The sequence below is a fragment of the Burkholderia sp. LS-044 genome, from assembly GCF_004803625.1.
Lineage (GTDB): Bacteria > Pseudomonadota > Gammaproteobacteria > Burkholderiales > Burkholderiaceae > Burkholderia > Burkholderia cepacia.
The window spans coordinates 114,958-170,019 of sequence record NZ_SSWO01000012.1 but is presented as its reverse complement, the minus strand read 5'-3'; the positions used below and the strand labels follow the sequence as shown (position 1 = coordinate 170,019).

Below are 55,062 nucleotides of genomic sequence, written 5' to 3'. Positions count from 1 at the left end.
GGTCGGCGTGCCGTTCCGGCGCGGCGTACGGCAGAGCGGCAAGATCAACGGCGGCATGCCGTCGGATTTCGATCCGAAGAATCACGCGTTGCGGCGGCTGCGCGTGTCGACGCGCGGCGGCGCGGTGTTCGCGTCGTTCGACCAGGACGTCGAGTCGTTCGAGGATTTCCTCGGTCCCGACATCCTGCGCTATTACGACCGCCTGTTCCACGGGCCGAAGCTGACCGTGCTCGGTTATACGCGCCAGCGCGTGCCGAGCAACTGGAAGCTGATGGTGGAGAACATCAAGGACCCCTATCACGCGGGGCTGCTGCACACCTGGTTCGTCAACTTCGGGCTGTGGCGCGCGGACAATCCGGCCCAGCTGGTCACCGACGCGCATCACCGTCACGGCGCGATGATCTCGATCCGCAGCGGCGGGGGCGGCGGCGAGGTCACGCACAACGTGACGAGCTTCAAGGAGCGCATGACGCTGAACGACGACCGTTTCCTCGACGTCGTGCACGAGCCGTGGTGGGGCGAGCCGACCGTCGTGATGCTGACGTTGATGCCGAGCGTGATCATCCAGCAGCAGGTGAATGCGCTGTCGACCCGGCGCATCCGCCCGGTCAGCCCCGGCGTGTTCGATTACGTCTGGACGCACTTCGGATTCGAGACGGACGACGAGGACATGACGCGCCGGCGGCTGCGTCAGGCCAACCTGTTCGGGCCGGCCGGCTTCGTTTCGGCGGACGACGGCGAAGTGATCGAGTGCGTGCAGCAGAGCTTCGAGCAGATCCAGCACGGCAACGTATACAACGAGCTCGGCGGCCGCGAAGTCGACGAGCGCACCGACCACATGGTCAGCGAAACGCTCGTGCGCGGGATGTACCAGTACTGGCGCCACGTGATGGAGGCATGAATGACGATTTCATCCGCATTGGCCGACGCACGGCCCGCGACGCGCGGCACCGGAACGGTTGCGGCGACCTTCGCCGATTTCTACGGGCTCGTGGACCTGAACGCGCGCTACGCGTCCGCACTGGATCGCGGCGACTGGGACGCGTGGCCGGAATTCTTCGAGGAGGACTGCACATATCAGCTGTTGCCGCGCGAGAACCATGAACGCGACTTTCCGCTTGCGCTGCTCGCGTTCGAGAGCAAGGGGATGCTGAAGGATCGCGTGTACGGCATCAAGGAGACGCTGTTCTACGACCCGTATTACCAGCGCCACCTGATCGGCACGCCGCTCATCACGTATCTCGACGAATCGGTCATCGAGGCCGAGACGAACTACGCGGTGCTGCGTACCAAGAGCGAGCAGATGAGCGACGTGTACAACACCGGTCGTTATCTCGACCGGATACGCCGCACGCCGCACGGGCTGCGTTTCGAGTCGCGCATCTGCGTGTACGACAGCGAGATGGTGCCGAATTCGATCATCTATCCGATCTGAGGAGGCAGCGTGACGACGGAATGGACCTATGCGGTCGATACGGCTGCAGTACGCGAGGAGGGGTTGACGGGCGTGATCGTCGGCGGGCGCGACATTGCGCTGTTCGCGGTCGACGACGAGATCTTCGCGACCGACAACCAGTGCACGCACGGCGAGGCGCGCCTGAGCGACGGTTTTCTGCTCGACGACGAAATCGAATGCCCGCTGCATCAGGGGCGCTTCAGCGTGCGTACCGGTGCCGCGCTGTGCGCGCCGGTCACGGCTTGCGTGAAGACGTTCCCGGTGAAGATCGAGGCGGGCCGGGTGTTCGTGCGATTCGATACCGAAGTCGCGCATGACGAAGCGGATGCATCAACGGGAGAGCGGACATGAGTGCCTATGTGGTGGTGGATGTCGACGTATACGACGAAGTGCGATTTGCCGAATACCGGAAGCTCGGTGTGCCGACGATCGCCGCGCACGGCGGCCGCGTGCTCGCGCGCAGCGACGACGTGGTCGTGCTCGAAGGCGAATGGACGCCGCGGCGCCTGGTCGTGCTGGAGTTCGACGATCTCGACGCGGCGCGCCGCTGGCACGGCTCCGACGAATATCAGCGCGCGAGGCAGCTGCGGCTCGATGCGGCCGACACGCACAGCATCGCGCTCGGGAGCCTGTGACACCGGGGCCGCGCTCGGCCGCGGCCCGCGAGACCAAGTGGGGGGAAGACATGACGGCATATATCGTGTTTGACATCGATGTTCACGACGCACGCGGTTATGAGGAGTACCGCGAGATCGGCGCGCCGACCGTCGCTGAATTCGGCGGGCGTTTCCTGGTGCGCGGCGGCGAGGCGGCAACGCTCGAAGGCGCGTGGTCGCCTCGGCGCGTCGTGGTGCTCGAATTCGATTCGATCGACCGCGCAAAGGCGTGGTACGAGTCCGACGGCTATCGGCGCGCGCGTGATATTCGCGAACGCACCGCACGCACGATCGGCATCATCGTACAGGGCGCGGCACCGGCGGCAACCGTGGGAGAGCAGGGATGACCGGGACGACTTCGGCGGCGCGCATCGCGATCGTGGGCGCGGGTATCGGTGGGTGCGCGCTCGGCGCGATGCTGCAACGGATCGGCCATGACGTGCGCCTGTTCGAGCAGGCGCCGGCGTTTGCCCGGGTGGGCGCCGGCATTCACCTGAGCCCGAACCTGATGCGGGTGATGCGGCTGCTCGGCGTGCATCGCCAGGCGCTGTGGGCGGGTCAGGAACCCGATGCGTTCGCCAACCGCCAGGCGGCCGACGGTGAGCTGCTGTATCGGCTGCCGCTCGGCGAACACGCGATCGGCCGCTTCGGCGCAACGTTCGTGACGCTCAAGCGCGGCGACCTGCATGCCGCGCTGTTGGGGGCGGTGGCGCCCGGGACGATCGCGTGGGGCAAGCGTCTCGCCGGCCTCGACCCGGCGGGCGACGCGATCAGGCTGACGTTCGAGGACGGTTCGAGCGAAACGGCCGATCTGGTGATCGGGGCAGACGGCCTGCGCTCGCGCGTGCGCGAGGCGCTGCGCGGTTTCGAGGCGCCGGAATTCTCCGGGCAGGTCGCGTTTCGCGGGGCGTATCCGCGCGCGCTGCTGGGCGAACTCGCGGTCGAGGATCTGACCAAGTGGTGGGGCGACCGGAAATTCGTGCTGTCGTACTGGCTCGATCGTGCGCGTCGCGAATTCTATTTCGCCGCGATGACACCGCAGGCCGAGTGGCCCACGCAGGCTTCGTCGATGCCGGGCGACGTCGACGAGATGCAGGCGATCTTCGCGGATTTTCATCCGGCCGTGCGTCACATGCTGGCACGCGCGCCACGCGAGTCGGTCATGAAGTGGGCGTTGTTCGAACGTTCGCCGCAGTTCGAGTTCGGCAACGAGCGCGTCGTGCTGATCGGCGACGCCTGTCATCCGATGCGCCCGTTCATGTCGCAGGGCGCGGCCATGGCGCTCGAGGACGCGACGATCCTGCTGCGTGCGCTCATCGGCTCGTCGAACGCGGCGAGTGCGTTCTCGACCTATGCGCAGTGCCGGGTCGCGCGACTTGGCGAAGTGCATCGCGTGTCCGCCGCGAATACCTTCATGCATGGCCCGACCGAGCCGGACTGGGTGTTCGGCTACGATGCGCTGACCGCGCACGCGTCGCCCGCGCTGCCGCCGTTGCCCGTCGAACTGGACTGGCTGGTCGGCGCGTCGCCGCTCGCCGCGCGCATGCAGGCCGCGGCGACGCGTGCGGTACCGTCGCATCGGTCGCCGCCGATGCCGCACGCGCAGGCGCCGTATTAGACCGGTGCCGGGTTGCGCTCGAAGCCGCGCTGGTGCCAGTACGGGTAGGGCAGTTGCGTCGTACTGGCGGCATCGAGCCGCTTCACCTGGTCGGGTGTCAAGGCCCAGCTGGCCGCCTGCGCGTTCTCGCGCAATTGCGTGGCGTTTCGGGCGCCGATGATCACGTTCGCGACGGTGGGCCGCCGCAGCAACCAGTTGAGTGCGACCTGCGCGACCGACTTGCCGGTTTCGGCGGCGATCTCGTCGAGCGCGTCGACGACGTGGTGCAGCAGGGCATCCGTGACGGGCGGGCCCTCGTTGGCGGTCTTGTGCAGCCGGCTCGTCTCCGGCAACGGTCGGCCCCGTCCGATCAGGCCGGTCAGCCGTCCCCACCCGAGCGGGCTCCAGACGATCGCGGACACCTGCTGGTCGAGCGCGAGCGGCATCAGCTCCGTTTCGTAGTCGCGGCCGATCAGCGAATAGTAGACCTGGTGCACGGCATGCCGCGTGAGCCCGTCGCGATCGGCGGCCGCGAGCGACTTCATCAGGTGCCAGCCGGAGAAGTTCGAGCAGCCGATCACGCGGATCTTGCCGGCGCGCACGAAATCGTCGAGCGTGCGCAGGGTTTCCTCGACGCGTGTCTGGGCATCGAATCCATGCAGCTGGTACACGTCGACGTAGTCGGTGCCGAGCCGCTTGAGGCTGCCGTGAATGGCATTGGCGAGATGATGGCGCGACGACCCGACGTCATTCGGGCCCTCGCCGAGCCGGAACGTGCCTTTCGTCGACACGATCACGCGATCGCGCCGGCCGGCGATCGCCTGGCCGAGCAGCTCTTCGGCGAGTCCGTCGGAATAGACGTCCGCGCTGTCGAACATCGAGATGCCGGCGTCGAGCGCGATGTCGACGAGCTCGCGCGCGCCGGCGGCGTCCGTGCTGCCCCATTCCCTGAAGAATGCGTTGCCGCCGCCGAACGTCGCGGTGCCGAGACTCAGAACGGGGACCTTGAAGCCGGTTCCGCCGAGGGTTCGGTATTCCATGATCGGTACTCCTTGTAGAAGCGTGAAGGACTGCAGGATGGCGCCGCGCGGGCGCCGCGAGGGTGTCGGATACGGGCGGCGGACGGCAGGGCATGCGCCCGCCGTCCGCCGGGGCTCACGGGGGCGACCGGTCGGCGTGCATCAGCCACGCTGTCAGCAGGACGCCGGCGAATGCGGCACAAGCGCCGACGGCGAAGGCGGACGGGTAGTCGGTACGCGCGACGACCCAGCCCGCGAGCGGGCCGGTGCACGCATAGGCGACGTCCTGGAACGCCGTGAAGCCGCCGAGGGCGGTGCCGCGTGCCTGCGCCGGCACGTGCCGGAGGGTGGCAACACCGAGCGCGGGAAAGACCAGCGAACAACCGAGGCCGGACACGGTCGCGCCGACGAGCGCGACGCCGGAAACCGGCGCCGCCCACAGGAGAGCCTGGCCGATCGCCTCGACCGCGAGCGCGGCGAGCGCGACCGGATAGCCGCCGAACCGGTCGGGCAGATGGCCGAACAGGACGCGGACGAGGACGAAGGCGCCGCCGAAGCAACTGAGCGCGAGGCCCGCGCCTTCCCATCCGCGCGCCTGGAACAGCAGCGTCACGAACGCGCCGATCGCCGCGAAACCGACGCCCTGCAGCGCGAGGCTGCATCCGGGCCGCGCGATGATTCGCAGCACGCGGGACAGCGGCACCCGCAGGCCCGGCTGCGGCGCGACGGCAGGCAGCGAAGCGACGAGCGCGAGTGCGATGCAGGGCAGGGCGATCGTGGCGCCGGCCACGGCCGCCAGCCCGCCGGCGCGCGCGAGCGCCATCCCGCATGGCGCGCCGAGCGCGATCGCGCCGTAGAGGGCCATGCCCGTCCACGAGAGCACGCGGCCCGAGCGGGTCGCGCCGAGCGTGCCGATGCCCCACGCGAGCGCGCCGGTGACGAGCTGGCTTTCGCCGAGCCCGGACAGCAGCCGCGCGGCAACCAGCAGCGCGAGACGTGCGCCGGGGCTGGCCGGCGTCGTGGCGCTCGCGACGTAGACGCCGCCCGCGACGACGCACGACACGAGCCCCGCGCACATCGTGCGCTTCGCGCCACGATGATCGGCGCGGCGGCCCGCGATGCTCCGCGTGAGCACGGTCGCGAGGAATTGCGCGCCGACCGCCGTGCCGACGACGAGCGTGCCGAAGCCGAGCGTGTCGTGCACGTACAGCGGCACGACGGGCAGCAGGAGGCCGAAGGTCAGCGCGCCGAGAAAGACGCCGAAACAGATGAGCCGGGCCGTGCGGGCCGGGGCGATGTCGGGTGCGACGACGTTTTGGAGGTCGGGGGCGTTCATCGGAAGGGGCCGGTTGATCGGCGTCACGGACGCCGGTAGCGGATGGACCAGACGGTCAGCAGGGTCGCGCCGAACAGCAGCAGGCAACCGAACGAGAAATCGTTGAGCGCGAGCATGTGGGCTTGCACGTCGATCGAGCGGCTGACCGACGCGAGCGCGCCGGCCGGCGACATGCCCGCATGTTCGAGCCGGGCGAGCCAGTCGCCGGCGGCCGGATCGAACGGCGTGATGCGATCGACGAGGTATGTGTTGTGAACGCGCGAGCGCCGTTCGAAATAGGTCGGCGCGACGGAGGTGGCGACGCTGGTGCCGATCCGGCGCAGCGCATTCTGCACGCCCGACGCCGCCGGCAGCCTTTCGCGAGGCAACCCGGCGATCGACAGCGACACGAGCGGGGTGATGAAAAACGCGGTGGCCGCGCCCATCAGCAGCGAGTTGGCCGCGATGTCGCCGAGCGTCACGTCGGTATTGAAGCCCATGCGCCAGAACGACGCCGCGCCCCAGCCGACCAGCGCCACGGTCGCGAGGTGGCGCGGGTCGGTGCGCCCCTGGATGCGCCCGATCAACGGCGCGATCACGATGCCCGCGATGCCGAGCGGCGCGGTGGCGATGCCGGCCCAGGTTGCCGTGTAGCCCTGCTCGGTCTGCAACCAGAGCGGCACCAGCACGAGCGCGCCGTAATAGACGCCGAAGCCGACCGTCACCGCGATCGTTCCCGCCGTGAAGCCGCGATCCGCGAACAGCCGCAGGTCGACGATCGGATGCGCGTCGGTCAGCTCCCAGAGGACCAGCGCGACGAACGACACGACGCAGAGCACGGCGAGCGCGCGGATCTCGACCGCCGCGAACCAGTCGAGGTTCTGGCCGCGGTCGAGCATCAGCTGCAGCGAGCCGAATGCGGCGGCGAGCAGCAGCAGGCCGACGAAATCGACGGGAAGGTGGCGGGTCGGGTTGTCGCGCCGGCCGAGGAAGCGGGTCAGCACGAGCAGGACCAGCGCCCCTGTCGGCACGTTGACGTAGAAGATGTAGGGCCACGAGAGGTTGTCGGTGATCCAGCCGCCGGCGATCGGGCCGAGCACGGGCGCGACGAACGTGGTGGTCTGCCAGACCGACAGCGCGACGTTGCGGCGTGCGGCCGGAAACACGGCCAGCAGCAGCGCCTGCGAGAGCGCGGTGATCGGCCCGGAGGCCGCGCCCTGCAGTGCGCGGAACAGCAGCAGCGATTCGAAATTCGGTGCGAGGCCGCACAGGATCGAGGTCAGGACGAACAGCACGACCGAGACCCGGAACAGCCGCACCTGGCCGAAGCGCTGCGCGAGCCAGCCGGTCAGCGGCAGCGTGATCGCGAGCGGCGTCGCGAACGACGTCAGCATCCAGGTGCCCATGTCGGGCGCGACGCCGAGATCGCCGGCGATGGTCGGTACCGCGACGTTGGCGATCGTCAGGTCGAGCGTCTGCATGAAGTTGGCGACGCTGATCGCGATCGCGACGAGCACGAGAGCCGGGCCCTGCAGCGGCTCCAGCGGCAGTTTCGGCGCCGCACCCCGAGCGACGGGCGCCATGCTCAGGCTCCCGGCGCGCGGCGCACGGCGGCGCCGTCGTTCGCGCGGATCGTGTCGTTGACGAGGGCGTCGCCGGACGATGCATCGTCATCGAAGATCGACGTCGCGTCGATCGGGCGCCGGGCGGCGGCCGGCGCGGGGCGCACGGAGGCCGATGCGGTGCCGGGCGCGTTGTCGCCGAGCACGACCGATGCGTTCATCGACAGGCCGATGCGCAGCGGGTGCGCGCGCAATTCGCCGGGATCGAGCGCGACCCGCACGGGTACGCGCTGCACGACCTTGATCCAGTTGCCGGTCGCATTCTGCGCGGGCACCGACGCAAATGCCGAACCCGTGCCCGCCTCGACGCCTTCGATGCGGCCGTGGAACACGACGTCGGAGCCATACAGGTCCGAGCGAAGCTCGACGGCCTGCCCGGCGTGCATGCCGCGCAGCTGCGATTCCTTGAAGTTGGCCTCGACCCACACATGGTCGAGCGGCACGAGCGCCATGGCCGGCGCGCCGGGCGTGACGTGCTGCCCGACCTGCACGACACGGCGTGTCACGAGCCCCGCCAGCGGCGCGCGGATTTCGGTGCGGCGCAGTGCGAGCGCCGCACTGCGCACCCGCGCGGCCGCGGCGCGCACCAGCGGGTTCGAGTCGATCGACGTGCCGTCGACGCGCGCACGCGATGCGTCGTACGCGGCCTGCTGCGCGTCCAGCGCGGCGGACGCACTGGTCATCGCGTCGCGCGCATGGCGGATGTCCTCGCGCGATACGCCGCCGTCCTGCGCGAGGCCGAGCCGTCGCTGCAGGTCGTCGGAGGCCTTCGACAGCTCGGCCTTGCGCTGGAGGATCTGCGCCGCCTCGCGCGCCGTGTCGGCATGCGCGGTGCGGTACTCGCGCACCGCATGGGCGAGCTGTGCGACGGCGTCGTCGAGCGCGAGCTTCGCATCGGTCGGATCGACGCGGAACAGCGGATCGCCGGCATGTACCCATTCGGCGTTCTGCACCATGATCGTGTCGACCGTGCCCGCCACCTGCGGCGATACCTGCACGACATCGCCCGTCACGTAGGCGTCGTCGGTCGTCTCGGTGCCGCGCGACGTGACCCACCAGTAGCCGCCGGCCAGTGCGGCCAGGGCGAGCGCGATGAAGAACCAGCGGAAATAGCGCCGCCGCGTGGTGCGCAGCGCCTGTTCGGCGGGCGGGGGCGACGCCGCGCCCGCGGCGGCCGGCGCGGCGGCCGGCGGGGTGTCGGTGCGATTCATTGTTGGGCTCCGGGGTTCGTTGCGCCACCGAGCGCGGCGATCAGCCGGACGTGCTCGACGGCAAGTGAGGTATCGGCGCGAGCGACCGACCGGCGGTCTTCAAGCAGCCGGGTTTCGGCCAGCAGCACGTCCAGGTAGCCGGAAATGCCTTTCTGGTAGCGCCGCGTCTCGATGTCGTAGGTCTGCTGGGCGCGTGCCAGCGCGTCGCGATTCAGGTCGCGCTGCCTGGCCAGCGCGTCGAGCTGCACGAGCGAGTCGCTGACCTGGGCGAGCGCGTTGACGACGGTGTCGTCGTAGTCGGCGACGGCGGCGTTGTACGCGTCGGTCTGCGCGCGCAGGCCGGCTCGCAGCCTGCCGCCTTCGAAGATCGGCAGCGTGATTGCGGGGCCGGCGCCGAACGTGCCGCTGCTGCCGTGAAGCAGCGCGCGAAAGCCGAAACTCTGCACGCCGGCGAACGCCATCAGGTTGATGTCCGGATAGAACGCCGCGCGGGCCGCGTCGATGTCGGCCGACGCGGCCTCGACGCGATAGCGGGCAGCCAGGATGTCGGGCCGGCGCCCGACGAGCGCGGCCGGGAGCGTCGCGGGCAACGGCGCGACGGCATGCAGCACGCGCGGTGACGGCGTGAGCGTGTCCGCATAGCCGGGCCCGCGCCCGACGAGCGCCGCGAGCCGGTGGCGCAGCAGCGCGACGGCCGCGCGCTGCCGCTCGACATCGGCCTGCGCGAGCGGCAGCGGCTCGCCGGCACGCGCGACCGCGACCGGCATGTCGAGTCCCGCCGCTTCACGCTGGCGGGTGAGGCGCAGCAGGTAATCGTGCTGACGCAACGTATCGTTCGCGATGTCGAGCAGTTGCAGCTCGAGCGCGAGCTGCAGGTATGTTTCGACGAGCGCAGCCTGCAACGACACGGTTGCCGCGCGCTCGAGCGACTGCTGCTCGCCGGCGCGCAGGGTCGCGGCGCGGGTCAGCGCGCGCAGGCGGCCGGCAACGTCGAGATCGAACGACGCATTCAGCAGCGCCTGCGCGTTGACTTGCCAGTGGCCTGCGGCGGGGGGCGGCGTGGTGTAGCTGCGCGGCAGCCGCGTCGGCGTCGCGCTGACCGCTGCGCCGAGCAGCGGCAGGGAATCCGCCGCGCTGACGTCGGCTTGCGCGAGCGCCTCGTCGACCCGGGCGCGCTGGGCCTTCAGCGACGGCGCGCCTGCGAGCGCGTCGGCCAGCACGCGGTCGAGCTGCGGATCGCCGAAGGTGCGCCACCATTGCGCGTCCACGTCGGCCTGACCCTTGGCCGCGTGAAGGGCGAGGCCCGGGTCGAGCTGTTCGACCGGGGTGATCTTCTGTTGGTCCGGCTGCTGGCCGAACGGGGCACAACCGGCCATGACGGCCGCCGTCACGGCTGCCGTAGCGATCGGACCCCATCTTCGAATCGAGACAAGAAACTTGGACATGATCGGTTTCCACGAGTCCGGTTGACGAATTCAACCTATCTAAAAATATATCTTTAGATATTCTCAAACAACGAGCAACTGTCAGAAATGGCAGTGGGGAGCGCCCGTGACGGGGCGGGAAGGGAACCGGGAGCGGGGAAGTCGCGCGCATGGGCGCGACCGTCAGGCGGACGCGGATTCGGCGAGGGCCGCCGCGACGATTTCGTCGATCGACGCGCCGCGCGTGTCGAGCAGGCGATGCGCGCAGGCCCGATACAGCGGATCGCGCGTCCGCTGCAACTCGGCCAGCACGGCGCGCGGGTCGGGCACGTTCAGGAGCGGGCGCGCGGGATCGCGCCCGGTGCGCCGGTACAGCGCGTCGATGTCGCTGACCAGGTAGATCACGTGGCAGCGCGCCTTGAGGCGCGCGCGGGTGTCGTCGCGCAGCACCGCGCCGCCGCCGGTGGCGAGGATCAGCGTGTCGCGTTGCGACAGCGCATCGATGACGCCGGCTTCGCGGGCGCGGAACGTCGGCAGCGGAAACAGCATGGCAAGCGGGGCGCCGAAGCGCTGCTCCATCTCCCGGTCGGAATCCGCGAACGGGCGGTCGAGTGCCGCCGCAAGCGCCGCGCCGATCGTCGTCTTGCCCGCACCGGGCATGCCGATCAACGCGATGCGCGGATGGTGCGCTGCCGTCACAGCCGGCTCCGCAGCGAATGCGTCCGGCGCGTCGCCGCCGTGATACGGCGCAGGCGCACCGTATTGGCGAGGCGGTCCAGGACGCCGGTCATTCTTGCGGGCGATACGGGCGCGGCACCGGGTCGCGCGAGCAGATCGCCCAGCGCGATGCCCCCGACCTGCACGTCGTTCGCAAGCAGCGCGTCGGTCAGCATGGCGACGCTCGTATCGATGCCGGCCCACGCATGGCCGAAGTCGGCGAGCACGCGGCGCGAGGTCGCGGGTGCCGCGAGGCAGTCGCGCCAGGGCACGAGTACGCCGCCGACGGGCGCCGCGCCACGCGCGGTTTCCAGCAGCCGCCAGCCGTGCGCGGTGGCGCCGTTCTGCGTGCACCAGCGGCCATAGGCCGTCGCGGACGTATCGACGACCAACGCCGTCGGCAGCCGCAGTCTGCCGAGCCGGCGAAGCAGCGCGGCCCGCGCGTCGTCGTCGACGTCCGGCGTAGCCACGCGCTGCACATGCGTCAGCAACTCCAGTTCGTCCTCGTAGTCCGCGCGCAATGCACGCAGCCATGCGCCGGTGTCGCGACGCAGCGACGGCGGCACGACCCCGAGCAGGACCAGCAGGCGATCGTCGTGACCGTCGCAGATGGCCCGCACCCGGCGCGCGACGGCGGTATCGGCGGACGCGGCACTCATGTCGCGCTCGGCTCGGCAACGGCGCCGGCATCGACGAACGGCGCGCGCGGGTAGGAACCGAGGATTCGCAGGTCGGCGGCGATCGTCCTGATGTCGCCGAGGGCGGCACGGACATGCGCGTCGTCCTGGTGGCCGTCGATGTCGACGAAGAAGCGGTACGCCCATCCGGCGGCGCGGCCGGGACGCGCGTCGAGCCACAGCACCGAGATCCGGTGCCGCGCCAATGCATCGAACACGCCTGCGAGCGCGCCGATCGTATCGTCGAGCTGCAGCAGAAGACTGGTGCGGTCGTGGCCTGTCGGCTCTGCCGGCGGCCCGCCGAGGACGAGAAAGCGCGTGCGATTGCCGGGTTCGTCCTGGATCGCGTTCGCCACGATACGCAGTCCGTACTGGTCGGCCGCCCGTTCGCCGGCGATCGCCGCGCAATCCGTCATGCTCGCTGCTTCGCGGGCGGCCGCGGCGTTGCTCGCGACAGGCACGCGGCGCAATTGCGGCGCATGCGCATCGAGCCACGCACGGCACTGTGCCAGCGCCTGCTGATGACCGAGCACGCAGTCGACGCCTTCGAGCGTGCCGGATGCGCTCAGCAGGCAGTGCGCGACCGGCAGCACGATCTCGCCGACCACCGGGGCGGTCGCGTCGGCCAGCAGGTCGATCGCGCGCGTGACGGTGCCTTCGGTCGAATTCTCGATCGGCACCACCGCATGGTCGACGTTCGCGGCCGCCAGTGCGGCGAATGTCGCTTCGAGCGTGTCGCACGCATGTGGACGGATCGGGGCGCCGAAGTAGCGCTGCATCGCGGTCTCGGTAAAGGTGCCGGACGGGCCGAGGAACGCGACCGACGGCACCCGCTGCAACTCGCGGCTGACGCGGAACAGCGTGTGCCAGATCGCCGCGACGTGGCGCGCCTGCAGCAGCCCGTGCGGCCGGGCGCACAGCCCCGCGACGATTTCCGTTTCCCTTGCCGGCTGGCGGATCGTCCGGCCGTCGAGCGCCTTGAACTGGCCGATCGCGGCGGCGTGCTGCATCCTGCGCGCGATCAGCGCGAGCAGTTCCTGGTCGATTGCATCGATCTGCGCGCGTTGCAGCGCGACCGGATCGAGAGCGGGCAAGTCGGTGGCGGTGAGGGTCATGACGGTACCGTGGAGGTAGCGAAAGAAAGCGGGTGCCCGGTCAGTGCGCGGGTGCGTGCCGGCCGATGCGGGCGGACTCGTGACGCACGCGTTCGAGTGCGACGCCGTACTCGATCTCGAGCTGGGCGACGATCTGCTCGACGCTCAGCACCGTGTCCATCGAACCCACGCCCTGGCCGGCGCCCCAGATGTCGCGCCACTGGCGCGCGCCGGATTCGGGCGAGAAATCGAGGTGTGCGTGCTCGCTGCGGGGCAGGTTGCGGACGTCCATGCCCGCGGCCTCGATGCTCTGGCGCAGATAGTTGCCGTGCACGCCGCTGAACGCATCGGTGTAGACGATGTCGGCGGCCGTGGCCTCGACGATCGTGTCCTTGTAGCGCTGCGCCACGTTGGCTTCGTGAGACGCGAGGAAGCGGGTGCCCATGTACGCGCAGTCGGCACCCAGTGCAAGCGCCGCCGCGATGGCCGCGCCGGTGGCGATCGCGCCGGACAACGCGATGAAGCCGTCATGAATGCGGCGCACCTCCGACACCAGCGCGAACGGGGACAGCGTGCCGGCATGGCCGCCCGCTCCGGCCGCGACCAGGATCAGGCCGTCGACACCGGCTTCGAGCGCTTTCTCCGCGTGTCGTACGGTCGTGACGTCGTGCAGCACGACACCGCCGTAGGCGTGCACGGCTTCGACGATCTCGCGCGGCGGCGCGCGCAGGCTCGTGATCAGGATCGGCGTGCACCGGTCGATGCAGATCCGCAAGTCCGCTTCGAGCCGCGTGTTGGTCTGATGGCAGATGTGATTGACCGCGTACGGCCCCACGCACGCATCCGGACGGGCGGCACGGTGCGCGGCCAGTTCCTCGTCGATGCGATCGATCCAGTCGCCGAGCTGCGCGCTCGGTCGCGCATTGAGCGCGGGAAAGGCGCCGACGATCCCGCTCTTGCACTGCGCCAGCACCATCTCGGGGTAGCTGGCGATCAGCATCGGCGATGCGATCAGCGGCAGGCGCAGGTCGTGCAGCGGCGTCGGGCGCATCGGGGTGTCTCCTCCAGTGGTGCTCATTGCGCGACCGGTGCGCGGTCGCGGCGCTCGGCAAGCCGCTCGTGAAAACTGTCGCGACCGACCGCGCAGCGTGTATGGATGCCTTCGCCGACGACGCCGGCCGCATCGCGAACCGACACCTTGTAGGTCATCATCCGGCCTTCCACGGAGATCAGCTCGGCGTCGACCGTGACTTCCCAGTCGGGCGGCGTCGGAGCGAGATGCTTGATCTCGAAGTTGTAGCCGACCGTCATCAGGTCGGCGCCGAGCAGGTGATCGGTTGCCTGCATGCAGGTCTGCTCGATGAAGATGATCATGATCGGGCTGGCAAGCGCGTGCGCTTCGCCGCCCCATTGATCTGCAAGCGAAATCGTATCGACGCGGTGCGTGGCACGGGCACGGAGGCCGGGCTGGATGGTCAAGGCAAACTCCTTCGGGATGAGAAACGAAAAATGAGCACTCAGGCCGCGTGCATGTGCGAGGCGGTCGCGCGTCGCTGCATCTGGCTGAAGATGTTGCGCGCGTGCATCTCTTCGGTGCCGCCCGCCGTTCCCATGGCGAGTGCGTCGGCAACGAAGGTCGCGAGCGGGCCGCGGCGATAACCGTCGCTGCCGTAGATCGCGAGCAGGTGCAGCGCGGCCTGGGTCAGGTCGCGGGCGCCGCCCAGTTTCGCAATCGAGCAACTGGCGAGCGCGGACGGGTCGCCCGCCCTCAACTGGTCGAGTGCGGCGAGTGCCATCCAGCGCGAGCGCTCCGCACCGACATGAATGTCGACGAGCCGCCGCTGGACATGCTGATGCTTGTCGAGCGTCACGCCGAGCGCGCCGCGTTCGCCGACGTACGCGAGTGCGTCGGCGAGAAACGGCCCGACCACGTCCGCGCACAGCAGGCCGAACAACGCGCGGTTCATCGACGCGATGTCCATCAGCACGCGCAATCCGTCCTTGGGAGTGCAAAGCAAATCGTCCGTGCCGACGGGAACACCGTCGAACGTCATGTCGCCGATCGGCAGATCGGCGACGCCCAGGGTTTCCTGGGGCGCGGTGCGCGTCACGCCGGCGCGTTGCGGATCGAGAAGAACCAGCGCCGTACCGGGGCGACCGTCCTGTGTGGCGCTCGCGGCGACGAGGATCAGTGCCGCGTCCGGGGCGTGGCTGATGTTGTACTTGTGACCGTCGAGGCGGCAATCCTGGCCGTCCAGCGTGACGCGGCTCTGCAGTGCACGGATTTCGGTGCCGGTGCCTTTTTCGGAAATGGCGGTCGCGGCCACCGCGCCGGACGTCAGGGCCGGCAGGAAACGGTCGCGCTGCGCCGGTGTGCCGTGGAGCAGCAGCGCGCGAATCACGGTCGCCTGATTCGCCAGCGCCATCGCGAAGCCGACGGATCTCGTCGCGGTCACGATCGCCTCGAACGCGGCGATGAACACGTTCAACGACGCGTCCGCGCCTGCATCGCGGCCGGCGACGAGCGTGCGCCACAGACCTGCTTCGGACAGCGCGCGCCAGGTTGCCCAGTCGAAGCCGCGGCGCGGCGACGACGCGAAGTGACGCAGCGCGACGGCGCGATAGGTGGCGGCGGCAGCGCGTTGATCGGGGGTGGCTTCGAAGTTCATGGTGTCCCTGAGGCGATGCGGATGCGGTACGGCCAATCTATCCAAAACCCCGGGACGGAGAAACTGTCATTTTTCGCAATCGCTCATCGGCGATGACGGTGCGTTTCCGGACAGCGTCGGCCCGCCACACAAACAAAAATCGACAAATCGGAACAGATGGGCGCGGTGTTCCCGCCTACCATCCGGACGTGCTTCGCGCGTTCCCGCACCACTGCGCGATCGGCAGATGCATCGCCTGCATTCCGCTGCACGTGACTCCCTCGCACTCTCGCATCCTGACGAGCCGCCAACAGGCAAAGGATTCGCCATGTCCGCAAGATCATTCGCCTCATTCGTGCTGATGCTGCTGCTTGCGGCATGCGGCGGCGACTCGGATTCGTCGGTGCCGGGCGGCCCGGTCGCGGCGGCTTCGGCGCGCGCGTCGCAAGCCGCCGCGTGGAAGCCACTGGTGCCCGGCACGAGCTGGCAATGGCAGATCGACGGCAACACGATCAACGAGAAGGTGCTGGACGGCGTGAACAACGCCCGCAAGATGTACGACGTCGACATGGAACTGACCGATGCCGGCACGATCCAGCGCCTGAAGGCGAAGGGCATCACCGTCGTGTGCTACATGGAGGTGGGCGGGCGGGAAGACACCCGTGGCGATGCCGGCAGGTTTCCCGACAGCGTGCTCGGTTACCCCGTCGAAGGATACGAGGATCACGAACGCTGGCTGGACATTCGCCAGACCGCGATCCTGATGCCCGTGATGCTGGCGCGTCTCGACATGGCGAAGAAAAAAGGCTGCGACGGCATCGAGCCGGACCTCGACGACAGCTATCGCCAGGAAACGGGTTTTCCGCTGACGCGCGACGACCAACTGCGGTACAACACGGCGCTGATCGCCGCCGCGCACGATCGCGGGATGTCGATGGGCCTGAAGAACGGCTCGGGTATCGCGGCCGCGATGGCGAAAGTGGCCGACTGGGCGCTCAACGAGCAATGCAACAGGTTCCACGAGTGCGGCGATTACGCGAGCTTCATCGCGCTGAACAAGGCCGTGTTCAATGTCGAGTACACGCGCTCGGACGGCATGACGCTCGCGGCTTTCTGCCCGGCGGACAACCAGGCCGGTTTCGACGGCATTCTGAAACTGTCGAGCGACACGCTTTCGGCGCTGCCGCGCGCGGCCTGCCGGTTCGAGTGAGCGGCGGCGGGGGCGGATGACGGGCTTTGCCAACGCGAAGCATACGGGCCTGCCGCTCGCGCGCTGAACCTCTTCGACGTACGCCGACCGCGACACGCGCTGCCGCTCGGCGAGGGCGCTGACACGCGTGTCCGGGGCGGTGGCGGCCGGCAAGCCGAGGCGGCGTGTCAGGATCGCTTCCGGCACGTGGCACGTCGTGGCCACGTAGCCGAGCGTCGTTCATGCGCGCACGTTGCCGGTTTGCGGCACACCGGCTTCATGGGCGGAATGCAGCAGGACCAGTGCGTGATAGATACGCACTGCGAATCGTTCTGACGCGACGGTGCAAGCCCACATCACCGCGATCGCAACGACTCTTGCGATACCCGCCGACCCGCATCGGCGATCGTCCTTTTCGATACGCTCAGCGCATTGCAGGTGCCGGCGCGATGGCGATCAACTGCCGCGGCCGAAGAACCGGTCGATGCGCTTGATCTCGCCCACCCGCTGCGCCTGCTCCAGCTCTCGCCTGACCTGCGCGCGTGTCTTGCCGAAGGCGACGTTGCGGGGGTTCGACGCGGGAGCGGGCGACTCACTCTCCGCTGTTTCCGACGGCGCCGCGGCGGCCGATGACGGCGTGACAGCGGCCGGCGAACCCGTTTCCTGCGCATGAAGCGGTACCACGAAACCGGCCCAGGCAGCGGCGACTGCCAAGGCGGACGATCTGGCGAGATGCATGCAATCCATGTCCGGAATCCTGTCGTTGGCCAGGCGCGATCGATATGCCCCTGATCGAGAGCGTACGGGACGAGCGACGTGATCCGTTGACGGACGTCAAGCGCAGACGAATCGCGCGCCGGACAGCCCATTGCCCGTGTCGGCGCCCGTTCTTGACGCAGGTCACGCCGGAGGCGCGGCATGGAGCCAGGATGGACGTGTCCGGCAGCCCGTGCCGGCGATTGCCGGCGACGTGCGTGACTCGCGCGTGGCCTGGCTGCGACGACCGGAGGGCGCATCATGGATCACGGGAAGGCATTGATCGTCTGGTTTGACGACCTGCGGCGCGGCGATGTGCCGAGCGTCGGCGGAAAGAATGCGTCACTGGGCGAACTGATCGGCAACCTGTCCGCACAGGGCGTGAGCGTGCCGCCCGGCTTCGCATCGACCGCGGATGCTTACTGGCGGTTCATCGATGCGAACGGATTGAGGCAGATCATCGGCAGCACGCTCGACGCGTTCGTCGCCAGGAAGATGCCGCTCGCCGATGCCGGCGCGGCGATCCGGCAGGCGATCCTTCACGGCGACTGGCCCGACGACATCGCCGATGCGATTCGGGACGCGTATCGGCAACTGTGCCGCCAGTCGGGGCGACCCGACGTCGACGTCGCCGTGCGCTCGAGTGCGACTGCCGAGGATCTTCCCGACGCGAGCTTCGCGGGGCAGCAGGAAACCTACCTGAACGTGCGCGGCGAGCGCGCGTTGCTCGCTGCCTGCCGCCGGTGCTACGCATCGCTGTTCACCGACCGCGCGATTGCGTACCGGGAAGAAAAGGGCTTCGATCATCTGCGTGTCGCGCTGTCGATCGGCGTGCAGCGGATGGTACGTTCGGATGTCGGCGCGGCCGGCGTGATGTTCTCGCTCGACACGGAAACGGGCTTTGACAAGGTGGTGCTGATCAGTGCCGCATGGGGGCTGGGCGAGAACGTGGTGCAGGGCATCGTCGATCCCGACGAATATGAAGTGTTCAAGCCCCTGCTCGGCGATCCCGCATGCAGCCCCGTCATCGGCAAGACGCTCGGCGGCAAGGCGCGGAAGCTGATCTATGCGCGCGACGAGGATGCGCCGACCCGCAACGTACCGACGTCGAAAGCCGAGCGTGCCGCGTTCGTCCTGGCGGATCGCGACATCCTGGCGCTTGCGCACTGGGCCTGCGCGATCGAAACGCACTATGGCCAGCCGATGGATATCGAATGGGCGAAGGACGGCGTCAGCGGTGAATTGTTCGTTGTTCAGGCACGTCCCGAAACGGTGCAGTCCCGGCGTGAAGCCAGCGCCGTGAAGACCTACCGGCTCGGCCAGACCGGCCGGAAGCTGCTCACCGGCGTCAGTGTCGGGGAGGCCGTCGCGGCAGGCAGCGTGTGCGTGATCGACAGCCCGCGCGACATGGCGCGTTTCGTCGACGGTGCGGTGCTCGTGACGCGCACGACGGATCCGGACTGGCTGCCGGTCATGCGTCGCGCCGCCGCGATCATCACCGACCACGGGGGCCGCACGTCGCATGCCGCGATCGTGAGCCGCGAGCTGGGGTTGCCGGCGATCGTCGGCACCGGCAATGCGACGAACGTGCTGCACGACCAGCAGGAAGTGACGGTGTCGTGCGCGGAGGGCGAGGCCGGCTTCGTTTACGAAGGCATCGCGCAATACGACGTGGAAGCGATCGACCTGGCCGACCTGGCGACCACCCGCACGCAGGTCATGCTGAACCTCGCGAACCCGGCCGCGGCTTTCAGGTGGTGGCGCCTGCCGGCCGACGGCATCGGGCTCGCGCGCATGGAGTTCGTGATCAGCAACCACATCAAGGTGCATCCGATGGCGCTGGCCCGCTATGACGCCTTGCAGGACGAGCGGGCGAAGCGCGCCATCGCGGCGCTGACGGCGGGCTACGACGATCCGGCGGACTATTTCGTTGACCGGCTGGCGCGCGGCCTCGCGCGCATCGCGGCGGTCTGCCATCCCGCACCGGTCATCGTCCGCATGAGCGACTTCAAGACGAACGAATACGCGCACCTCGTCGGCGGCGCGCAGTTCGAACCGCACGAAGAGAATCCGATGCTCGGATTTCGTGGTGCGTCGCGCTACTACTCGCCGCGCTACCTCGACGGGTTTGCGCTCGAATGCCGGGCGATCGCGCGGCTGCGCAACGACATGGGGTTCAGGAACGTGATCGTGATGATCCCGTTCTGCCGTACGCCCGACGAGGCGGACCGCGTGCTCGAGGTGCTGGCCGGGAACGGCCTGAAGCGCGGCGAAGACGGCCTGCAGATCTACGTGATGTGCGAGATCCCGTCGAACGTCATTCTGGCGAGCGCGTTCGCGCAGCGCTTTGACGGGTTTTCGATCGGCAGCAACGACCTGACCCAACTCACGCTCGGGGTCGACCGCGACTCGGCGGAGCTGGCCGGCCTGTTCGACGAGCGCAACGAAGCGGTGAAGTGGATGATTGCTCGCGTGATCGCCTCCGCGCACGATGCCGGGGCGAAGGTCGGACTGTGCGGCCAGGCGCCGAGCGATCATCCGGAATTCGTCGATTTCCTCGTCGCCTGCGGCATCGACTCGGTTTCCGTGAGCCCCGACAGCTTCATCGGGGTCAAGCGTCGCGTGGCGGCCGCGGAACAGGCAGCGCGCGACGCGCAAACGCCGCCGGCCTGAACGGCGCGGCGCCCGGGCGCGCGATCGTGCCGGTTCAGCTGGACGACGTCACGTCACGCTGCGCTGCGCCGCGCACGCGCACCGCCGGCTGCGTTCGGCGCGGGCAAACGCGGCCTGCAGCGCGGGATGAACGACGGTGCGCCAGCGCTCACCCGTGAACAGCCCGTAGTGGTCGCAATCCTCGACGTCGACGATCTGCCGGGCGTCCGGTGCAAGGCCGCTGCACATGGCCTGCGCGGCATGGGTCTGTCCCGCGCCGGTGACGGCATCGTGCGTGCCTTCGACGGTCAGCAGCTGGATGGCGCGCAGCGCGGCGGGATCGACACGCTGACCTCGGACGAACCAGGTGCCGTTTGCGAGGCAGGTACGCTGGAACACGATGTCGACGGTGTCGAGGAAGTACTCGGCGGGCATGTCGAGGAGCGTCAGGTATTCGCGTAGTGCATGGCGCGCCTGCGCGAGTGCGTCGGCATCGCCCTCCGTCACCGCACGTCGATAGCGATCGACCAGCGTCATGTAGTGCTGCGGATACGCGAGCGAGATCTCGGCGCGTTGCAGATAGGCCGGAAAAACCTGTCGCCCGTGTCCGGCGAAGCCGGGCGGAACCGTGTCGATCAACGTGGCGCGACACCATGCGAGGGAATGCGAGCGAGCCGCCATCCCGAGCGCGCCCGGGTTGATCCGCGCATCGAGCGGGCCGCCGATCAGCGTCAGGCTTCCCGGCGGGACGGCCCCGCGTTGCGCGCGCAGCGCAAGCGCGCCGAGCGCCGGAACCGTCGCCTGGCAGACGGCGACGACGTGAAGGGGCCGTGCGTCGGCCAGCAGCGTATCGATGAAGCCGTCGAGCATCGCCACGTATTCGTCGAGGCCGAATCGACCCGCGTCAGGCGGCACGTCGCGCGCATCGATCCAGTCGGTGATGCAGACGTCACCATCGGCCAGCAGCGTCTCGACCGTTTCCCGCATCATCACGGCCGCATGGCCGGCCAGCGGCACGCACAGAAGAATCATGCGCGGTGCGCCGGCGCGAGCAAAGCGGCGCAGCGAGCAGAATGGCGTGTGCGCGACGATCGTTTCGTCGACGTCGACACGTCGGCCGTCCAGGGCGATCGAATCGATCGCGAACCGCGGCGGACCGGCATGCAGGTCGAGCAGGGGCTCGACCAGATCGGCGTAACACGCCGTCGCCACACAGGGCCAGAGACCGCGCGCGAACCGCGCGGCCGCGTCCCACGTGCGCCACCATTGCCGTTGCTGTTCAATCAGGTCATACCACATCGCGCATGGACGAGAAGCCGCCGGGGATTCGGACAAGTCTACTGTCGCCGGATTGCACGGCCGCGGGTTGACCTGCATCAGCGTCGGCTCGACCGCCGGTGCCTAAACTGACCGTCGGATCCTGGGCGGGAGCACGGAGCGGACCATGGATGCTTCTCGACGCATGCTCGTCGTTTTCTACTCGCGCAGCGAAACGACGGCGGGGCTGGCGCGCCGGCTTGCAGCTGCACTCGGCGCGGATTGCGAACGGTTGCGGGAGCTCGACGATCGACGGCGGGCGGGGGCCATCGGTTATCTGCGTTCGCTTGCCGACGTGATCCGCCAGCGCGCGGCGGACCTGCGGCCGACGGTCTCGTCCCCGTCGGCCTACGACGTGGTCGTGCTCGGCACGCCGGTCTGGGCCGGGCGCGCCTCGACGCCGGTGTCGACCTGGCTCGCCCGTCACGGGCACGAACTGCACGCGACCGCATTCTTCTGCACGATGGGCCTGCGTGGCGACCTGACGGCATTCGGACAGATGCAGGCGCTGGCACGGCAACGACCGATCGCGACCTGCGCGATTTCCGCGCGCGATATCGGTCACGGTCTGGCGTCCCGCAAACTCGCGCGTTTTGTCCGGTCGATCGTTCGACGGCTTGCCGTGCGTGAACGGCGATCACTCGACCGGTGCGGCCCGCGCCGGACGCCGGCCTGACGACGGCGCGAGGCCCTGGCCGAACCAAGGGGGCCCGGAGTCGAGCGACGCGACGTAACGCGCCCGGCCTCCCGGGTTGCCGCCAAGATGCATGAGCAAGGCGTGGCCTGCTTCGGTTTCGTTCGGCTTGGTCGGCTACCTGTTTCGCGATGCGAATCGTCCCGCGCGCTTCCTTGCAATCCATGAGCGATGCCGCGGCGGCGCGTTGATGGCGATCAAGCCCGATGGTTCGGGCCGATCCGCACTCGATGGTGCGCGCCGTGCGGGGGCTTCGCCGGATTGATCGAGGCACGTCCCGTGTGCGGCGCTGATCTTGCCCGAATCGTCCGACTCGTTACGTATCGGGAATGCAAGCGGGCGGCGCGAGCGGATCAGAACCGATCGAGCCGTGCGAGGATTTCGTCGGCGCGGCGCAACAGCGTCTTGTCCTGTTCGGCCGTCGCCCTGACGGCGTGCAGTCTTGCACGCCAGTATGCGGGATCGCTGATCGACGTCTTCTTGTGGAAGTAGCCCCGCGTCTGTTCGAGCAGTCGAATGGATCCTTCGATGTGGGCGAGCTCGCGTTCGACTTCGTAGTACCAGTTCATGAATGGATCTCTTCAGGACGGTGATTCATGGTGGATTCCGGCTGTCCGTGACGCATTGATTTCATGCAAGCCGGATCCGACGTTCGGTCTCTCGGAAGAAAACGGGATGATGCGGAGCGCGATATGGACGACGTGCGACCGTGAGCGGGAGTCCGAGCGGCCGACGAGAAGATACGTACGCTACCGTGGCGTTCCGATCCTGCGACCAAAGGCTAAACGATCAGATTGACGTGTTCCTGACAGGCAAGCAAAGCGGATCTCCGGATGGCATCGCGTCAGATGAATCGCAGATAGTGGGGGGCGCGTGCGTGCGCTTGCTGACCTGCGTCAAGACCGTTTGCGCTGCAGGAGCGAAGATAAACGTTTGCGCGTGTCGCTCACGATCGGGGACCGGCATGCGCCGTGCCGTCTGCGTCTTCACGTTCATGATACGGGCCTCCATCATGCCTTTCCTGTTTGCGCACACGTCGAATCCCCGGATCATCACGCCGCCCGTCGCGCCACACCGGAATCGTCCGGTCGACGCCGACGGCGACCGGCTGCTGAGTCCCCACGAGATTGCGATCCTGATGGTGCTCGCCAGCGAGCCGCGATGCCAGCAGGGCGACCCCGCCGACCTTCGCTGTCTGGTCGATCGCGGCCTCGTGCGACTGGATACCGCGTCGCTTGTGGAGGCTCCTGCGCGCTTGTCGGACGACGGCTGCCGGATCGTGTCGCGCTTCGCCGAGTGCGATCGCCCCGGCCGCGATGGCAACGCCGGCTTCACGGCCGCGCGCCGGACGGCCACGGCATTGCGGGGAACACCGCACGGCGCACCGCGCTGACCTGCATCAATTGCCGGTTGCGCGGCCGGATTTACCGTTGTTTTCACCGGATGCGAACGGGCGCTCATGGCGACGGGAACCGATCGCGTCACGCGCCGATGATCCGCTTCGCCCCGACCGGGAGAACGAACATGAATGCTGCGATGCTCTGTACCCGCGATGTCGCGACGTGTCCCGCACGGACGACCGTCGTCGAGGCAGCCGCCAGGATGCGCGACGCGCATGCCGGCGACCTGGTCGTCGTCCATGAACAGGACGGACGATGCAAGCCGATCGGCATGGTGACCGACCGGGACATCGTGCTCGCCGTGGTCAGCCCCGACGCGGAGGCCGACGCGCTGTTCGTCGGCGACATCATGTCCGCGCCCGTCGCCGTCGCGGATGTCGACGACGATGTCTGGCTGCTCGCGAAGCGGATGCGTCAGCACGGCGTGCGCCGGCTGCCGGTCGTCGGCGACGACGGCGAACTGGTCGGTATCGTCTCGCTCGACGATCTGCTTCGCGTGGCCGCGGCGCTGCTCGACGAATTGCGCCTCGTGGCGGCGCGTCAGCCGTATTTCGAGGAGAAGCAACGCGACTGATCCGGCGTGCGCCGCGTTCCGTCGCGGCGTGCCCGTGGCGGCCGCGCGCGAAGCGGCGCTGGAGGCTTCAGGTGGCGGCATGGCCCGTGTCGATCCGAAGAAATCGGACACGTTCACCTTCCGAACGCCGACCGCGCTCATCGCGTGCTTGCGATCGCCAGCGCTGTCGACGCGAACCCCGCAAGGCGGCGTTCCGCGCATCGTCGGCGGGCATCCGGGAGGCAGTCCGTCAACCGTTCGTGCCGCGCGAACACGATCCTGATTTCACGACCCGGTGCGATGTTTCCGGCACCCGGCGCGTGCCTGTTCGATGGCGGCGTGTTCGAACGCCGCTCCTTGATCTCGCGCAATTCGGGCGCCGGACGGCACCCTATGCTGGGGGTGCCGACATGGTGGCCGGCATCGACGCGACCTGCCGCGCGGGAGGGGCATGATGAACGGATCCTTGCAGGAGGCGAACGTCGACGACGTGTTGCTCACGGATTGGTATGAGCTAACGATGATGCAGGCCGGCTTCGATGCCGGCATGAACGACGCGGCGAGCTTCGAATTCTTCGTGCGGGCGTTGCCAGGGCACCGCGCATACCTGCTGGCCGCGGGGCTCGCGCCCGTGCTCGATTATCTGGAGCGCCTGTGCTTCCCGCCCGCCGCACTGGAGCAACTGGCCGGAACCGGGCGCCTTCGCGCGGACTTTCTTGCATCGCTCGCCGGATTCCGCTTTACGGGCACGGTCGATGCGATGCCGGAAGGCACGGTGTTCTTTGCCGACGAACCGGTCCTGCGGATCACGGCGCCGCTTCGCGAGGCGCAGTTCGTCGAGAGCCGGGTGATGAACCTGCTCCACTATGCGACGCTGACCGCAAGCAAGGCCGCACGCTCGACGCGCGTCGCGCACGGCAGGTTGCTGGTCGACTTCGGCTTGCGGCGCACGCATGGTGCGGAGGCGGCGATGCTGTCGGCGCGTGCCAGCTATCTGGCGGGATTTTCCGGGACGGCGACACTGCTTGCCGGCTTGCGCTACGGCATTCCCGTTTACGGCACGATGGCGCATTCATACGTGCAGGCACACGACGACGAAGCGCTTGCGTTCGAGCACTTCGCGCGATCGCAGCCGGATAACGCGTTGCTGCTGATCGACACGTACGACACGGAGCGCGCGGCGTACAAGGTGGTCGAACTCGCGCCGCGGCTCGCGCGCGACGGCGTCCGCATCAAGGGCGTGCGGATCGACAGCGGCGATCTCGCGGCGCATGCGCGCAACGTTCGCGCGATCCTCGACCGCGGCGGCCTTACCGACGCCACGATCTTCGCGAGCGGCAATCTCGACGAACACCGGTTGCAGGCGCTGGTCCGTGAGCACGCGCCGATCGACGGTTTCGGGATCGGCACGCAGATGGGCACGTCGGCGGACGCGCCGTATCTCGATTGCGCGTACAAGCTGGTCGAGTACGCGGGCCGGACGCGCTGCAAGCGCTCGGAGGGCAAGGCGACACTGCCGGGCCGCAAGCAGGTGTTCCGGCGATACGGCCCGGACGGGCGGATCGCCGGCGACTGCATCGGTCTGGACGGCGAGCGCCTCGACGGAACGCCGCTGTTGCAGCCGGTCATGGTCGCGGGCGCGCGGCTCGCGGCGCCCACGCTCGACGAGAGTCGCGTGCACGCGCTGCGCGAACTGGCCACGCTGCCGGACGCCATGCAGGCACTGGCGCCCGTGGTGCCGCTGCAGGCGTCGATTTCTCCGGCGCTGGCGGCATGCGTCGCGCAGTGGGGCGGCGGGCCGGACGCGCATGCGAGGCGGCAGGCGGCATGAACGAGGCTCGCAGCCCGACCGGTCACTCGATCGCGGTGGGCCGCATGGTGGCGGCCCCGCGCACGCGTTGCGCGCGTCCGGACGGCACGCAACACCCCGGCGGCATCGCGCGCGGCGCACCATGACGCGCTTCGACGTATTCAACGGCGATGCGGACGGCATCTGCGCGCTGCACCAGCTCCGGCTCGTGACGCCGGCCGAGTCGGTGCTCGTGACGGGCCCCAAGCGCGACATTGCACTGCTGGCGCGCGTGCCTGCGATCCGCGGCGACGCCGTCACCGTCCTGGACGTTTCGCTCGACGCGAACCGCGAGGCCCTGGTTGCGCTGCTCGCGCGAGGCGTCGACGTCGACTATTTCGATCACCACGTGACGGGCGACGTGCCCGCTCATCCCCACCTGCATGCGCATATCGATACGGCGCCGGACACCTGCACGAGCGTCATCGTCGACCGCTATCTGGCCGGCCGGCAGCGGCTCTGGGCGGCGGTGGGCGCGTATGGCGACAATCTCGACGGCGTGGCCGGCGCGCTCGCCGCCGCCGGCAGCCTGACGGATGCCGATGCACGCCGGCTGCAGGTGCTCGGCGAATCCATCAACTACAACGGCTACGGCGATCTTCCCGACGATCTCTTCATGGCGCCGCTTGCCGTGTATGCGGTGATCCGGCAATTCGCGAATCCGCTTGAATTCGCGGGGTCGCCGTTCGCGCGACGTCTGGCCGAGAACCGGCGGCGCGATATCGCGCGTGCGCAACGGCAGCGCGCGACCTTCGTGCTGCCGGGCGCGGACGTCTACATCCTGCCCGACGCCCGCTGGGCGCGGCGCGTCCGTGGCGTCTTCGCCAACCTGCTCGCGCGGCGGGAGCCGGCGCGCGCGCATGCGGTGCTGACCGTTGCGGCGGGAGGCCGATACACGGTCAGCGTGCGCGCACCGGTCGCCGCACCGTACGGTGCCGATCGGCTTTGCCGCGCATTTCCGGACGGCGGCGGCCGGGAAGCGGCGGCCGGCATCAACCGGCTCGCGCCCGCGTGCCTCGATGCGTTCGTCGAGGCGCTCGCGAGCGCGTATCCCGCCGCATGAATCGACGTATGTACCGACGCGCCCGCATCCGTCTGCCCGACCCGGGCCGGCTGTTGCGGGACGGTTGACGCAGGTCAACGCGGCTGTCCCGCCCGCCCCGGAAGATGAACTGCCATCATCGGCCGGGGGGGGCACCTTGGAGCACCATGCGGAGGTATTGCGCGGCGGGCGCTGGACGCTGCCCGCGCCGGGCTGGCGGGATCTCGCCGCGGTGCTGATCGTCATCGGGTTCCTGATGCTGACCGGCATTTCGGCGCACCAGATGGCAGGCCCGCTCGCGGTCGCGCATCCCCCGGCCATCTCGTTGTCCCCTGCGGCGCTGCCCGGCTATACGCTGCGTACGGTCTCGCGCATGTTCGCGGCATTGCTCGCATCGATTGCCTTCGCGCTCGTCTACGCGACCGCGGCGGCCAGGAGCCGGTCGGCCGAGCGGGTGCTGATTCCGTTGCTCGACGTGCTGCAGTCGGTGCCGATCCTCGGCTACCTGTCGTTTACGGTGCTGTTCTTCTTGTCGCTGTTTCCGGGGCGGATGCTGGGCGCCGAGTGTGCGGCGATCTTCGCGATCTTCACGAGCCAGGCGTGGAACATGACGTTCAGCTTCTACCAGTCGCTGCGCACGGTGCCGCGCGATCTCGACGAGACAAGCCGCAGCTTCCGGCTGTCCGCATGGCAGCGCTTCTGGCGCCTCGAGGTGCCGTTCGCGATGCCCGGTCTCGTCTGGAACGCGATGATGTCGATGTCGGGCGGCTGGTTCTTCGTGGTCGCATCGGAGGCGATCGCGGTCGGCGGCCTGCACGTCGACCTGCCGGGCGTGGGCGCCTATGTCGCACGGGCGATCGCGAACCGGGATCTGGCCGCGGTGGGCTGGGCGATCGTCGCGATGAGCGTCGCGATCGTCCTGTACGACCAGTTGCTGTTCAGGCCGCTGGTCGCGTGGTCGGAACGGTTCCGCTATGGCGATGCCGTGCCCGCGGTCGTGCCGCGCAGCTGGATGCTCGACCTGTTCCACCGGTCGCGATGGATGGCCCGCGCCGGCGGCCCGGTCGGCATGCTGTTGCGCCGCGCGGCGCGTGCGCGGCTGCCGGGGGTCGCGTGGCCGTGGCGCGGCCGGATGGCGCTGCCGCGGCACGCGGGTGACGCGCTCTGGTTCGCGCTGTGCGCGGCGGGATGCGGGTATGCGGCGGTTGTACTGTTCCGGCTCGGACGCGCGGCGCTGACCTGGGCGGACCTGCGCGTCGTGGCGGGCGAAGGGGCGCTCACCTTCGTTCGCGTGACGGTGCTGGTCGTGATCGCGTCGGCGATCTGGGTGCCGATCGGCATTGCGATTGGTCTTCGACCACGCGTGGCCGCCCGCATCCAGCCGATCACGCAGTTTCTCGCCGCGTTTCCGGCCAACCTCCTGTTTCCGGTCGCGGTGTTCGTCATCGTGCGCTACCGGCTCGCCCCCGAAGTCTGGCTGCCGCTGTTGATGATCCTGGGCGCGCAATGGTATGTGCTGTTCAACGTGATCGCCGGAGCGAGCGCGTTTCCGGCCGACCTGAGCGAAGCGGCGGCATGCTTTCGGGTCCGGCCGGCGACCTGGTGGCGTCGCGTCATGTTGCCGGGTGTGCTGCCGTACTTCGTGACGGGCGCGATCACCGCGTCCGGCGGCGCATGGAATGCGAGCATCGTCGCGGAGGCGGTGAGCTGGGGCAGCACGCGCCTGAATGCCGGCGGACTGGGGGCCTACATCGCGCAGATGACCGGCGCCGGTGACTTTCCGCGTATCGCGCTCGGTGTCGCCGTCATGTCGCTGCTCGTGATCGCGACCAACCGGCTCGTGTGGCGCCCGATGTATGCGTTCGCCGAGCGCAGGACGCGGTTCGATTGAGTCCGGACCCGATCCTCCATCCGCAGGAGACCGATGTGTCGAATCCCGGTGAATGCAAGGAAGCGTACCAGGCGGGCGCGGCCGCGCCGTCATCGGAGCAGGCGCCCGTCGTGCTCGAGATGCGCGGCGTATGCAAATCGTTCACGAAGCCGTCCGGCGAGCCGCTGCACGTGCTGGCCGATATCGACCTCACGCTCCGCGAGGGGGAGATACTGGGGCTGCTCGGCCGCTCCGGCTCGGGCAAGTCCACGCTGCTGCGGATCGCGGGCGGGCTCGTCAAGCCCTCGTCCGGCGCGGTCGCATATCGCGGGGCACCGCTTGCCGGCCCGACCGCCGGCATTGCGGTGGTGTTCCAGACCTTCGCGCTGTACCCGTGGCTGACCGTCGTCGAAAACGTCGAGCTCGGGCTGGATGCGCTGAGCCTTCCGCCACGCGACGTGCGCGAACGGGCGGCCGTCGCGATCGAGTTGATCGGGCTCGACGGTTTCGAATCGGCTTATCCGCGCGAACTGTCGGGCGGCATGCGTCAGCGGGTGGGGTTTGCCCGCGCGCTCGTCAGCGAACCCGTCCTGCTGTTGATGGACGAACCGTTCTCGGCACTCGACGTGCTGACCGCGGAAACGCTGCGCACCGATTTTCTCGACCTGTGGGACGCGCGCCAGCTGTCGACCCGGTCGGTGATGATGGTGACCCACAACATCGAGGAAGCCGTGCTCATGTGCGATCGCATCCTGGTGCTCGGCGCCGGCCCGGCGCGCATCGACGCCGCGCTGAACGTGCCGTTGCCGCGTCCGCGCAGCCGGCACGACCCGGCCTTCCAGGCGATCGTCGGCAAGATCTACGCGACGCTGACCGCGCGCATCGCCGACGCGGCGGCGGCCCGCGCGGCGGCCGGCGGCACGCTGGCCATGACGCTACCCGACGTGACGAGCCACCATCTCGCCGGGTTCGTCGAGACCCTGGCGGCCGCGCCGTACGACGGCCATGCGGAACTCGGCGCGATTGCCGCGGCGCTCGCGCTTCGGGTCGACGTGCTCCATGCGACCGCCGCGGCGCTCCATCTGCTCGCCTTTGCCGAGTGGCACGACCGGACCCTCCGGTTGAGCGCGGCGGGCCACGTGTTCGCGCACAGCGACGACGAGGCCCGGCGGCGCCTGTTTCGAGAGCATGTCGTCAAGTTCGTGCCGCTTGCCGCGCATATCGACGAAGTGCTGGACGAGCGTGCAGGGCATCGCGCGCCGCGTGAGCGTTTCGAACTGGAGCTCGAGGATCATCTCGATCCGCGCAGCGCGGAACAGGCGCTGCGCGTCGTGACGGACTGGGGCCGCTACGCGGGGCTGTTCGACTACGACGACCATACGCGCACCTTCGGCCGTTGATCATGCGGGCCCCGGCCCGCGGCAAAGGCGGGTGGTGTGCCGCCGCGTCCGTTGACTTCTGTCAACGCCCGGCGCGCGGTGCGTTCGAGAATGACTTCACGGGCGCCGAAACAGGCCGGGCGTTTGCCGGCGGAGTCGTTCAGGCTTTCGGTTGCGATCGGCAGCGAGCGTGTCGTGCGACGCTCGACGGGCCGCCGGCGCGATCGCGCCGCTTCAGCGAACCTGCCGGCACCTGCGCACGCCAATGACCGTGGACGGGAGAATGGGCCATGAACTGGCTTTCCGAATATTTCGCACAGCACACGAGCCCGCTGTCGCTATCGATCTGGGCGCATCCGCCGCTCGTGGTCGGACCCGACGGCCCGGTTTGCCGCGAGCCTTACCGCCTGCCGTATCCGGGAGTGGAGATGGTGTACACGCCGGCCGGAACGGTGGAGTGCGGCGGCAGGATCTATACGTTGCCGGCTCGCTACGACGCGAGGTGGACACGTGCGGGCGGTATCTTGCACGACGATGCCGCGCCGTTTTTCCGCGAGGTGACGATCTTCGCGCCGTCGCCATTCAATCGCGACTTCGTCGTGACGGTCAACGGCGAGTTTTCCTTCGTGCCATCGTTCTGGGCGGATGGATCGCCGGGCTTCTCGGGCACCTGCGCGCCGGCCGCGAGCGGCCATGCGGTGCGGGATCGAAGCGGCCCCCCGTGGTTGTTCCAGGGGTATCTCAGCATCTAGGCGGCGTCGGCGTCCAGGCGGCGGGAACGGGCGCTACGCGCGCACCTCCCCGTGCTTTCTCCGCACGACGAGGGAAACGAGCGCGCCGAGCATGCCGCGCAGGTGGGCGAAGTGCGCGACGCCGTTCGTGTCGCGGCCGGCCGAAACGGAACAGCGTGACATGGCGTCAAGTCAGCCGTGCGCCGCGCACGGCCGTTGAGGCGGATCTGGGCAACCGTCGCCGGGGCCCGCCACGGCCCGCGTGGCGGCACGTGCGCGATCGGCCGCGACGACGTGCGGCACGTTGACGTGCCGACCTGCGTGGCGCCCGTCGTGCCCGTCGAGGCCGCGCTCCGGGCGGCACGCAGCGCGCGTATTTACGCGCGTAGCGCGGCGAACAACGGCGCCCAGAACGCGCGGCTCCCGTACGCCGCGACGTCGCACTCGGTTTCGAAGCGGATCGTGATCGCGGCCTCGGCTCCGGCCAGCGGCTCGGCACGCTCGACCTGCCGGGCCAGTACGGCCGTGTCGGCATCGGATGCGTCGCGCCCGTGTGCGGCCCGGGCCGCGACACGGGCGGCGAGCGTCGCCGGGCTCGCGGTGAAGTCGAGAATCGCGACGCGCACGCCGCGCTGCTCGGCGAGTGAAATGAAGGGCGCCCGGTTGCGCCGGAGCAGGAACGTCGCGTCGACGATCGCCGTATAGCCGCTGGCGAGGACCTCTCCGGCCTGCGCACGCAGTCTGTCGTAGACCGCGTCGATCGCCGTCTCCGAGTAAGCGGCGGGCGGCAGACGGGTGTCCTCCGGTGCGCTGGCGAAGCGCTTGCGTTCGGCGTCGCTGGACAGCCGGATCGCGCCGAGCCGTTCCGCCAGCGCGCGGCTCGCCACCGATTTGCCGGAACCGGACATGCCATGGCAGAGCAGTAGCAACGGCCGCGCATCGCGGCGTGCCTGCGCCATGTCCGACGCAAGGTGCAGATAGCGGCCGCGCGTCGCCTCGTCGCCGCGCAGCCGCGCGGTCAGCGCACGCACCAGCGCACGATAGACGAAGTAGCACGGCAGTACGGCCAGCGCCGCATGGTCACCCGTACCTGCGAGCCACCCTGACAGGAGGCGGTGGGCGCAATCTGCCCGCCCGCGGGCCGCATAATCCATCCATGCAAACGCGAGATCGCTCGCCACGTCGATCCAGCGCAGCGCGTCGTTGAACTCGATGCAGTCGAACATCAGGATCCGGTTGCGCCAGCGGACGACGTTGTCGAGATGCAGATCCCCGTGGCAGGCGCGCACGAAGCCGTTCGCGTCCCGCTCGGCGAACTGCGGCGCGAGACGAGCCAGCTCGGCTTCGTACCAGCGTCGCAGCGCGGCTTGAGCGGGCACCGTGACGTCGAGCGTGTCGCACAACGCCTGGCATTGGGCCGCGACGCTCGCCGCGCTGCCCGGGTAGCCGCGCGGCGCACGGCGCGGCGCGTGCAGATGATGGCGGGCCAGCGTCTGCGCGAATGCGTCCGCGTCCGCCAGCCCCGTGTCGTGCGATGCGCTGCGGACCGACAACATCGCTTGCGCGTCGAACCGGCGCATGCGCACCACATACTCGCCGGGCACCGCCGGCTGCCGGTGGCGGTGGGGGCCGGTTCGCACGGGCGGGCCGAAAGTGCTGCGGCGACCGCGCGCGACGATCGGCCAGACGCCCAGGTACAGCGGGCCGGCGAACGGCCGATTGAGCGACCATTCCGCCAGCGCGCAGCGGCGGCGCTGCGCGGGGCGCACGAGATCGACGAACGCGAATCGAACGGGCTTGATGCGCTTGTACGCGTAGCGTCCCGCCAGATACACGACGGACAGGTGGGTTTCGATCCGTTCGATCCGGCCGGCGGGATGCGGATAGGTGGCAGGCCGACGCAACGCGCGATCGAATTGCAGGGTCTTGCGTCGTGCGGCTCCGCGGCTCGACGTGAACGGCAGGCGTGGCGCTCGGGACATGATGAACGGATCGATGGGCGTGGCGCTTGCATGGCGCCGTGCCCGCGGGTTGTAGTCGAACGGAAGCGGCTCGCTCCGTCTGCTCGATGTCGCGGGATCGGGCCGGCAGGCTCGGAGGCACGCGTGCGACGAACCCTATTGCAGCCGACTGTCGCCCATCCCGGCTTGATGCGTGTCAAGCGCGTTGACCGTGCGCGCCCGGACGGCTTGCCGTGGCCCGGCGCCGGCGCGGTAGCGGCGCAACGCCGCCCGCATGCACGTCGTCGGCACCGTTGCGGCGCGTGCGGTGCGCACCGCGCCGGCGCGCGCTTGACGCAGGTCAACCGCATTCCCCCTGGCGGCCCTACAGTCGATTCGGGCGTTCGGGCGATGCGGCACGTGACCGCGCACCGAATGCGGGATGTCGGTGCGTCACGCGGCCGGGTTGGCGTCGAGCGGATTCATGCCGCCGGATGGCGAGCGGAACGCGATGCGTTGCGAGGCAGGGAAGATGAAACAACGGGTGTGTGCGGTCGTCGTGTTGCTTGCGTTGGGGGCGTGCGCCGATGCGGAGCGGAACGCGGCCTTCCGGTCGACGGAAACGCAATTGTTCGCGACGCGCCAGGCCGCGGCGCTGCAGTGTTCGACACCGGCCGAATGCGACCGCGCATGGCGCCTTGCGCGCCGCTACGTCGAAGGGCATTCGTCGACCCGGATCACCCGGGCCGATGCAGACACGATCGAGACGGCGCCGCCGTTCCTGGCCGGCGAAGTCTATTTGTGGGCCTCGCGCACCGCATCGGGCGGCGGCGCGGCGGTGATCCGGCTCAAGGCGATGTGCAAGGGCATGTACGGCAGCGATGGCGGCCCGGGGTGGCGGTACGACGCATGCGCGACGAAGATCCTCGACATCGAGCGGGGTTTCCGGGCCGACGTGAGCCAGGCGCGTTCCCCCGACGCGCCGCAGCCGGTCGCGCCGCGCTGATCCGGCGTCTCGTGCCCGTGCGCCCGCGCGCCTCCACGTGATTTCGAACCGTTGACCTCCGTCAACGCCCGCGTCCGGCGAACGCCGATGATGACACCCATCCGCACGCCGCCGGCGCGTCGGTTCATCCAGCGAGGTCGGTATGTACACGAACATCATGGTCGCCGTGGACGGCAGTCCTTCATCGAAACTGGCGCTCGACGAAGGTCTGAAGGTGGCGCGATCGTACGGCGCGCGCCTGTTCGCCGTTTTCGTCGTCGACCGCTCGCTTCTGGTGACGTACGCCGGACGAATGGATCCGGACGTGCTGCTCGACGAGGTTCGGCGCGATGGCGCGGCGGTGCTGCGCAGCGCGGAACGGGCGATCTCGCACGCGGCGGTCAACGGCGACACGGAAATCGTCGAGACCGAGCCTGGCCAGAATGTCGCCGAACGGCTGCAACGGTACGTCGTCGAGCGTTCGATCGATCTGGCCGTGATCGGTACGCACGGCCGCCGCGGTGTCCGGCGGTTGTTTCTCGGCAGCGTCGCGGAGCGTTTCCTGCGCGGATCGAGTTGCCCGGTCCTGCTCGTACGCGCCGGCGATGCCGCCCCGGCCGCGGCGGCGGCAGCCTAGCGTATTCGCGCGCGGCGCCTCGCGGCGAGGACGCGGGCAGCACCCGGCGCACCGCGAGCCCGCGCCCACCCATGCGCAACCTGCACAGGTGACCATCATGCAGATCTCCTTTCCTTGCGAACATCCGACGTATTGCAGCCAGGATCCCGCGCTGGCGTTTCCCGCGCTGGTCGAAGGCCGCCGTGTGCACTGCGCGATCACCGCGGAAGCGCTGGAGGATCACTTCCGCGCGGCATCGCCGCGTGAACAGGATCTCGTGGAGGCATTCGCCCGTCATCGACCCGCGATCGAGCGCGCCGCGCGCTGCCTGCTCGAGGAGATGGGCGGCCGGCCGATCCTGCTCCACAGCGGCTATTTCCGGTTCTGCACCTGAGCGTCCGCTCCCGTTGACGCGCGTCAAGCCCATGCCGATGCGGGCAGTTACGCTGGAATCCTGATGATCGTTCGTCCGTTGCCCGGCACACGGTGCCGCGCCAATCCGATCTTCGTCATGGCTTCGCGCGGGCGGGACGAAAGCGCGGGCCGCATGTCAATCGTTCGAGGAGTACGAACCATGAGCAATGTCACACGGTACGATCCGTTTTCGATCGAACCCGTCGCCGACCTGTTTCAGGGCCTGTTCAGGCCGCTGCGCGGGATGACGCTGGCGGACGAGCCCGATCTTGCATCGATGAAGATCGACGTGACGGAAAGCGACGATGCGTACAAGGTCAACGCGGAACTGCCGGGCGTCGCCAAGGACGACATCGACGTCCAGGTGACGGGCAGCACCGTATCGATCAACGCCAAAATCCAGCGCAACAGCGAGCAGAAGGAAGGCGAGCGCGTGATCCGGCGCGAGCGCTATAGCGGCGCGGTCAGCCGCTCGTTCTCGCTGTCGGGTGAAATCGACGACGCGAAGGCAACGGCGACGTATCAGGACGGCGTGCTGTCGCTGACGCTGCCGAAGAAGGCGCCGGTCGCGCAGAAGAAGCTGACGATCGGCTGATCGGGCGGCAGGCAGCGGGTGGCGCCGGCATGCGCTGCCCGACAGGAGGAGACGGCGCGCGGAGCGATCCGCGCGCCGTTTCGTTGAAGCGGGCGCCGGGGCGCTCACGCATTCGATGCCGCGCCGCCTGCGCGATAGCCGACCGTCTGCGCGAGGATCGGCAGCTCGTCTTCGTTCAGCCGCAGCGCGTCGGCCAGCACGCGATGGTTGATCCAGCCGCGCACGACCGTGCCGAGGCCGGCGGCCGCGCAGTAAAGCGACACGTTCTGCGCGATGGCGCCGGCCGCGATCGCCGAGAACACGTCGCGCTGCTGCGGCGGCATGTCGAGGATCGCGGCGGTCCGCACGACGTAGACGAGATCCAGCGGCGCGCGCCCGACGAAGTCCTGGTAACCCGTCAGGTTACGGGCATCCACGGCGTGTTTCAGCACGAGCCGATGCGCGGGCGCGTCGTAGCGATAGACGCCGTACGGCAGCGCGACGTACACGTCGATTTCGTTGAACGCATGCGCGGACGGCGCCGTGCGGCCGCCGCCGACCGGCCGGTTGACGCCGTCCGCGGCCCACAGCATCGCGCCGAGCGTCGCGGGCGGCAGGGGCGTGGCGGCGAATTCGCGGGAACTCATTCTTGCCGCGAGTGCGGTCATCAATGGCGGGCCGCCGTCGAGGTCCGGGTACGGCAGGTCGATGAGGGGCGGGGATTCGCCCTGTGGCGATACCGGCCCTGCCGGTGGTGTCGGCGAATAGGCCAACAGTTGCTGTTCCGTCATGTGAGTCTCCTTGGAGCATCGCCGTGCTTGCCCGGGGCGTCGCGCATCGGCGATCTCACGATAAGTCCGCCGGGCCGCGCCGGCTTGACCTCCGTCAAGCGGTGCACCGGCAGGCCGCGATGCGCGTCGAGCGGCGTCCGTTGACCTGCATCAGCGATCCCCGGCCGTGCATGTGCAAATCTGGGCGTATGCGGCGGACAGGCACGCCGCGGCTCACAGGAGTGCAGGCGATGAAGACCGACAAGCAACTGAAGCAGGACGTCCAGGACGAACTCGAGTCCGACCCGGCGATCGACGCGACACGTATCGGTGTCGAGGTCGTCAACCGGATCGTGACGCTCTCGGGTCACCCGCCGAGCTATGCGGAGAAACTGGCGATCGAGCGTGCGGCGAACCGCGTGGCCGGCGTCAAGGCGCTCGTCGTCGACATGACCGTGCATTTGCCGGACGACGACGTCCGCACCGACGAGGACATCGCGAATGCCGTGCGCTCGGTTCTGCACTGGACGGTCGGTCTGCACGACGACGCGGTCAAGGTGCAGGTCGAACACGGCTGGATCACGCTGTCCGGCAGGGTCGACTGGGCGTACCAGAGCCATATGGCCGTGCGGGCGATCTCGCAGATGCGCAGCGTGACCGGCGTGACCGACCACATCACGGTGCAGGGGGCGGTCGGGTCGGCCGACATCGGCGGCAGCATCAAGCGCGCGATCATGCGCCACGCGGAGCGCGAGGCGAAGCACATCGCGATCGAGGTGCACGACGGCACCGTGCGGCTGTCCGGCAAGGTCGGTTCGTTCTCCGAGCGCAAGGCCGTGCGCGGTGCCGCGTGGTCGGCGCGCGGCGTGCGTGCGGTGGTCGACGACCTGGTCGTCGAGTAAGCGCGGAACCCCCGGTAACCGGATGGGCGGTCCGCGCAGTTGAAGGAGGGAAGCCGGATGACACTGTCAGGCGAGGTACACGACGCGGACTGGTCGGTGACGATCGAGACGATTGCCGCCGAAGCGGGCGGCTACCGTTGCAGGATCCACGTGACGTTCACGTCGCCGGATGGCGCGTGCGAGCGCACGTTCGCGCACAGCCGGATCCACGATACCGAGCGCGAAGCCGCGATCGACGGGCTGCGCGCCGGGATGACCTGGGTCGAGATGAGGAAATCGAACACGTTCACGGTCTGACGCCACGGCGCACGTGAACGTGTCTCCCGTGCGTCGACGTTTCGTTCGTCATCCGATGCAACGAGCGCCGCGTCGCACGGGTATCGGTGTGCCTACCCGTCCGCCCGGTCGCGGTCGCGGTCGGCAGGCGGCGGCGCGGGGCGCGCAACCGGTTCGTCGTCGCGCGCATGTTCGCGTTGCCGCCGGACATGATGCGCGACGGCGTCGGTCACGGTCGGAAAGAAGCTGGCGGGACCGAACGCGTCGAACAGCCCGTAGGCGCGCAGGCGATCCTTCACCGGCCCCTTCATTTCGGCGAAATCCAGTGCGATTGTCTGCGCGCGGAGTTCCTCGCAAAGCGCCACGAGCCGGTCGGCGGCGCTGACGTCGATATCCGTGACGGGCTCGGCCGCGATGACGATGCGCGTGACCGGAAACGCCGACGATACGATGGCCGCGTGCAGATGCTCGCAGAAAATCTCGACGTTCGCGTAGAAGAGCGGCGCATCCCAGCGGAACAGCAGGAGCCCCGGCGTCTGCACGGCGTCCGGATGGCGCGCGATGTCGTGATAGCCGCGCACGCCGGCCAGCCGGCCCAGCACCGCATCGTACGGATGCCAGGCCCGCCACACGAACGACAGCAGCGACAGCGCGCTGGCGAGCAGGATGCCGGGCACGACGCCGATGCCGACCACGCCGGCAAAGCACAGCACCGCAATCAGGCATTCGCCGCGACGCATCCGGTACAGCCGGACGACGCTGCGGACGTCCGCGATGCCGAACGCCGCGTACATCACGACGGCGGCCAGCGCCGCGCGCGGGACGCCGGTCAGCAGCGTCGGCGCGGCAACGAGCAGGATCGCGATGCACGCCGCCGCGACGAGGTTCGTGACCTGGCTCTGCGCGCCCGCGGCAATCGCGACGGGCGTGCGCGATGCGCTGCTGCTGACCGCGCAGCCCTGCATCATGCCGGCCAGCAGATTGGCGGCGCCCAGTGCGACCAGTTCCTGGTTGCGATCCGGCGTTTCGCCCGAACGTGCCGACAGGGCGCGCGACAGCATGCTGATGTCGGCGAACGACACCAGCGCGACGGCGACGGCGCCGGACGCGAGCGCGCCCAGGTCGGCGACGGAGACGACCGGCAGGTGCGCCACGGGTGCGCCGGCCGGCAACGTGCCGACCGTCGCGATGCCGTGCAGCGGCGACACGTGCGCGACCACGGTCGCCGCCAGCACCGCGATCAATACGCCGGGTGCGCGCGGCATCACCCGTTTCATCAGGAAAATGGTGGCGAGCGCACCGATGCCCAGCAGCGCGGCATCGGTGGAGAACCGGCCTTCGGCGAGGGCGTGCACGATGGGCGGCACGCTGGAGAACACGTCGCCGCCCGCCGCGGGCATGCCGAGCAGTTCCGGCAACCGGCCGATCGCGAGCGCGATCGCGATACCGTTCAGGTAGCCGTACTGGATCGGACGTGACAGCAGGTCGGTGACGAAGCCGAGGCGGAGCGTGCCGAGCAGGATGCAGATCGTGCCGGCCGACAGCGCCAGCGCGCCGGCCAGCGCGATGGCGCGCTGCGGGTCATGGTCGGCGAGCGGGGCGATCGCGCCTGCGATCAGCGCGGCCAGCGCCGAATCGGGGCCGAGGACGAGGATCCGGCTCGGGCCGAGCAGCGCATACGCGAGCAACGCGGCGATCGACGCATGGAGGCCCGTGACGGCCGGCAGGCCGGCCGCCTGTGCATAGCTCATGCCGACGGGCACCAGCACGGCCGACAGCGCGATGCCCGCATACAGGTCGCGCGACAGCCATGCGCGCCGGTAGTGCGTGAGCAGTGCGATGCCCGGAAACAGGTGGGCGACGTGTTCGGAAAGGTGCCGGTTCATCGCGGCTTCATCCCGGAGACGTCCGGGCGAACGGGATGGACGGCTTCGGCAGGCGCGTGGTGACCGGGGTGCGGCCGGCCCGGGCAGACGGACGGGACGGCAGGGCGAGCGTGATCATTGCGTCGGAAGACCGGGCCGCCGCCGTCGCGCCGGATGCCGGCGGCGCGGCACGGTTGCGAGCGGCTTCAGGCGGCCTTGAGTGCCGACAGTTGCAGTGCCTGCGCAAAGCGGGCCAGCGTGGCGATCGAGCCCGTCACGCTCTCGTACCGCTCGCGCCCGATCTGTCCGTCGAGGATCACGAGCATGCCGGCGTCGCGCGCCAGGGCGACGAGCGCCTGCGTGTCGAGCGCGGCAGCGTCAGGCCGGCGGGCCTGGTCGCCCGAATCGGGAAGCGGGGTAGCGTGTGTCATGACGGCTCTCCTGATGGCCCGGAATCCGGCTGGCGCGCAGCCGCGATCCGTGATTTCAGTATCGTTGCCGCGCCCGCGCGATTCAATCGGCATGCCCCGAAGCTGCGGTAGGAATCGCGCGGAGCGCGTCGGCAGATTCCTACACGGCACGCGGTTTCGGCGGCGGGCGGCGGCGCACCGGCCGCGCCGCACGCCGCCGTGCATACCAGCTTCCGATCGCGCGCCAGATGTCGGGGGCGGATTCGCAGTACGTGAACAGGTCGAGATCGCTGCGATCGATCATCCCCTCGTCGGCGAGGAAGGCCAGGTCCACCGCGCGGCGCCAGTACGCCTCGCCGACGAGGATGACGGGCAGCGGCGGGATCTTGCGCGTCTGCAGCAGCGTCAGGACCTCGAACAGCTCGTCGAATGTGCCGTAGCCGCCCGGGAAAAACACGGCGGCTTTCGCGCGTTCGAGCAGGTGCAGCTTGCGGATCGCGAAATAGTGAAACCGGAAACCGAGATCGGGCGTGATATACGGATTCGGCGCCTGTTCGCGCGGCAACTCGATGTTCAGGCCGATGCTCGGCGCGCCGAGTTCGTATGCGCCGCGGTTCGCGGCCTCCATGATGCCGGGGCCGCCGCCGGTGACCACGGCGAGCCGCGCGGCGCGCGTGCAGCGGTCGGCGTGGCCGACGATGCGCCCGAATTCGCGTGCGACGCGGTAATACACGCTGTGCTCGACGAGCCGGCTCGCCGCCGCGACGGCGCGGCGCCGGCCCGCATCGTGCGGACGCTGCGCGAGCAGGCGATTGGCTTCGTCCAGCCGGGCATTCGCGACGGCAGGGGCGACGATGCGCGTACTGCCGTAGATCACGACGGCATGGCCGATGCCTTCGCTCTGCAGGCGCGCCTCGGCTTTCCAGTAGTCGAGCTGCAGCCGGATGCCGCGCATGCTCGCGCGCTGCAGGATGGTGGCGTCGTCGTCGGCAGGCGTGCGCTTCGGGCGTCGGGCGGGACGCCGCACGCGGCGCGGGCCGGGCTGGGCGCTGTCGTCGTTGCCGGCGAGCGCATCGGGCCGCGTACGTGCGCGTGTGCCGCGCGTGTCCGCCGGCAGCGCGCCGGGTGCGGCCCGGCGGCGCGCGTTGCCTCGTACCGTACGGGCGGGTAGGCGTTTGATGGCGGTCGGCATGCGGTGCGGGCCGGCGGGCCGGCTACTGGCTCAGCACCCATTGCACGAGCTGATGCGCATCGTCGGCGGACAGCGGGCCGCCGCGATCCTCGGCGGACGGCATCGGCGTGTCGCCCCAGTGCACGCGGCCGCCGACGCGCAGCTTGCGTTCCAGTTCCGCGGCGGCGGCCGGATCGCCGCGATAGCGCTGCGCGATCTCGTGGAACGACGGCCCGAGGAACCTCATGTCGGGCGTGTGGCAGAACATGCAGTGCTGCGCGTTGACGAGATCGGTCGGCTCGGGCACGGCCGTCTGCGCGGCGGCCGGGCCGGCCGCCGCAGCGATCGCGCAGAGGGCGGTGAAACGCAGGAGGTTCATGTTTTTTCCTCGTCCGGGTCGGAGGGGCCGCACCTTGCCGCGCGCGCGATCAGGAGACGACTTCGTCGAGCGGGCGGCGCGGCGAATGCGGCGTATGCGGGCCGCGCCCGACGCGCAGCAGCAACTGCGGCTCGCCGCGCAGCCCGAGCATGTGGCGCAGGTGGGCGCGCAGCCCGGCCGTCTCGATCGGCTGGTTCAGGTAGGACGCCGTATGGCCCGCGCGCGTCGCGACGAGCAGGACGCGCTCCAGCGCCTGCCCGGCGGCGAGCCACGCCTCGCGATCGTCGCGGACGGTCGACAGGCAGACGATCAGCGGCGACGCGCCGACGAGCTGGTGATGCAGCGCGGCGAGCCCGTTGCCGAGATCGAACGTCCGGACCGCCATCGTCACGACGGGCGCCGCGAAGTCCAGCAGCGTCGGCACGCCGGCCGCGAATGCCGGCATGCCGTCGACGTGCCGGCGCGGATCGATCCAGCTCGCCAGCTCGCGCCGGAAGCGCGGATCGGCGAACTGCTGCCGGTCGGCCTCGGCGACGAGCTCGGCCACCCGTGCGCGGTGCGCGATCGCGTCGATACAGGCGACCTCGACGCCTTCCGCCGCGCCGGCCGCGATCAGCTCGCGCTGGAGCGTGTCCGGAACGGCCGTCGATTCGAACGGCGCGCGCGTCGTCACGCGCTCCGGAATCGCATCGAACAGCGCGCCGAGCGACGCGTCGGAATAGCCGTCGTCGCAGACCCGCACCAGTGCGAGCAGATCGGGGTCGACTTCGGACGGAAACGTGCTGATCGTATGGGCGAGCCCTGCGTGGTCGAGCGCGACACGCAGGTTGAGCAAGGCGGCGCCGCAACTGATGATCAGCTCGCGATCGAACGGATCGACCACCGGCAGCGCACGGACGCGGTCCGCGCAGACCGCGATCGTGGGCCCGTCGACGATGAACCGCCACGGCTGCGAGTTGTGGCTGGACGGGGCCAGCACCGCATAGGCCAGCAGCGACCTCAGATGCGCTTCGGGATGCGCGCTTGCGGCAAGTGGGGGAACGGATATCATTCGATCATCTCCTGGTCGGCCGGGCGGGCGGCGTCATGCCACTTCATCGTGTCAGCAACCGGCCGGCCGCCGTTGACCCACGTCAAGCGCCCGTCACTGCGCCATGCGCGCGCGGCGCGTGGCGACTAGCCTTGCATCGTGACGCGCGCGAACTCGATGGCGCGGGGAGGCGAGCATGCTTGCGATGATGTTTGACGGCACGACGCCGCATTTGCGCGAGGCGCGCGTGCCGGATCCGCTGCCGGCGCCGGGCCAGCTGCTGATCGACGTGCACGCGTGCGGTGTATGCCGAACCGATCTCCATGTCGTCGACGGCGAACTCGCGCACCCGAAGCTGCCGCTGGTGCCGGGGCACGAGATTGTCGGAACGGTGCGCGTGCTCGGCGAGGGCGTGACGGGATTCTCCGTCGGCGACCGGGTGGGCGTGCCATGGCTGGGCTCGACCTGCGGGCATTGCGCGTACTGCGCGTCCGGCCGCGAAAACCTGTGCGACAGCCCGGGATTCACCGGTTACACGATCGACGGCGGTTATGCCGAGTGCGCCGTTGCCGACCATCGCTATTGCGTGCACCTGCCGCGGCGCTATTCCGATCTCGAGGCCGCGCCGCTCCTGTGCGCCGGCCTGATCGGTTACCGAACCTTGCGCATGGCCGGCGATGCGCGTCGCGTCGGCATCTACGGCTTCGGCGCGGCCGCCCATCTCGTCGCGCAGGTCGCGCATTTCGAGGGGCGGAAGGTGTTTGCGTTGACGAAGCCCGGCGACACCGTCGCGCAGCAGCTCGCGCTGTCACTCGGTGCCGCATGGGCCGGCGGCAGCGACGAAACGCCGCCGGAACCCCTCGACGCCGCACTCGTCTTCGCGCCGGTGGGCGCACTGGTGCCGGCCGCGCTTCGCGCGGTCGACAAAGGCGGGATCGTCGTATGCGGCGGCATTCACATGAGCGATATCCCGGGCTTTCCGTACGCGTGGCTGTGGGGCGAGCGCCGCATCGCGTCGGTCGCCAACCTGACGCGCGCGGACGCGGCCGCGTTCATGCGGATCGCCGATGCGATGCCGCTGCGGGTCGAAGCGGTGCGTTACGCGCTGACCGATGCAAACCGCGCACTGGACGATCTGCGCGCGGGGCGCGTATCCGGCGCCGCCGTGCTCGGCATGCGCGGCTGATCCCGCTCGACATGCCCGCACCGCAATGCGCTCAGATGCGCCCGAGGCCGTCCGAATCGACGATGCGGATCTGCTTGCCTTGCGCGGCGACGAGCCCCTTGCGCTGGAACTTCGACATCATGCGGCTGACCGTTTCGAGCTTCATCCCGAGATACTCGCCGATCTCGTCGCGCGTCATCCGCAGCACGAATTCGGCGGCCGAGTAGCCGCGCGCCTTGAAGCGCGTGGACAGGTTCAGCAGGAAGGCGGCCACGCGCTGCTCGGCGGTCATCGTGCCGAGCAGCAGCATCTGCGCGGATTCGCGCACGATCTCGCCGCTCATCATCTGATACACGTGATGCTGCATCGGCCGAACGTCGCGGCACATCTGCTCGAGCTGGCCGAACGGAATGATGCAGACGGTGCTGTCCTCGAGCGCGATTGCGTCGCCGTTGTGCCGCCCGGTGTGCACGCCGTCGAGCCCGAGCGATTCGCCGACGATCTGGAAGCCGGTGATCTGCTCGTCTCCGTCGCGATGCATCACGATGGTCTTGAACGAACCGGTTCTGACCGCATAGATGCTGTTGAATGCGTCACCCGCGCGAAACAGCGTTTCGCCGCGCCTGACGTGCCGCGTCGTGCAGATCATCGCGTCGACGCGCGCGAAGTCGTCAGGCGAAAGATCGGGCGGCATGCATACGGTACGCAGCGCGCACGTCGAGCAACGGGACGCGGCGCGCTTCGGCTGGTCCGCCCGTTCGACGGGATGCAGCGGGATGAACGGACGTGACGGTTGTGACGGGCGTAACGGGTGTAACGGCATGGTCTGCGAAACATCGGCATGGCTTTGCATGATCGGCTCCAATTACTGGGCCAGCGGCGAATCGCTGCAGGGCGGGATCGCGCTGGCCGTCGTACCGGCGGCCTTGGTGTCTGCCGCCTTCCTGATGGGGAACCACACCGGACGGGCCAGGAGACCGAACCGGTCTCGGGGTTGAGGGGGCCTTTGCTCCGGGTGGCACGCTGGCTTGTTTTTCTTGATACGCAGTATGGATGGCGCGGCGCTCGACGGAAATCAGCCGGAATTGAAGATGCGGTAGGACACTTGGAAGCGTTGTAGGGCGTTTCCTACAAAGGGGGCGGCATCTTGCCGCGATCTTGCCGCCGAGGCGGGCTCGCGTTGCCCGGTTGACGTTGTCGAGAGGCGGGCGGCAACGGGCGGCGATTCCGTTGACCTGACTCAATGCCGGCGGCGGTGGCGGACGTTATGTTCGATATCACGCGACGCAGCGTCGAGAAGCCGGTCGCGCGATCGCGAGCCGCCGACGCGGCCACTGGCAGCGGGATCGTCGGCGCAAGCAGCCGGCTGCCTGGCGGCCGTCAGAGTTCGTCCGGGTCGTCGAACAGCTTGTGGCGCATCGCATAACGCACGAGCGCCGTGTCGTTCGGCATTTGCATCTTCTCGAGAATGCGCGTCTTGTACGTGCTGACGGTCTTGACGCTGACGCAGAGCGCCTTCGCGATTTCGGAAATCGACTCGCCGGTGGTGACGCGCCGGAAGACGTCGAATTCACGGTCGGACAGACGCTGGTGCGGCAGGAGATCGGTCGGTTCGTTCAGGCTCTGCGCAAACTGTTCGGCCATCGTCAGGCTGACATACACGCCGCCGGCCGCGATCTTGGTCAGCGCCGCGACCAGCTCGACGCTCGCGCTCTCCTTGGTCATGTAGCCGGATGCGCCCGCGCGGAACGCGCGCACCGCGTATTGCTGCTCGGCGTGCATCGTCAGCACGAGGACATGCAAGGCCGGTTTCTCGTCCTTGATCTGCTTGATGAGTTCGACGCCGTTCCGGCCGGGCATCGACAGGTCGAGCACCAGCACGTTCGCGGCCGTGCCGCGTACGAGTGCGATCGTGGATGCGCTGTCGCACGCCTCGCCCGCGACCTCGAAGCCGCTTGCGTTCTGCAGGATGTGCCGCAGGCCGTCCCTGACGAGGGCGTGGTCGTCGGCGATGAGTACCCTGATCATGACAGCACATCTCCTTGCTGGATGGCGTGAAGCGGCAACGCCACGGTAATCGTGAATCCCGTTCCCGGCCGGTTCTCGATCGTCACCGTGCCGTCGAGCATGTGCGCGCGCTCACGGATGCCGATCAGCCCGAACGACGGACGATCGCGCTCGTCGCGGGCGACCTCCGGCGCACCGTGGCCGTTGTCCGCGATGCGCAGCATGCAGTAGCCGTCTTCCACTTTCAGGGCGAGCTTCACGTGCGTCGCATCGGCATGCCGGGCGACATTGGTGAGCGCTTCCTGCACGATGCGGAACAGCGTGGTGGCGCCGGCGCTGGTGAACGCGGTATCGACGGGGGCGATGTCCCGGTCGACCGTGATCCGGTAGCGGTGCGTGAAATCGTTTGCAAGCCACTCGATCGCCGGGACGAGACCCAGGTCGTCGAGCATCACCGGCCGCAGATCGGCCGCGATGCGCCGAACCGACGCAACGGTCGAATCGATCAGGCGATGCATGCCGCCCAACTGCTCGCGCACGCCGGTATGGGGGGCGACAATGCCCGCGAGCCCCAGCTCGACGGCGGAGAGGTCCATCTTGAGCGCGGTGAGTTGCTGGCCGAGGTCGTCGTGCAACTCGCGCGCGATCCGCGTTTTTTCTTCCTCCCGCACGTTCTGCAGGTTGGCGGACAGCTCGCGGAGTTCCTCGCGCGACTGCCTGAGCGCATTTTCCGCGCGGACGCGCTCGGTGACGTCGCGCAGCATGACCGTGTACAGCTTGCCCGCGCCGTCGCGAATCTGCGATATCGACGCCTCGATCGGGAACTCCGTGCCGTCGCCGCGCAGGCCGAACAGCACGCGTTGCTGCCCCATCTGGCGGTCCGACACGCCCGTCACGCCGAATTGCTCGACGTGCCGCGCATGCGCGGCGCGAAAGCGCTCGGGGATGAAGCGGGTGAGCGGCGCGCCGATCGCCTCCATCGCGGAGACGCCGAACACGCGTTCCGCGGCCGGATTGAAGATCACGATCGTCTGGCTTTCGTCGACGGTAATGATCGCTTCCATCGATGACCGGATGATGCCCATCATCCGCTCGCCGGTCGGCTGGCTGTCGCCGGCGGGCACGGCGGCGGAGATTCGCGTGGAGACAACCTGCTGCACGAGCACGGCCAGTATCAGCGACAGCGCGGTGCCGGCCGCCAGCACGGCCAGCGCGGGGCTGGACGTGTCCGGGCCCGGCGCACTGTAGCGCAGCGTGAGCGGCGTACCACCGAACGACAGCGAATCCGTTCGCGTGAGCATGTTGCCGGCGGCCGTGGCGTCGTTGCCGCCGAAGCCGCCGGCATGGACGAGCGCCGCCGGGATGTCGGCCGCGATTTCCATGCGTAGCCGATCCAGTATCGACGGATCGACGAGACGTGCCGGATCGAGCGCGGCATAGACGTATCCGGTCGCGCGCGCATGTTGCGGCCCCGACGGCGCCCCGTCTTCAGCGTCCGCATAAATCGGCAGATACAACATCAGCGCCGTGCGGGCACTCGTTGCGTCGGCGCTGTCCCGGGTCGCGTTCGCGGCCAGCGCGACCCTGCCGGTTTCCGCCGCTCGCTGCAGTGCCCGCCGGGTCGCCTGATCGTCATTCGCGGGGCTCGGCTCGATTCTCCCGACGCTGCGGACGGGCGACTGCAAGCCGTCCAGATCGAGACCGGCAATGTAACGACGCCACGCGTCGCCGGATTGAGGCACGACCAGCGTCGACGCGAAGCCGCGCGCGCCGCGCAAGACGGCGGCGGCGCCGAGGAAGCTGCGCCGGAGGTCGGCCGTCGCGAGCGTCGCCGATTGCGCGAAGCGCGCCTGGGCGGCTTCCTGCGCCCGGTTCTGCACGAGCCGGGCGGTGGCAAACGACGTGGCCAGGCCGAGCGCCAGCGTCAGCAGCGCGGCGAGGGTCGCGGATCGCGCGGGCCGGACCCTGCGCGGAGCCGGCCCGGCCTTGAAGGCGGGCACATGGACTGTCATTGCCGTTCATCCTGACGGATTTCGCCGGCGGCCGGCGGGCGGCGGGCCGGACGCGGGGCACGGGAAGCGGGGCAGGCCGAAACTGCGATATCGCCCGAAATTGTGCGCGTTTTGTCCGGATTCGCCAATCGGGACCGATGCGTACGCCTGTTTCCGTGCGGGCTTGACCGGCGTCAACCGGACGATGCGCGTCGGGCCCAGACTGGTCTGGCATGCCGGTCAAATCCGAACGGCAACGGGGAGGCTCCATGTATGCACGGATCTTTGCGGCACTCGACGGCAGCCGCGCTTCGCGACTCGCGCTCGACGAGGCGATCGCGCTCGCCCGCGATTCAGGCGGCCTGATCGTCGCCGTGTGCGTGGTATCGGACGCGCCAAGGGTGGCCGACGTCGACAGCGGCTATATCGGCCAGCGCGACCCCGCGGGGCTGGATGCGGACAGGGCCGCGGTCGCGGTGGCGGACGCGGAGACCGCGTTTCGCCTGTGCGGCGTCCGCGGCACGGCACACACGCTCGACGCGTGCGGCGAGGACGTGTCGTCCGTTCTGGCGCGCGCCGCCGCCGAATGCGACGCGGAGCTGATCGTGATGGGCACGCACGGGCGGCGCGGCGTGCGCCGCGCGTTGCTCGGCAGCGTCGCCGAATCGCTGGTGCGCACCGCCGACCGGCCGGTGCTGGTCGTGCGGGAGGGGCAGGGCGCGTGTGCGGCCGTGTTGTGACAAAAAGGGGGCGGCCGCAAGCGGCTGCCCCCTTTTCGACGGCTCAGTGAGACAGCAGCACCGGCACCGTCATCGTCTCGAGGATCGTGCGTGTGGCGCCGCCCAGCACGCGTTCGTGCATGCGCGCATGGCTGTACAAACCCATCACGAGCAGGTCCGCGTGCAGGTCGGTCACCCGGTTCAGCAGCGTCGCGCCCACGCCGACCGACCGGTCGCGCGGCGTCGTGGAGAACGACGCGCGAACGCCGTGCCGTTCGAGATACGCGGCGACGTCGACGCCCGCGGGCGTCTTGTCCGGGTCGGGCTGCCCGCGCACGACCGTCTCGACGTTGACGAAGCGCGCGCGGGCGAGCAGCGGCAGCGCATCGGCCATCACGCGGGCGGCTTCGCGCCCGCCGTCCCAGCCGATCAGCACGTTCTCGCCGATCGTTCGCACGTCGCCGGCGTAGGGCACGACGATCGCCGGGCGGCCGCTGCCCATCACGACATCCTCGACGAAATGACGCGCGACGTAGGTCATGCGATCGTCGGGGTCTTCCTGGCCGAGCACCAGCAGATCGGCGTGACGCGCGTGCAGAATGGCGGCGGCGGTCGCGTCGCCGGTGGGGGCCTGCCATTCGACGCTGCGTCCCGCGCGCTCGGCGGCCGTCAGGAATTTTTCCTCGGCTTCCTTGCGGCGCTGCTCGCACAGCCGCTCGTACACGGCAAGCTTCAGCGGTTCGTCGGGCCGCCGCAACGGCTCGAACAGGTCCTGGCAGACCACGTAGAGGCCGATCAGATGCGCGTTCCAGCGCGCCGCGAGTTCGAGTGCGAGGCCGACGCGCGTCGCGCAGCGCTCGCTGTCGTCGAGGTGGACGAGCAGGGTCTTGTAGCTCATGACGGCTCCTTTTCGGTTGATGCCGCGGCGGTTTCGGCGGGTTTCTCCGACGGGCAGTTCGCCGGAATCATCAGGACGGGGCAGGTGGCCAGGCGCAGCACGCGCTCGGCCACGCTGCCGAGGAAGAGGCGCTGAAAGCCGCGCCGGCCGTGCGTGCCCATCACGATCAGGTCGGCCCCGGTTTCGTCGGCAAGACGGACGATCCGGCGCGGAATGTCCTCGCCCGCGGGCTCGACGTTGGAGATCTGCGGCGTGCCGGCCACGTCGCGCGCTTTCAGGCGTCGCGCCGCGTCGTCGGTGACGCGCAGCCCCTCTTCGCGGAAGGCGTCGACGAGGATCGACGGATCGTATCCGTACGTGTCGTAGGCGGGCACCAGGAAATCGACGACGTAGACGGGGGTTAGCCGCGCACCCGTCTCCGCCGCGAGCGTCAGCGCGGCGTCGAGTGCGCGGGACGACGTGTCGCTGCCGTCGAGCGCAACCAGAATGTTCGAGTACATGGCATTTCCCTTGAACGGATGTGGATGAAGTCATCATCGGCGCGCGCGCGCCGACGGCGCTGATCTGGATCAAGCGGCGCGGTTGCCGCGCAGCACGCGCACCGCGGCGCGTGCCGCGATCCACGCTTCGTTGGTCGGCTCGACGACCACCGTGACCGCGCTCGACGCGGACGACACGACCTGCGCATGGCCGGCATTCGCGCACACGTCGAGGTCGATGCCGAGCCAGCCGAGCGATGCGCAGATCCGCTCGCGCAACACGGCCGAGTGCTCGCCGATGCCGGCCGTGAAGACCAGCATGTCGAGGCCGCCGAGCAGCGCGGTCAGCGCACCGGCCTCGCGCACGATGCGATGGACGTACAGCGCCAGCGCATCGGCGGCCGGCGCATCGCCGGCGGCTTCGCGTGCCAGCAGCACGCGCGGATCGCCCGACGCACCCGAGACGCCCTTGAGCCCCGACTCGTGATACAGCAGGTGGCCCAGCGCGTCGCCCGACAGCTTGCCGACTTCGAGCAGGTGCAGGACGACACCGGGATCGAGCGCCCCGCAGCGCGTGCTCATCATCAGCCCGTCGAGTGCCGAGAAGCCCATCGTCGTCGCGACACTGCGGCAGTCGCGCATCGCGCACAGGCTGGCACCGCTGCCGAGATGGGCGGCGATCACGCGGCCGTGCGCACGTGCGCCGAACCGCTCGTCGAGCGCGACGGCCAGGTATTCGTACGACAGGCCGTGGAATCCGTAGCGCCGTACGCCCTCGTCGAACCACGCGTGCGGCAGCGGGAGCAGCTGCTCGGTGCGCGGCAGCGTGCGATGAAATGCCGTGTCGAACACGGCGATGTGCGGGACGCCCGGAAACGCGCCGCGCAGCACGTCGATCGCATCGAGGCCGTGCGGCTGATGCAACGGGGCGAGCGGCGTCAGCGTGCGTAGCGCGCCGAGCACCGCGTCGTCGACGATCACCGGCTCCATGAAGCGTGTGCCGCCGTGCACGACGCGATGGGCAATGGCGCCCACCGTGATGTGCGGCAACTGCCCGCGGATCCACGTCGCGATCCGCGCGAGCGCGTCGCGACAGGGGTCGCTCGCACCGAGCGGCAATGCAACGGCCGGTTCGGCGTCGAAGCGGATCGACACGCCGTTGCCGGTCTCGACCGCTTCGCCCTCGTGCAGCGGCCGCCGCGCGGGATCGTCGTGCGGCGGATACGCAAAGAGCGCGAACTTCACGCTCGACGAACCGGCATTGACGACGAGGAGCGCGAGTGTGCGCATCGGCCGGCTCAGTGCGACATCAGCACCGGCAGCGTCATCGACCCCAGCACCGTGCGGGTGGCGCCGCCCATCACCAGTTCGCGCCAGCGCGGATGGCCGTAGGCCCCCATCACGAGCAGGTCGGAACCCGTTTCGTACGCGCGTGACAGCAGCGTGTCGCCGATCGACGCATCGGCGCCGGTACCGATGTCGAGCACGTTCACGTCGTGCGCGTGGCGTGCCAGCATCAGCGCGGCATCGGCGGCCGGAATGCGCGTGGTCGCCGCCTCCGAATCGGCGTCGACCACGGCGGCGACCGTCGTGCGCTTCGCATGCTCGAGAAACGGGAGCGCGTCGTGCGCGGCGCGGGCCGCTTCGCGGCTGCCGTCCCATGCGACGAAGACCCGTTCGCCGATCGACGGAAATTCTCCGGTGTACGGCACGAACAGCACCGGGCGGCCGGCGGACAGCACCAGGTTCTCCGGAAACTGGTCGTCGATAAAGGTCTCGGGATCGTTCGGGTCGCTCTGGCCCGCAATCACGAGATCGGCGAGTCGCGCGGCGCGCAGCACGGCCAGATTCGCGCGTTCGTCCGCGTGAACCCAGGTCGCCGGCACCTTGGCGCGGGCGGTCTCCGCATGGAACAGGCGTTCCAGCGCGGCGAGCCGTTCGTCGCGCCGCTCGCGGTGCTCGCGGAAATAGTCGGCGGAACCGGCCATCACGTAGAACGAATACGGCTCGGGCGTGTAGACCGCGAACAGCCCGGTGAGATGCGCACCGAAGCGCCGGGCGAGACGCAACGCGAACTCGAGGCGCGAATGCGCGCGGGCGCTCGTATCGAGGTGCACGACCATGCTTTTGTAGCTCATCGGAATCGCTCCATCGACGGGTGATCCGCCAGTGCAATCCAGTCTACGAAGCAGGGTTTCCGCGCGCTTGACTCAGATCAACGGCAGCCGAGCGCCGCGGCCGCACAGTGAGGCGGTCGCCATGCCGATGCCCGGCAGGCGGCACGAGGCGGATGCGAACCCGTTGACCGGATCGAAGGAGGGAACACGATGAGCGCCCATGCTTTGACGACACCGAACGACGCTTGCCGCGCGGGATGCGATCTTGCATTGCGCATGGCCGCGCTGAACCGAGGCTGGCAGCAGGAATGGCATGCGCTCGCGGGGCGCTGCATCGAACGGGACCGCGACGCCGTGCGCGGCCTGCAGCACGCGCTCACGGCTACGAACGAGTGGACGGCCTTCGGGGAAGCGGCCCGGCTGGCGATGCGCGACTACACGGTCGCCACCGTCGCGATCTGGCAGGACGCCACCGAGCTCTGCATGCGCGGGCAGTTCGAGAGTGCCGGCGCGTGGCGCACATGGCTGCGCGAATACGGCCCCGGCGGGCTGGCGCGCTACCAGACCGACTGGTTGCCCGACCTCGGGCGGCTGGCCGTGATCAACGAGGCCAGCATGCCGTGGCGCAACTGGATGGCGGCGTTCGAGCTCGGCATCACGGAGGCCGTCGGCGCGAGCGACGGGGACGCGACGGCTGCGCGACTGCCGGACGACCACCTCGCCGCGCGGGAGCACGATCATGTCCGCTAGGCGCGTCGCGTTCGTCACGGGTGGAATGGGCGGCCTTGGCGCCGCGATCAGCCGTTGCCTGCACGACGCGGGCATGACGGTGGCGGTGTCGCACACCGAACACAACGACCACGTCGCGACGTGGCTCACGCAGGAGCGCGACGCCGGCCGCGCGTTTCATGCGTACGAGGTCGACGTTGCCGATTACGATGCGTGCCAGCACTGCGCGGCACGCGTGCTGGCCGAATTCGGGCGCGTCGACGTGCTCGTCAACAACGCCGGCATCACGCACGACGCCACCTTCGTGAAGATGACCAAGGGCATGTGGGATGCGGTGCTGCGCACCAACCTCGACAGCATGTTCAACATGACGAAGCCGTTCGTGCCCGGCATGATCGACGCGGGCTTCGGGCGGATCGTGAACATCGGGTCCGTCAACGGTTCGAGAGGTGCGTACGGGCAAACGAACTACGCGGCCGCGAAGGCCGGCATCCACGGCTTCACGAAGGCGCTCGCGCTCGAGCTCGCGCGTCACGGCGTGACGGTCAACACGGTCGCGCCAGGCTACCTGGATACGGCGATGCTCGAATCGGTGCCGAAGGAAGTGCTCGACACGAAGATCCTGCCGCAGATCCCGGTGGGGCGTCTCGGCCGCCCCGACGAGATCGCCGCGCTCGTCGGCTTCCTGTGTTCCGATGCGGGCGCATTTGCGACGGGCGCCGAATTCGATGTCAACGGCGGCATGCACATGCAATGACAGCCTCCGTCATCCGTGCACCGTTCACGCACGAATCGAATCCGCCGCCGGATCGGGGCGGGCAGGCGTCGCGTTCCGCCGAATGCCCGGCGGGAACGACTTCGCCTGCCGAACAATGGAACCGCGCAGCGCATGCGAGCGTCGCCGCAATGACCTTCGGGCTGTCGCCCGTGTCGCTGGCGCTGGCCATGCTCGATTGGGGCGCGCATCTGGCGGTGTCGCCGGGGAAGTGCTTCGAGCTCGCGACGCAGGCGTGCACGGCCGCCGTTGCACCGGCGGCAAACCGGCGTGAGGGCGACGCCGACGCTGCGGACATGAGCGGCCTTGCCGTGCATGCCGGCGAGGCCGATCCGCGCTTCGCCGCGCCGGCGTGGGCCGGCTGGCCGTTCAGCGCGTATCGCGACAGTTTCCTGTCGATCCAGCGCTGGTGGCGCGACGCAACGCGCGGCGTGCCGGGCGTCGAACGGCACCACGAGGAACTGGTCGGGTTCGTCGCGCGACAGTGGCTCGACGCGTGTTCGCCCGGCAACTTCCTGGCGACCAATCCGGTCGCGCTCGACGCGACGATGCGCAGCGGCGGCGCGAATCTCGCGGCAGGCTTCCGGAACTGGCTGGACGACGCGAGCGCGTTGCTCGATCGCACGAGCGGCACGCGGGCCCGCGACACGCGCACGTATCTGCCGGGACGCGACGTGGCGGTCACGCCGGGTCGCGTCGTCTGGCGCAACGCGCTGTGCGAGCTGCTGCAATACGACCCGACGACGCCCGCCGTGGCGCGCGAACCGATCCTGATCGTGCCGTCGTGGATCATGAAGTACTACATCCTCGATCTGCAGCCGCACAACTCGCTGATCCGCTTCCTGGTCGATGCGGGTTACACCGTGTTTGCGGTGTCGTGGCGCAACCCGGGCGCGGAGGCCCGCGACGTCGGGCTCGACGATTATCTGCGCGACGGGTGCATGGCGACGCTCGACGCCGCCCGGTCGATCTGCGGCGAAGCGGTCCACGCGGTCGGCTATTGCCTGGGCGGCACGCTGCTGGCGATCGGCGCGGCGGCGCTCGCACGCGACGGGCGGCAACACGACGCACTGCGCTCCGTCACGTTGCTGGCGGCCCAGACCGATTTCAGCGAACCCGGCGAGCTCGGCCTGTTCATCGACGCGAGCGAACTGTCCGCACTCGACGCGCTGATGTGGCGGCAGGGTTACCTGGACGGCGCGCAGATGTCCGCCGCGTTCGAACTGCTGAACGCGCGCGACCTGATCTGGTCGCGGATGATGAGCGAATACCTGCTCGGCACGCGCACGAAGCCCAACGACCTGATGTCGTGGAATGCGGACACCACGCGCATGCCGTATCGGATGCATTCGGAATACCTGACGCGGCTCTTTCTCGACAACGATCTCGCGGCCGGCCGCTACTGCGTCGACGGGCGGCCGGTCGCGTTGTCGGATCTCGACGTGCCGACGTTCGTGGTCGGCACCGAGCGCGATCACGTGTCGCCGTGGGGTTCCGTCTACAAGCTCCACCTGCTCACGCACCACGCGCTGACCTTCGTGCTGACATCGGGCGGGCACAACGCGGGCATCGTGTCCGAACCCGGCCATGCGGGGCGCCACTATCGATGCGCGACCCGCGAACCCGGCGCGGCCTACCGCAGCCGGCACGATTTCGTACGCGATACGCCGGCGGTCGACGGATCGTGGTGGACCTGCTGGCGCGACTGGCTGCACGCGCGCTCGTCGGGCGACGTGCCGGCCCGTACGCCGGCCGCGGGGTTGGCGGCGGCGCCCGGCACTTACGTACTCGAAACATGAGCGAAAACCCGCCGCCGGAGGGGCTCGACGACGCCTGCCTGCCCGGCTTGCTGCCACGTCCGGACGGCGCATTACCCGAGCTGATCGCGCGGGCGCGCAACGCGGCGCCGCTCGTCGTCGCCGTCGTGCATCCGTGTGACGCGACCAGTCTCGTTGCGCTCGCGGCGCTGCGCACGTCACCCC

Annotated in this window: 57 protein-coding genes (2 of these 57 cut by a window edge); 28 read left to right on the top strand and 29 right to left on the bottom strand. The window is 69.3% G+C overall.

Annotation, left to right across the window (positions count from 1 at the left end; all coding sequences use genetic code 11):
• From E9536_RS27885 to E9536_RS27860, 6 genes are all read left to right on the top strand, one after another.
• Positions 1-901, top strand: the 3' portion of a protein-coding gene (locus E9536_RS27885; RefSeq protein WP_136471395.1) for a Rieske 2Fe-2S domain-containing protein. 359 nt of this gene lie to the left of the window's left edge; only the last 901 of its 1,260 coding nucleotides appear in the window; its start codon lies off the left edge, out of view; the stop codon is at positions 899-901.
• The gene (locus E9536_RS27880) at positions 902-1,435 is read left to right on the top strand and encodes an aromatic-ring-hydroxylating dioxygenase subunit beta (RefSeq protein ID WP_027792273.1); all 534 of its coding nucleotides are present in this window, start codon (positions 902-904) and stop codon (positions 1,433-1,435) included. It abuts the gene before it with no gap.
• 9 nt (positions 1,436-1,444) lie between these two features.
• Positions 1,445-1,807 carry a non-heme iron oxygenase ferredoxin subunit gene (locus tag E9536_RS27875; protein WP_059696880.1) on the top strand — a complete coding sequence of 121 codons (363 nt, stop codon included), beginning with the start codon at positions 1,445-1,447 and terminating at the stop codon, positions 1,805-1,807.
• Positions 1,804-2,091 carry a DUF1330 domain-containing protein gene (locus E9536_RS27870; RefSeq protein ID WP_027792275.1) on the top strand — a complete coding sequence of 96 codons (288 nt, stop codon included), beginning with the start codon at positions 1,804-1,806 and terminating at the stop codon, positions 2,089-2,091. The genes E9536_RS27875 and E9536_RS27870 overlap by 4 nt, the downstream gene beginning before the upstream one ends.
• Before the next feature lie 65 nt (positions 2,092-2,156).
• The gene (locus E9536_RS27865) at positions 2,157-2,459 is read left to right on the top strand and encodes a DUF1330 domain-containing protein (protein ID WP_230942762.1); all 303 of its coding nucleotides are present in this window, start codon (positions 2,157-2,159) and stop codon (positions 2,457-2,459) included.
• Positions 2,456-3,730: an FAD-dependent monooxygenase gene (locus E9536_RS27860; protein WP_081072765.1), complete on the top strand. Its 1,275-nt coding sequence runs from the start codon at positions 2,456-2,458 to the stop codon at positions 3,728-3,730. Before E9536_RS27865 ends, E9536_RS27860 begins: the two co-directional genes overlap by 4 nt.
• Here the strand turns inward: E9536_RS27860 and E9536_RS27855 are convergent.
• From E9536_RS27855 to E9536_RS27805, 11 genes are all read right to left on the bottom strand, one after another.
• Positions 3,727-4,749, bottom strand: a complete 1,023-nt coding sequence (locus tag E9536_RS27855) for an aldo/keto reductase (protein ID WP_136471393.1) — start codon at positions 4,747-4,749, stop codon at positions 3,727-3,729. The genes E9536_RS27860 and E9536_RS27855 overlap by 4 nt on opposite strands.
• Positions 4,750-4,864: 115 nt before the next feature.
• Entirely contained in the window at positions 4,865-6,064 is a 1,200-nt protein-coding gene (locus E9536_RS27850; protein WP_136471391.1) for an arabinose transporter, read from the bottom strand.
• A gap of 23 nt (positions 6,065-6,087) precedes the next feature.
• Entirely contained in the window at positions 6,088-7,626 is a 1,539-nt protein-coding gene (locus E9536_RS27845) for a DHA2 family efflux MFS transporter permease subunit (protein ID WP_059696871.1), read from the bottom strand.
• Positions 7,627-7,628: 2 nt separating this feature from the next.
• Positions 7,629-8,876 (bottom strand): HlyD family efflux transporter periplasmic adaptor subunit, encoded by a 1,248-nt coding sequence (locus E9536_RS27840; RefSeq protein WP_060198318.1) that lies wholly within the window; start codon positions 8,874-8,876, stop codon positions 7,629-7,631.
• Complete coding sequence (locus tag E9536_RS27835) at positions 8,873-10,321, bottom strand: efflux transporter outer membrane subunit (RefSeq protein ID WP_136471389.1); 1,449 nt, start codon at positions 10,319-10,321, stop codon at positions 8,873-8,875. The genes E9536_RS27840 and E9536_RS27835 overlap by 4 nt, the downstream gene beginning before the upstream one ends.
• A gap of 162 nt (positions 10,322-10,483) precedes the next feature.
• Positions 10,484-10,969 (bottom strand): shikimate kinase, encoded by a 486-nt coding sequence (locus E9536_RS27830; RefSeq protein ID WP_027792283.1) that lies wholly within the window; start codon positions 10,967-10,969, stop codon positions 10,484-10,486.
• 26 nt (positions 10,970-10,995) lie between these two features.
• A complete protein-coding gene (locus E9536_RS27825) occupies positions 10,996-11,676 on the bottom strand; it encodes a hypothetical protein (RefSeq protein WP_136471387.1) in 681 nt (226 codons plus the stop codon).
• Entirely contained in the window at positions 11,673-12,809 is a 1,137-nt protein-coding gene (pheA, locus tag E9536_RS27820; protein WP_136471385.1) for a prephenate dehydratase, read from the bottom strand. Before pheA ends, E9536_RS27825 begins: the two co-directional genes overlap by 4 nt.
• A gap of 40 nt (positions 12,810-12,849) precedes the next feature.
• Positions 12,850-13,839: a nitronate monooxygenase family protein gene (locus E9536_RS27815; RefSeq protein WP_060172775.1), complete on the bottom strand. Its 990-nt coding sequence runs from the start codon at positions 13,837-13,839 to the stop codon at positions 12,850-12,852.
• Between the two features lie 23 nt (positions 13,840-13,862).
• Positions 13,863-14,267 carry a hotdog domain-containing protein gene (locus E9536_RS27810; protein WP_042974961.1) on the bottom strand — a complete coding sequence of 135 codons (405 nt, stop codon included), beginning with the start codon at positions 14,265-14,267 and terminating at the stop codon, positions 13,863-13,865.
• Between the two features lie 38 nt (positions 14,268-14,305).
• A complete protein-coding gene (locus E9536_RS27805) occupies positions 14,306-15,457 on the bottom strand; it encodes an acyl-CoA dehydrogenase family protein (protein ID WP_136471383.1) in 1,152 nt (383 codons plus the stop codon).
• A gap of 226 nt (positions 15,458-15,683) precedes the next feature.
• On the opposite strand from E9536_RS27805, the gene E9536_RS27800 reads away from it, so the two are divergent.
• Positions 15,684-16,646: an endo alpha-1,4 polygalactosaminidase gene (locus tag E9536_RS27800; protein WP_168799577.1), complete on the top strand. Its 963-nt coding sequence runs from the start codon at positions 15,684-15,686 to the stop codon at positions 16,644-16,646.
• 435 nt (positions 16,647-17,081) lie between these two features.
• On the opposite strand, the gene E9536_RS41910 is transcribed toward E9536_RS27800, so the two are convergent.
• On the bottom strand, positions 17,082-17,372 hold the full coding sequence (locus E9536_RS41910; RefSeq protein WP_211097501.1) for a DUF4148 domain-containing protein: 291 nt from the start codon (positions 17,370-17,372) through the stop codon (positions 17,082-17,084).
• Positions 17,373-17,642: 270 nt separating this feature from the next.
• Here E9536_RS41910 and ppsA point away from each other — a divergent pair, with 270 nt between their 5' ends.
• The gene (ppsA, locus tag E9536_RS27790; RefSeq protein ID WP_136471379.1) at positions 17,643-20,054 is read left to right on the top strand and encodes a phosphoenolpyruvate synthase; all 2,412 of its coding nucleotides are present in this window, start codon (positions 17,643-17,645) and stop codon (positions 20,052-20,054) included.
• Between the two features lie 48 nt (positions 20,055-20,102).
• Here ppsA and phaZ read toward each other — a convergent pair whose 3' ends face one another.
• A complete protein-coding gene (gene phaZ, locus E9536_RS27785) occupies positions 20,103-21,332 on the bottom strand; it encodes a polyhydroxyalkanoate depolymerase (protein ID WP_136471471.1) in 1,230 nt (409 codons plus the stop codon).
• Between the two features lie 145 nt (positions 21,333-21,477).
• Between phaZ and E9536_RS27780 the strand changes: the two genes are divergently transcribed.
• Positions 21,478-22,026 carry a flavodoxin gene (locus E9536_RS27780; protein WP_136471377.1) on the top strand — a complete coding sequence of 183 codons (549 nt, stop codon included), beginning with the start codon at positions 21,478-21,480 and terminating at the stop codon, positions 22,024-22,026.
• 371 nt (positions 22,027-22,397) lie between these two features.
• Here E9536_RS27780 and E9536_RS27775 read toward each other — a convergent pair whose 3' ends face one another.
• Positions 22,398-22,613: a hypothetical protein gene (locus E9536_RS27775; RefSeq protein WP_059696828.1), complete on the bottom strand. Its 216-nt coding sequence runs from the start codon at positions 22,611-22,613 to the stop codon at positions 22,398-22,400.
• 395 nt (positions 22,614-23,008) lie between these two features.
• Between E9536_RS27775 and E9536_RS27770 the strand changes: the two genes are divergently transcribed.
• From E9536_RS27770 to E9536_RS27740, 7 genes are all read left to right on the top strand, one after another.
• Positions 23,009-23,437 (top strand): hypothetical protein, encoded by a 429-nt coding sequence (locus tag E9536_RS27770; protein WP_211097500.1) that lies wholly within the window; start codon positions 23,009-23,011, stop codon positions 23,435-23,437.
• A gap of 131 nt (positions 23,438-23,568) precedes the next feature.
• Positions 23,569-24,018 carry a CBS domain-containing protein gene (locus E9536_RS27765; RefSeq protein ID WP_059696825.1) on the top strand — a complete coding sequence of 150 codons (450 nt, stop codon included), beginning with the start codon at positions 23,569-23,571 and terminating at the stop codon, positions 24,016-24,018.
• A gap of 433 nt (positions 24,019-24,451) precedes the next feature.
• A complete protein-coding gene (locus E9536_RS27760; protein WP_060172880.1) occupies positions 24,452-25,828 on the top strand; it encodes a nicotinate phosphoribosyltransferase in 1,377 nt (458 codons plus the stop codon).
• 121 nt (positions 25,829-25,949) lie between these two features.
• Complete coding sequence (locus tag E9536_RS27755; RefSeq protein ID WP_136471375.1) at positions 25,950-26,909, top strand: acetyltransferase; 960 nt, start codon at positions 25,950-25,952, stop codon at positions 26,907-26,909.
• 136 nt (positions 26,910-27,045) lie between these two features.
• Entirely contained in the window at positions 27,046-28,779 is a 1,734-nt protein-coding gene (locus E9536_RS27750; protein ID WP_136471373.1) for an ABC transporter permease subunit, read from the top strand.
• 119 nt (positions 28,780-28,898) lie between these two features.
• Positions 28,899-30,158, top strand: coding sequence for a nitrate/sulfonate/bicarbonate ABC transporter ATP-binding protein (locus E9536_RS27745; protein ID WP_059696990.1), 1,260 nt, complete (start codon positions 28,899-28,901; stop codon positions 30,156-30,158).
• Between the two features lie 269 nt (positions 30,159-30,427).
• Positions 30,428-30,889, top strand: a complete 462-nt coding sequence (locus tag E9536_RS27740; RefSeq protein WP_059696819.1) for a hypothetical protein — start codon at positions 30,428-30,430, stop codon at positions 30,887-30,889.
• A gap of 33 nt (positions 30,890-30,922) precedes the next feature.
• Here the strand turns inward: E9536_RS27740 and E9536_RS42565 are convergent, their stop codons facing one another.
• The gene (locus E9536_RS42565) at positions 30,923-31,051 is read right to left on the bottom strand and encodes a hypothetical protein (protein WP_282186926.1); all 129 of its coding nucleotides are present in this window, start codon (positions 31,049-31,051) and stop codon (positions 30,923-30,925) included.
• Between the two features lie 194 nt (positions 31,052-31,245).
• Positions 31,246-32,850 carry a bifunctional aminoglycoside phosphotransferase/ATP-binding protein gene (locus E9536_RS27735; protein WP_136471371.1) on the bottom strand — a complete coding sequence of 535 codons (1,605 nt, stop codon included), beginning with the start codon at positions 32,848-32,850 and terminating at the stop codon, positions 31,246-31,248.
• Positions 32,851-33,340: 490 nt separating this feature from the next.
• Between E9536_RS27735 and E9536_RS27730 the strand changes: the two genes are divergently transcribed.
• The 4 genes from E9536_RS27730 (at position 33,341) to E9536_RS27715 (ending at position 35,418) form a co-directional block, all read left to right on the top strand.
• Positions 33,341-33,814 (top strand): hypothetical protein, encoded by a 474-nt coding sequence (locus E9536_RS27730; protein ID WP_059696988.1) that lies wholly within the window; start codon positions 33,341-33,343, stop codon positions 33,812-33,814.
• A gap of 142 nt (positions 33,815-33,956) precedes the next feature.
• Entirely contained in the window at positions 33,957-34,430 is a 474-nt protein-coding gene (locus E9536_RS27725; RefSeq protein WP_136471369.1) for a universal stress protein, read from the top strand.
• 97 nt (positions 34,431-34,527) lie between these two features.
• Positions 34,528-34,803, top strand: coding sequence for a DUF1488 domain-containing protein (locus tag E9536_RS27720; protein ID WP_027792289.1), 276 nt, complete (start codon positions 34,528-34,530; stop codon positions 34,801-34,803).
• Positions 34,804-34,983: 180 nt separating this feature from the next.
• Positions 34,984-35,418, top strand: coding sequence for an Hsp20/alpha crystallin family protein (locus E9536_RS27715; protein WP_042974953.1), 435 nt, complete (start codon positions 34,984-34,986; stop codon positions 35,416-35,418).
• 104 nt (positions 35,419-35,522) lie between these two features.
• On the opposite strand, the gene E9536_RS27710 is transcribed toward E9536_RS27715, so the two are convergent.
• Positions 35,523-36,188, bottom strand: coding sequence for a nitroreductase family protein (locus E9536_RS27710; protein ID WP_059696817.1), 666 nt, complete (start codon positions 36,186-36,188; stop codon positions 35,523-35,525).
• Positions 36,189-36,418: 230 nt separating this feature from the next.
• On the opposite strand from E9536_RS27710, the gene E9536_RS27705 reads away from it, so the two are divergent.
• Together E9536_RS27705 and E9536_RS27700 are read left to right on the top strand one after the other, a co-directional pair.
• Positions 36,419-37,069: a BON domain-containing protein gene (locus tag E9536_RS27705; protein ID WP_060082731.1), complete on the top strand. Its 651-nt coding sequence runs from the start codon at positions 36,419-36,421 to the stop codon at positions 37,067-37,069.
• 57 nt (positions 37,070-37,126) lie between these two features.
• Complete coding sequence (locus tag E9536_RS27700) at positions 37,127-37,366, top strand: hypothetical protein (protein ID WP_059696815.1); 240 nt, start codon at positions 37,127-37,129, stop codon at positions 37,364-37,366.
• Between the two features lie 92 nt (positions 37,367-37,458).
• On the opposite strand, the gene E9536_RS27695 is transcribed toward E9536_RS27700, so the two are convergent.
• The 5 genes from E9536_RS27695 to E9536_RS27675 all read right to left on the bottom strand — a co-directional run bounded on the left by E9536_RS27695 (position 37,459) and on the right by E9536_RS27675 (position 42,221).
• Positions 37,459-39,231 (bottom strand): SulP family inorganic anion transporter, encoded by a 1,773-nt coding sequence (locus E9536_RS27695; protein ID WP_136471367.1) that lies wholly within the window; start codon positions 39,229-39,231, stop codon positions 37,459-37,461.
• 185 nt (positions 39,232-39,416) lie between these two features.
• Positions 39,417-39,641, bottom strand: a complete 225-nt coding sequence (locus tag E9536_RS27690; protein WP_021159371.1) for a hypothetical protein — start codon at positions 39,639-39,641, stop codon at positions 39,417-39,419.
• 139 nt (positions 39,642-39,780) lie between these two features.
• The gene (locus tag E9536_RS27685) at positions 39,781-40,812 is read right to left on the bottom strand and encodes a TIGR00730 family Rossman fold protein (RefSeq protein ID WP_136471365.1); all 1,032 of its coding nucleotides are present in this window, start codon (positions 40,810-40,812) and stop codon (positions 39,781-39,783) included.
• Between the two features lie 22 nt (positions 40,813-40,834).
• Entirely contained in the window at positions 40,835-41,170 is a 336-nt protein-coding gene (locus tag E9536_RS27680) for a c-type cytochrome (RefSeq protein WP_060198362.1), read from the bottom strand.
• 49 nt (positions 41,171-41,219) lie between these two features.
• Positions 41,220-42,221 (bottom strand): nitroreductase family protein, encoded by a 1,002-nt coding sequence (locus E9536_RS27675; RefSeq protein ID WP_060082658.1) that lies wholly within the window; start codon positions 42,219-42,221, stop codon positions 41,220-41,222.
• A 175-nt stretch (positions 42,222-42,396) separates the two neighbouring features.
• Here E9536_RS27675 and E9536_RS27670 point away from each other — a divergent pair, with 175 nt between their 5' ends.
• Positions 42,397-43,386 (top strand): zinc-dependent alcohol dehydrogenase family protein, encoded by a 990-nt coding sequence (locus E9536_RS27670; protein WP_027792297.1) that lies wholly within the window; start codon positions 42,397-42,399, stop codon positions 43,384-43,386.
• A gap of 31 nt (positions 43,387-43,417) precedes the next feature.
• On the opposite strand, the gene fnr is transcribed toward E9536_RS27670, so the two are convergent.
• The 3 genes from fnr to E9536_RS27655 all read right to left on the bottom strand — a co-directional run bounded on the left by fnr (position 43,418) and on the right by E9536_RS27655 (position 47,384).
• A complete protein-coding gene (fnr, locus tag E9536_RS27665) occupies positions 43,418-44,218 on the bottom strand; it encodes a fumarate/nitrate reduction transcriptional regulator Fnr (RefSeq protein ID WP_136471363.1) in 801 nt (266 codons plus the stop codon).
• 527 nt (positions 44,219-44,745) lie between these two features.
• Complete coding sequence (locus E9536_RS27660) at positions 44,746-45,393, bottom strand: response regulator transcription factor (RefSeq protein WP_136471361.1); 648 nt, start codon at positions 45,391-45,393, stop codon at positions 44,746-44,748.
• Entirely contained in the window at positions 45,390-47,384 is a 1,995-nt protein-coding gene (locus E9536_RS27655; RefSeq protein ID WP_136471359.1) for a PAS domain S-box protein, read from the bottom strand. Before E9536_RS27655 ends, E9536_RS27660 begins: the two co-directional genes overlap by 4 nt.
• Before the next feature lie 248 nt (positions 47,385-47,632).
• On the opposite strand from E9536_RS27655, the gene E9536_RS27650 reads away from it, so the two are divergent.
• Positions 47,633-48,103: a universal stress protein gene (locus E9536_RS27650; RefSeq protein ID WP_136471357.1), complete on the top strand. Its 471-nt coding sequence runs from the start codon at positions 47,633-47,635 to the stop codon at positions 48,101-48,103.
• Between the two features lie 43 nt (positions 48,104-48,146).
• Here E9536_RS27650 and E9536_RS27645 read toward each other — a convergent pair whose 3' ends face one another.
• The 4 genes from E9536_RS27645 to E9536_RS27630 form a co-directional block, all read right to left on the bottom strand.
• A complete protein-coding gene (locus tag E9536_RS27645; protein WP_060082655.1) occupies positions 48,147-48,980 on the bottom strand; it encodes a universal stress protein in 834 nt (277 codons plus the stop codon).
• Complete coding sequence (locus E9536_RS27640; RefSeq protein WP_059696801.1) at positions 48,977-49,480, bottom strand: universal stress protein; 504 nt, start codon at positions 49,478-49,480, stop codon at positions 48,977-48,979. The genes E9536_RS27645 and E9536_RS27640 overlap by 4 nt, the downstream gene beginning before the upstream one ends.
• A gap of 69 nt (positions 49,481-49,549) precedes the next feature.
• On the bottom strand, positions 49,550-50,749 hold the full coding sequence (locus E9536_RS27635; RefSeq protein ID WP_060198375.1) for an acetate/propionate family kinase: 1,200 nt from the start codon (positions 50,747-50,749) through the stop codon (positions 49,550-49,552).
• Between the two features lie 8 nt (positions 50,750-50,757).
• Positions 50,758-51,597 (bottom strand): universal stress protein, encoded by an 840-nt coding sequence (locus E9536_RS27630; protein ID WP_136471355.1) that lies wholly within the window; start codon positions 51,595-51,597, stop codon positions 50,758-50,760.
• Positions 51,598-51,786: 189 nt separating this feature from the next.
• On the opposite strand from E9536_RS27630, the gene E9536_RS27625 reads away from it, so the two are divergent.
• The 4 genes in view from E9536_RS27625 to E9536_RS27610 are tightly spaced (each overlapping or abutting the next) and all read left to right on the top strand, a layout consistent with a single transcriptional unit that may run on beyond the window.
• Positions 51,787-52,326 (top strand): hypothetical protein, encoded by a 540-nt coding sequence (locus E9536_RS27625; RefSeq protein WP_136471353.1) that lies wholly within the window; start codon positions 51,787-51,789, stop codon positions 52,324-52,326.
• On the top strand, positions 52,316-53,062 hold the full coding sequence (locus E9536_RS27620) for a beta-ketoacyl-ACP reductase (RefSeq protein WP_027792306.1): 747 nt from the start codon (positions 52,316-52,318) through the stop codon (positions 53,060-53,062). The genes E9536_RS27625 and E9536_RS27620 overlap by 11 nt, the downstream gene beginning before the upstream one ends.
• Positions 53,059-54,879, top strand: a complete 1,821-nt coding sequence (locus tag E9536_RS27615; protein ID WP_136471351.1) for an alpha/beta fold hydrolase — start codon at positions 53,059-53,061, stop codon at positions 54,877-54,879. The genes E9536_RS27620 and E9536_RS27615 overlap by 4 nt, the downstream gene beginning before the upstream one ends.
• On the top strand, positions 54,876-55,062 hold the 5' portion of the coding sequence (locus E9536_RS27610) for a bifunctional enoyl-CoA hydratase/phosphate acetyltransferase (RefSeq protein WP_136471349.1). It continues 806 nt past the right edge of the window; 187 of the gene's 993 nt are visible here — the first part of the coding sequence; it begins with the start codon at positions 54,876-54,878; its stop codon lies off the right edge, out of view. The genes E9536_RS27615 and E9536_RS27610 overlap by 4 nt, the downstream gene beginning before the upstream one ends.

What these genes read in the sequence shown, in the direction of transcription:
- E9536_RS27880 (WP_027792273.1), top strand. Translation starts at nt 902, where the DNA reads ATGACGATTTCATCCGCATTGGCCGACGCACGGCCCGCGACGCGCGGC.
- E9536_RS27655 (WP_136471359.1), bottom strand. Translation starts at nt 47,384, where the DNA reads ATGACAGTCCATGTGCCCGCCTTCAAGGCCGGGCCGGCTCCGCGCAGG.
- E9536_RS27780 (WP_136471377.1), top strand. Translation starts at nt 21,478, where the DNA reads ATGGATGCTTCTCGACGCATGCTCGTCGTTTTCTACTCGCGCAGCGAA.
- E9536_RS27845 (WP_059696871.1), bottom strand. Translation starts at nt 7,626, where the DNA reads ATGGCGCCCGTCGCTCGGGGTGCGGCGCCGAAACTGCCGCTGGAGCCG.
- E9536_RS27730 (WP_059696988.1), top strand. Translation starts at nt 33,341, where the DNA reads ATGAAACAACGGGTGTGTGCGGTCGTCGTGTTGCTTGCGTTGGGGGCG.
- E9536_RS27615 (WP_136471351.1), top strand. Translation starts at nt 53,059, where the DNA reads ATGACAGCCTCCGTCATCCGTGCACCGTTCACGCACGAATCGAATCCG.
- E9536_RS41910 (WP_211097501.1), bottom strand. Translation starts at nt 17,372, where the DNA reads ATGGATTGCATGCATCTCGCCAGATCGTCCGCCTTGGCAGTCGCCGCT.
- E9536_RS27775 (WP_059696828.1), bottom strand. Translation starts at nt 22,613, where the DNA reads ATGAACTGGTACTACGAAGTCGAACGCGAGCTCGCCCACATCGAAGGA.
- E9536_RS27745 (WP_059696990.1), top strand. Translation starts at nt 28,899, where the DNA reads ATGCGCGGCGTATGCAAATCGTTCACGAAGCCGTCCGGCGAGCCGCTG.
- E9536_RS27675 (WP_060082658.1), bottom strand. Translation starts at nt 42,221, where the DNA reads ATGATATCCGTTCCCCCACTTGCCGCAAGCGCGCATCCCGAAGCGCAT.
- E9536_RS27670 (WP_027792297.1), top strand. Translation starts at nt 42,397, where the DNA reads ATGCTTGCGATGATGTTTGACGGCACGACGCCGCATTTGCGCGAGGCG.
- E9536_RS27815 (WP_060172775.1), bottom strand. Translation starts at nt 13,839, where the DNA reads ATGCGCCCGACGCCGCTGCACGACCTGCGCCTGCCGCTGATCGCATCG.
- E9536_RS27800 (WP_168799577.1), top strand. Translation starts at nt 15,684, where the DNA reads ATGCATCGCCTGCATTCCGCTGCACGTGACTCCCTCGCACTCTCGCAT.
- E9536_RS27685 (WP_136471365.1), bottom strand. Translation starts at nt 40,812, where the DNA reads ATGCCGACCGCCATCAAACGCCTACCCGCCCGTACGGTACGAGGCAAC.
- fnr (WP_136471363.1), bottom strand. Translation starts at nt 44,218, where the DNA reads ATGCAAAGCCATGCCGATGTTTCGCAGACCATGCCGTTACACCCGTTA.
- E9536_RS27735 (WP_136471371.1), bottom strand. Translation starts at nt 32,850, where the DNA reads ATGTCCCGAGCGCCACGCCTGCCGTTCACGTCGAGCCGCGGAGCCGCA.
- E9536_RS27835 (WP_136471389.1), bottom strand. Translation starts at nt 10,321, where the DNA reads ATGTCCAAGTTTCTTGTCTCGATTCGAAGATGGGGTCCGATCGCTACG.
- E9536_RS27755 (WP_136471375.1), top strand. Translation starts at nt 25,950, where the DNA reads ATGACGCGCTTCGACGTATTCAACGGCGATGCGGACGGCATCTGCGCG.
- E9536_RS27660 (WP_136471361.1), bottom strand. Translation starts at nt 45,393, where the DNA reads ATGATCAGGGTACTCATCGCCGACGACCACGCCCTCGTCAGGGACGGC.
- E9536_RS27765 (WP_059696825.1), top strand. Translation starts at nt 23,569, where the DNA reads ATGAATGCTGCGATGCTCTGTACCCGCGATGTCGCGACGTGTCCCGCA.
- E9536_RS27700 (WP_059696815.1), top strand. Translation starts at nt 37,127, where the DNA reads ATGACACTGTCAGGCGAGGTACACGACGCGGACTGGTCGGTGACGATC.
- pheA (WP_136471385.1), bottom strand. Translation starts at nt 12,809, where the DNA reads ATGACCCTCACCGCCACCGACTTGCCCGCTCTCGATCCGGTCGCGCTG.
- E9536_RS27695 (WP_136471367.1), bottom strand. Translation starts at nt 39,231, where the DNA reads ATGAACCGGCACCTTTCCGAACACGTCGCCCACCTGTTTCCGGGCATC.
- E9536_RS27770 (WP_211097500.1), top strand. Translation starts at nt 23,009, where the DNA reads ATGCGCCGTGCCGTCTGCGTCTTCACGTTCATGATACGGGCCTCCATC.
- E9536_RS27860 (WP_081072765.1), top strand. Translation starts at nt 2,456, where the DNA reads ATGACCGGGACGACTTCGGCGGCGCGCATCGCGATCGTGGGCGCGGGT.
- E9536_RS27855 (WP_136471393.1), bottom strand. Translation starts at nt 4,749, where the DNA reads ATGGAATACCGAACCCTCGGCGGAACCGGCTTCAAGGTCCCCGTTCTG.
- E9536_RS27725 (WP_136471369.1), top strand. Translation starts at nt 33,957, where the DNA reads ATGTACACGAACATCATGGTCGCCGTGGACGGCAGTCCTTCATCGAAA.
- E9536_RS27640 (WP_059696801.1), bottom strand. Translation starts at nt 49,480, where the DNA reads ATGTACTCGAACATTCTGGTTGCGCTCGACGGCAGCGACACGTCGTCC.
- phaZ (WP_136471471.1), bottom strand. Translation starts at nt 21,332, where the DNA reads ATGTGGTATGACCTGATTGAACAGCAACGGCAATGGTGGCGCACGTGG.
- E9536_RS27850 (WP_136471391.1), bottom strand. Translation starts at nt 6,064, where the DNA reads ATGAACGCCCCCGACCTCCAAAACGTCGTCGCACCCGACATCGCCCCG.
- E9536_RS27760 (WP_060172880.1), top strand. Translation starts at nt 24,452, where the DNA reads ATGAACGGATCCTTGCAGGAGGCGAACGTCGACGACGTGTTGCTCACG.
- E9536_RS27805 (WP_136471383.1), bottom strand. Translation starts at nt 15,457, where the DNA reads ATGAACTTCGAAGCCACCCCCGATCAACGCGCTGCCGCCGCCACCTAT.
- E9536_RS27720 (WP_027792289.1), top strand. Translation starts at nt 34,528, where the DNA reads ATGCAGATCTCCTTTCCTTGCGAACATCCGACGTATTGCAGCCAGGAT.
- E9536_RS42565 (WP_282186926.1), bottom strand. Translation starts at nt 31,051, where the DNA reads ATGTCACGCTGTTCCGTTTCGGCCGGCCGCGACACGAACGGCGTCGCG.
- ppsA (WP_136471379.1), top strand. Translation starts at nt 17,643, where the DNA reads ATGGATCACGGGAAGGCATTGATCGTCTGGTTTGACGACCTGCGGCGC.
- E9536_RS27690 (WP_021159371.1), bottom strand. Translation starts at nt 39,641, where the DNA reads ATGACACACGCTACCCCGCTTCCCGATTCGGGCGACCAGGCCCGCCGG.
- E9536_RS27825 (WP_136471387.1), bottom strand. Translation starts at nt 11,676, where the DNA reads ATGAGTGCCGCGTCCGCCGATACCGCCGTCGCGCGCCGGGTGCGGGCC.
- E9536_RS27715 (WP_042974953.1), top strand. Translation starts at nt 34,984, where the DNA reads ATGAGCAATGTCACACGGTACGATCCGTTTTCGATCGAACCCGTCGCC.
- E9536_RS27710 (WP_059696817.1), bottom strand. Translation starts at nt 36,188, where the DNA reads ATGACGGAACAGCAACTGTTGGCCTATTCGCCGACACCACCGGCAGGG.
- E9536_RS27870 (WP_027792275.1), top strand. Translation starts at nt 1,804, where the DNA reads ATGAGTGCCTATGTGGTGGTGGATGTCGACGTATACGACGAAGTGCGA.
- E9536_RS27740 (WP_059696819.1), top strand. Translation starts at nt 30,428, where the DNA reads ATGAACTGGCTTTCCGAATATTTCGCACAGCACACGAGCCCGCTGTCG.
- E9536_RS27625 (WP_136471353.1), top strand. Translation starts at nt 51,787, where the DNA reads ATGAGCGCCCATGCTTTGACGACACCGAACGACGCTTGCCGCGCGGGA.
- E9536_RS27650 (WP_136471357.1), top strand. Translation starts at nt 47,633, where the DNA reads ATGTATGCACGGATCTTTGCGGCACTCGACGGCAGCCGCGCTTCGCGA.
- E9536_RS27705 (WP_060082731.1), top strand. Translation starts at nt 36,419, where the DNA reads ATGAAGACCGACAAGCAACTGAAGCAGGACGTCCAGGACGAACTCGAG.
- E9536_RS27680 (WP_060198362.1), bottom strand. Translation starts at nt 41,170, where the DNA reads ATGAACCTCCTGCGTTTCACCGCCCTCTGCGCGATCGCTGCGGCGGCC.
- E9536_RS27840 (WP_060198318.1), bottom strand. Translation starts at nt 8,876, where the DNA reads ATGAATCGCACCGACACCCCGCCGGCCGCCGCGCCGGCCGCCGCGGGC.
- E9536_RS27620 (WP_027792306.1), top strand. Translation starts at nt 52,316, where the DNA reads ATGTCCGCTAGGCGCGTCGCGTTCGTCACGGGTGGAATGGGCGGCCTT.
- E9536_RS27630 (WP_136471355.1), bottom strand. Translation starts at nt 51,597, where the DNA reads ATGAGCTACAAAAGCATGGTCGTGCACCTCGATACGAGCGCCCGCGCG.
- E9536_RS27635 (WP_060198375.1), bottom strand. Translation starts at nt 50,749, where the DNA reads ATGCGCACACTCGCGCTCCTCGTCGTCAATGCCGGTTCGTCGAGCGTG.
- E9536_RS27645 (WP_060082655.1), bottom strand. Translation starts at nt 48,980, where the DNA reads ATGAGCTACAAGACCCTGCTCGTCCACCTCGACGACAGCGAGCGCTGC.